Consider the following 57,671-nt stretch of genomic DNA (forward strand, 5'->3'; position numbering starts at 1 on the left):
AGCGGAGTTGGAACAGTTACTTACCAACTCAAACAAAAGACTATTCCAATCACAAAGACTTCTTAGGGCGTGCATCAGAGCGTCAGATCTTCCATGGGAGATCTGATATTCCTATTATTTATGCAAAACTCAATAACAAGAAGCATCCTATGAGCGACACCTTGGCGTCCAGATGCCACTTCATAAAAATAAATTCCACTGCTCACTCGATTACCCAAACGATCTTGCCCTTGCCATTTGATCATCTCTTTTCCAAGACAACGCTTTTTATCCAGCAAAGTTATAACCTCCTTGCCGCTCACGTCGAATATGCGACAGCTTATTTCGACGGGCTGTTTCGTTTCAATCACGATTTGCGTGACCGGATTGAAGGGATTCGGGTAATTCTGTTTGACAATAAAGTCCCTTATCACGCTTGAGGATTTATGCTCTTTGACCGAGGTCAAGACCTGGCCCAATTGACCGGCAGCATTGATTTGTTGTAAAGCAATATCGGAAAAGGTACCAGGATGCCCGTCTTCCCAGACCACGATGACGCCGCCTTGTCCATCCGCCACTCCAACCAACTCGAAAGGCCAGTCATCAAAGGTTCGATGGCGAAACAAAACCCCTTCTTTGCTCCAAGTCGCATTGCCGGCAGCATCGATCTTGAGAGCGACTTGATAGCCTTGATGGTTTTGGCTGCTCCTCTGATAATCGTTTATGAGTAAGATCATGTTGCCTAAACCATCCGGAACGGCGATTGGATGGTTTTGGGTTTGAAGACAGAATCGAAAGTCATCTCTCTGCCAAAGGATCTTTCCCGTACTGTCAAATGCCAGAAAATGTCGCTCGGAGTCCAAGCTTTGACAATCACTCCATGTGACAGTTGCACCAGAATGAAGTGTGGGCACGATCCGATGGGAAAGATATTGCTTTCTATTACGAACGAAGACGACGGCCGAATCCGACCAGCACAAACACCCATTACGATCAATGCGCTGAATGCGGCCCTGCGATACGAAACCACCGCCTGGGAAATAAGCACCAACAACAATAACTCCACCTTGGCCATCTGTCACAGCTTCAAAAGCTCCTCCAGTATTCGCATGGACATGACCCTGTGACCAAACCATTTCTCCTGTTCTGGAAAACCGATCTACAATAACATCTTGTTGACCTGCAGGGTTAAACCAAACCATTAGGAAGCCATTTTCACTATCCTCGATAACTCGCCGCGTGCCGGTTGTAACGTTCGTTTCTTCATTCAAACGCTTGCCATTCGCCTGCCAGTAAAGCTTGCCGTCAAGATCGATACGCTGGGCGTAGAAATCGTAAGGATCGGGCGCCAGCGTGCGCCGGTCATCATTCCAGGAGATGATGAAGGTGTTATGGTCCGACGTGACGATCCAATAGTCTCCGCATTGCGACTGGGGAATTCGCGCGCGAATGAGCACGCCCGAGGCATTCCACAAGATTCTACCCGTGCTGTCTATGCGCTGCACATAAATCTCGTTCTCCGGCCTCTGCGCACTCGGGTCGGATTTGGAGTAATCGTCCCAAACGATCAGCGCGCCGCTGCGGCCATCGCTAATCACATTGGTCACATTGCGTAATCCGCCCGGCGGTGAGACGCGCACACCATTCAAGCCCCAGCGATAGTAGCCATGCTTGTCCACCCGGTTCGCCCAGATGCCGCCGTAGCCAAAATTTTCGTCCCATGCGACGATGACGCCGCCTTCACCATCCGTATCGGCAAGCGGGACTTGTTCATAGCCGCCTTTGGGGATCCAGGAATTGGAATCAGGATTGGCGGACCACTGGGCATTCGAGAAAGAACAGAGCGCTGCGATGAGAAGGGGTGTGAGCCATTTCATGGCATTGTTCCTGGAGCAAAGCGTGCATAAAGGAACAAACAGAATCTCGGCACTTGCAAAGATGATCGAGAAAGCTGAGTGATTCATCATTGGCCTTTCGGCATAAGTTTCGAAGCAAAATCACCCCGCCGCGCCTGAAGGCGCAACAACCTGCTTCTCACTCTTCCTCCCCTCAAAACTCAGCGGTTTTTCAAATTTGAAATAGCCCGTCTTCAATATCGCCAGCACGCGCGGCTGGCGGATGAACGCCAGGCAGCGGCCAACTTCGAGGTGTTTGAGCAGCTCTTCGTTGATCGCAATGCCGCCGGCACTCGCGGCGGAGGGCGCGCTGCCGGCGCCGGGCTTGCCTCTGGCCGGGGGCGGCGCAGGCGCGGCTTCACTCTTGCCGCTGCCCTGGCCGATGCGCTGCAGGATGGCGCGAATGCTCTCCGTGCTGCCGAGGTGAAAGCAAAACGTGGCGTTGGTGTGATCCGCCAATTCCTCGACAAACGCAGGACTCAAGTGCAGCGCCGGGTTGGACAGCTCCGCGAACGACTGGTTGGTGTAACACACGCTCACCTGCGCATTGCGGCACACGCGCAGCAGCTCGATGAAGCCGGGATTGACGAAATGCGCCAGTTCGTCGATGATCAGCAAGCCTTCATTGCCCGCGCCGGCATCACTCATGGGATTCAAGGTGACGCGCGCGAAGCTGGTGGCCATGTCCTGCAGAATGAGCTGGCCGAGAAAGTGCATGGCCGGCGCGCCGCTGTGCATCGGCAGCGTGAAGTAGCAATCCTTGCGGCGGAGATAGATGCCGGCAATGTCGATCTCCGGCTCGTCGGTGTCCAGCAGCCAGGCATAATCCGACTGGCAAATCTCGCGCAGCGTGGTGGCGAGAAACTCGGTTTCGGTTTGAAAGCGGGAGTAGTTCTCCATCACCTCGAACAGGCCCTCATAGGCCGAACGGTTGCGAATCTTGCGCAGTTCGTTGTGCAGATGTGTCTTCGAAGTGAGGTACTGATAAATCTCTTCCAGGCTGATGAACCGTCCGGTTTCTTTGATGGCGCGAATGATCAAATCGAGATAGAACGACGTGCGTTCCTTTGCGCCGCCGGCGGCCTCGGCCCAATTCAGGCTGGCGATGATCTTCTGGCGGATTTCGCCGGCGCTGCCGGTGAGCACGGGATTGTAGGTCGCGGAGCGGTCAGGGTCGCCGGGATTGAAATAGATTACTTCATGCCCCTGTGCCAGCGAGGTGGCGATGGTGTAGAAGCGGTCGAGATTGCGGCGTGAGCCTTTGCCGTCGATGACGAAGGTGGCGACGTTGCGCCGCACCTCCTGAAACCAAATAGGCTGGATGATGCTCTCGGTTTTGCCGCTGCCGGCGGCGCCGATGATTTGGGCGTGACCCTTGAGCCACTGGCGTTTGAGATAGAACGGCGCGTGGTTGCGGTTCATATCGAGTCCAACAAAGATCTCATCGGGGCCGGCCTTTTCGGCAAAGCGCACGAGGTCCACGTCGCGCACCGCCTGGTTGCGCAGGGTCACGGCCTGGCCCAGCGAGCGGGTGGTGGTGACGATGCGCAGCAGCAAATTGAACAAGAACAGCGCGGGCAGAAAGCACAAGTAGAGCGCCAGCAACAGATGCCAGAAAGCGACCCGGCTGCCCTGCACGAAGGTGAGGGTCACATTCACCGGCCAGAGCAGCGCTTGCGTGAGGCGAATGAGATCGTTGGCCATGGTCACGAAATAGATATGGCCCTTGGCAAAGAATGCGGCATACGAGGGAAAGAGCTGGCGGACTTCATAGAAAGTCCACGCGAGATAGGCAAGCACGAGCGTGCCTGCGCCGACAATGACGAGACGGAGGTTCCTGCGCTTGCGGTCATCCAGGCCGACGCGATAATGCTTGAAGATCAGGGGCTGGACCAGGTACTCGAACAGTTTTTCGGCCAGATGCCACGGCAAGAGAAAGGGAAGAGCCATCAGGCTCAGAAGAAATTCACCAAGTCGCCTCAAGAGTTGTCCTCACGTATGTGCCCATCAAAATGGTACTCCACGAGCCGGGCAACTCTTCCTGCCGCAGGAATGTTGCCGGCCCGCCATTTCTCCTGTAAAAATGGTTCTTGCCGAAGGAGCTTGAAAAACGCCCTCCGGAAGCAGCGGTTGTTGCAACGATCAACGAACTGGTGAAATTCTGGATCTGCCGGCTTGCTTGCCTTCGCGATTTTCTCCCGGAGCCTTTTGCTTACAGCAGGCGGCCGGAAGCAGCAGATCAGTGGGGAATGCGTTCTCCTCCGAGGAGATGTTATGCAGCCAGTGTGGTAGGAGAGGGAGTCTCCCTGCTCTCGCGCAGAGCTACCCGGGTCATGATGGAGACTACCCCAAAGAGTGCGGCGAATATACAAATGTCACAAAAGATTGTCAAACAAAATCTCCAGACAGTTTACCCCGGCGTTTCGGTCCGATTGCAAGCGGCAGCGCAGCGCGCCCCGACAGGCTCTGCCTGATTCACAGAATTTACTTGAGGAGGTAACAGGGGAGGTGTTGCAGAATTCTTTCTTGACCGGCACAGGCAGCCGGCTATCGCCACGAGTGACGTGTGGCTTCGGTGAAGGCCATCTGATCATCTCACCTGCCATTTCTCTTGCCTGCATGCCGGCTTCGTGCCGGTTCAGCAATCGTGATACTCCAGCAAATGGAGGGAGCGTGGCTATCAAGCCTGCTGCAGGCGAGGCGACGGCGCTGCGTTTACTCCCGTGACTCGGGCGATCCCATCAATCTGATATTCCGTTTGCATACCTGCGGCCGCGATATTATATTGGCGCCGTTTGTTGAGTTCATGGCCGGCTGTTGTTTTTCCAACCCATTCCGCCCAGCATGCGATTGACCAACCTCACGGCTTTCATACTCACCGGCTGGCTCGGTGGCAATACTCTCTTCGCACAGAATCATACGCTCAGCGTTCGCCTCTTCGAGATTCTTGCTCCGCAAGCGCTCGAGCTGGAGTTGACCGAATCTCCCCGTGCGGCGATTCTGCTCGCCCGGCAGCCGTTGCGCGACATGATTGTGGCTCCCGCGGCAGCGGCCATGCCTGGTCCCGCCGAGCCGCTCCGCATGGCCGCAGGTTGCTGGTTCGAGGTTCAATTCGGACGCGAAGTCGTGGTGCACACGCGCCGGCCGGTTCGCATAGTGCGGCAGGGCCGCACAATGCACGTTCAGCATGAAGATTTCTCCCGCACGCTGAGTGCGAGCGATACGGTGACGGTGGCCGCTACTGCGGGCACCATTTCAGTCGCGGTCAGGCCGGCCGGCGGCAAGCGCCCGGTCCCGGCGCGGCCGTATGCCGGCACTTTCAAGATCTATCTCGCCGGCAATGAATTGGGCGTGATCAATCTTGCGCCGATTGCAGACTATCTTGCCGGTGTGCTGGCTGCCGAGCTGCCGGCCGCGCCGCTCGCCGCGTTGCAAGCGCAGGCGATTGCCGCGCGCACCTATTTGGTGAAGAACCGGCAACGCCATGCCGCTGCCGGCTATCAGCTTTGTGATTTGACGCACTGCCAGCGCTATGCCGGCAGCGCGGGCGTGGATTCGAGCATGAGGCTGGCGGTGACCAGCACCTGCAACGAGATTCTGACTTACCAAAACAAGCCCATCGAAGTCTTCTACAGCTCCACCTGCGGCGGCCGCACCGCGGATGATCACGGCGTGTGGTCAGGCGTTGATGATCATGTCTACCTCGCGAGTGTCGCTGATTCCTCGCGCCAAGCCGGTTATTGCACCGTCTCCCCGCACTTTCGCTGGCGCTGGCAGATCGGCGCCGACAGCTTGCTGCAACTGTGGCGGGAGGAGCTGGGCGATGCCATTCAAGCGATCGGGGTCAGCAAGCGCGGCGCAGACGGCCGTGTGCGCGAGCTGGCGCTGATGGGACAGTCGCTTCATCTCGTGCGCGGGGAAGAATTTCGTGCGGTGGTCTGCCGGGTGCGAGGATGGAATGCCGTGAAGAGCACCGCGTTCGATCTGCAACTCGAACAAAAGAATTATGTGTTCACCGGCCGGGGCTTGGGGCACGGCGTGGGATTGTGCCAGTACGGCGCCCTTGGCATGGCGCGGCAGGGGCATTCCTATCGCAAGATTTTGCGGCACTATTTCCCGGGAACGGAAATCAAAAAGTATCCGGCGTTGGGGGAGCGGTAGACGGCCGGTGAGGCGAGGAGGCAAGGGGACAAGGAGACGAGGAGACAAGTGGTCTCCAGAAGCGTGTCCGAGTTTATATTCGACAAATGCGAGTTTGCCCATGAAGAAGCAGCAGGTTTACTGGTTGGCAGCGGCGGTGCTGGCGGTGCTCGTCCTGGCTGGTGGCTGGTATTTCTTGCGCAGCAAGCCGGGCGAGGCCGTTACCGCCGCCGGCCCGGAAGCGCAGGAAGTGATGGCGCCGCCGATGGTGCTGCGCGAACTGCAAAAACCCAAAGCGGACGAGGAAAAGTTTCTCGAGGCCGTGCGCCGCGCCACCGGCGCGGCGTACGATTCGCTGGCGCCGGCGCCGCAGCTCGCCGTGTTGCTGCAATTGGCGGATGACCCCGAGACCACCAACCGCCTGCTGGCAGTTCGCCGTCTCGGTGAGGTGCAGACTTCCAATCCGGCGCGCGATCAAAAACTCATCGCCAAGCTGCAGGATGAAAGTGCCTGGGTGGTGGAGGAGGCGGTGCTGGCGCTGGTGACGGTGCAGCCGGCCGCGGCGGCCGAGCCGCTGCGCCGGTTGTGGTCTGATTTGCAGGCGCGGCAGCAAACCGAATATGTTCCGCTCCGCGAGACCGGCCTGCTGGTGGCGCACGGCCGTGTGCAATCTGCCGGCGCAGGCAGCGGCACCGAGTTCACTTTTCAGTTGACCTCGCATGCGAAGGCTGCGCCGCCTCAACCCGCGGCCGCCGGTGAACGCGAAAAGCTGGCGCGCTTCGTGCCGGCCGGCTTTGATCTCTGCCTGTTTTTTCCCCATTTCAAACAGCAATGGGAAAAACTGCAAAACTCCAGCTTCGTGCAGCAGCTCACGGCTTTGCAAGCCTGGCAGGATTTCAAAGCCGCCGAACCGTTCACGCACGTGTTCCAGCTCGGCGAGCAGCTCGATCAACAACTCGGCATGCTCGGCGGCAAATTCAACTACTTCATCGATCCTTTGGGTGAGGAAGTTTGCCTGGCCTCTTATCCGGCGGGCAATGACAACCGCTGGCTGCTGGTCACGCCCGCCAATCTCAAAGCCCAGACCGTGACGCGCGTGCTCGCCGCGCTCGGCACGTTCGAGAGCCGCGATTTGAGCGTGAGCAAGCAAACCTATCGCCAGCAAACACTGTTCAACGTTGCCTCGCTGCGCCGCGGCCCGCTGTTTCGCTACGCGCTGGTCGATGGCTTTCTCGTGGTTGCCACTGACCAGGAACTGCTGGTGCGGGCCATTGCCTCGTTTCTCGATGGGGAAGAAAGCAGCCTGGCGTTTCAACCTGCTCTTCAAGTCGCGATGCCGCAGATCGGCGACGCCTCGTGCCTGCTGGCTTTTCTCGATCCGGAAAAATACTTCGATCTTGTCCCCGGCGAACGCAGCGCCGGCTCGCTGGCGGAGATTGTTGCCCGGGCCTTGGAACAAATCACCGGTGCCGCGCCGGTGAGTCCGCTGGATTCCGTTTCCGCTGCGGCGCCCGCGCTGCCAACGCCCGCGCTCGCGGAAGAAACGCTGCGCTTCATTCCCGCGGATGCGATTTTCTGCTACGCCACCAGCGCCATCCCGCCGGAGAAATTTTGGCACTACGTGACCACCATGCGGGCGGAGCGCGGCGCGATTCGCGGCTTCGAGACGCGCAGCAATCTCAACCTGGGCCGCGATCTCATCAGCAAGCTCGATCCGCAAATGCTGTACTTCTTTGCCGGCATCGATACCAGCGGTCCGCGCTACTTCTGGCGGCAGCTTGCCGGCGTGCGGCTGCGGCAGGCGCAGGGCATGGAAGCCTACGTGAAAAAGCTGCTGGTCTATTTCTATTCTCCCCAAGACGAGCTGCACACGGAAGAGTATCAGGGCGTGCGGCTGCACTACATCAAGAGTCCGACGAGCTTCGAACCCAACTTTGCGATCAGCGGCGATTATCTGTTGCTCGCGTTTGACCGGCCCACCTTACGCGCCGCGATCGACGCCAGCCAGAACCGCGCGGCGGCGATGGTGCAGAATTCGGGCTTTGCCGCGGCGCGGCAGCGGCTGCAGGCGGCAGAGCATGCGGTGGCGTATTTCAATGCCGCGGCCTTCTGCCAGAGCTATCGCGACTATCTCGCGGCCTATGACCGCCGGACGCATCTTTTCGACCAGGCTGATTTGCAGAGCCGCATCGATCCGTTGTTTGATTTGCTCAAAGCCAGCGCGCCGGAGGGGGCCGGCAAGTTCAGCGCGGAAGGCAATGGTGAGTTGGTGTGGAGCATGAAGTGAAGGTTCGCGGCTTGATCTCATGAAAGTCAGTTTGAAAGCATCGCTCTGCCGGCGCAACTTCCCGGCGCTTTGGGCAGCCGTCATTTTTCTGCTCTCCTGTTCTGAGCCGCCCGCCAGTCCACCACCCGGCGTTGCTTTGGCACCGGCCGAAATCTCGCAGGCCGCGGGAAACGATGCGATGAGCGACCGGGATGCCGACGGCTTCCCGGATGCCGCCGAATTGCCGGACGAGCAGGATCGCCTGAGCTTTCGCCGCTGGTTCGTGACGCTCGCGGAATCGCAACTTTACAAGGAAGACCCGGCTTGGCGGCAGGACGATCACGATTGCGCCGGTTTGCTGCGCTTCGCTTATCGTGAAGCGCTGAAGCGGCACGACACCAATTGGCTGCGGCGCAAGCCCTTTCTGCACGAGGCTGCGATTGCGGACGTGCGCCGGTTTCAATATCCGAACGTGCCGTTGCTGGCAACGCGAATCTTCCGCACCGGGCCCGGTTCCTTCAGGCCCGCGGATTTGCAGGATACGACTTTTGCCGTGACCGCGACCGCCGGCAAATTGCGCAGCTACAACACGGTTTTTCTCGGCAGAACGCTCGAGCAACTGCTGCCCGGCGATTTGCTGTTTTATCTCAATCCCGGCGACGTGCACATGCCACAGCACTCGATGATCTTTGCGGGCGCGTGGCAACGGCCGCCGAGCTGGGACGACGGGGTGATCTATCACACCGGCCCGCGTGACGATCATCCCGGCGCTTTGAAGCTGGTGCGCCTGGCGGATCTGCGGCAGCATCCGGAGGAGCGCTGGCACCCGGTGCCGGAAAACCCCTACTTTTTGGGATTCTATCGCTGGAAGATTTTGGAATGAGGCATAAGAGCGGCGCAGCCGGCGGCGTGCCGCAAACGATTCAGGCGGGAATTATCCGAGGTGTCATCATGAAAGCGAAGTGTCTGGCGATCGTGCTGTTGAGTCTCGCGCTCCGGGCGCAAGCGCAGTACTTCAGCCTGGAAACGCCGAAGATCTATTCGCCGGGGGAGAAGGTGGTGGTCAATCTCTCGGCGGAAAACATCAGAGGCTCGATCTTCTTGCGCGCCTACAAAATCGCAGACCCGGTGGCTTTTTTCCAGCGCCAGGCTGACCCGCACAGTCCGCAGCAGTTGCTCAACGTGCGCGAGGCCAATGCCATCGACATTTTGCGCGCCTCGCGCAACCGCCTGCAGCGCGACCAGCGCCAGGTTTTCCGCGACAACATGACGCCGCAGACGCGCATCGACGTCAAGAATACGCTCGGCCTGCCCGCGTTTTCCGTGGCCACGCGCGCCAGCCGGCTGCTCTCTCCGCTCAAGAATTACCCGCTGGTCAAGACTTGGGAGATCACCGAATTCGGCAGCGCGGAAGAGTACATTTATCGCGACCTCGAGGTCGAGGTGACTGAGCCGGGCGCCTACCTCATTGAAGCATTCAACGACCGGCTGATGGCGCATACCGCCGTGGTCATTTCGCCGCTGGGCATGATCACCAAAACCTCGCCGCACGGGACGACGGTTTTTGTCTGCAACAAAATGACCGGCACGCCCGCGCCCGAGGTCGAGCTGCAAATGATCCAGGAGAAACAACTGCAGGCGCGGCAAATCACGGACAAGAACGGCCTCGCAACTTTTCCCCGCCCGCCCTCCGGCAGCGATGAGGAAGAGGGCGGCAATGCGATGTTGATTCTCGGGCGCAAAGGTAATGAGTTCGTGCTCTCGGATCTCTATTACTACTTCGCCGGCAGCCGTGGGCAATACGTCGTGCATGCCTACACTGATCGTCCTATCTACCGTCCCGGCCAGACCGTCTATTTCAAGAGCATCGTCCGGCAATTGAACGAAGCCGGTTATCAAGTTTATGCCAACCGGCCGGTCGAAATCACGATCACCGACGCGCGCGGCAACGAAATTCACCGGCAGACTTTGCAAACCAACGAGAACGGCACGACCAGCGGCGAGCTGGCGCTGGCGGAAGAACCGCCGTTGGGCAGTTATCAATTGCGCACGACGATTCCGGATGGCATCACGCACTACGCTTCTTTCAAAGTGGAGGAATACAAGAAGCCTGAGTTCAAAGTCGTAGTCGCTACCGACAAAGATCAATATGCCAACGGTGAGCTAATCACGGCAACGATTCAAGCGGATTATTACTTCGGCAGTCCGGTGGCAAACGCGCAGGTGGATTACTACATCTTCCGCGGCCGGTTCTGGCGGCCGTGGTGGTATGGCAGCGAGTATGCCTGGTACTATGAGGATGAATATGACGACGGCGGTGGCTACAGCTATCGTGCGGAATTGCTCGAAAGCAACACCGGCTATCTCGATGAGAACGGCAGCTTCACGCTGAGCTATCCAACGCCCAAGGGCGATCAAGATTTCTACTATCGCATCGAAGCGCGAGTGGTGGATGCCAGCCGCCGGCAGATCATCGGCTCCCGGCAGGTGGAAGTGACGCGCGGCTTGTTCATGATTTCCGCGTACACCGACAAGTACGTCTATGCGCCCGGCGAGGAAGTCACGGTGACTATTCGCACGCAGGATTTCAAAAACCAGCCGGTGCCGGCCAAAGTCAAAACGGAAGTGTTCAGTCAAAACTGGGTGTCCGGTCGCGGTTGGCAAACGCAGAACCGGATCGCGGCGCAGGAAGTCAGCACCGATGCCCAGGGCCAGGGGCAAATGCGGTTCAAAGCGCCGAAGGAGGGATACTATTATCTCACCATGCAGGCCATCGACAGCCGCGGCAACAAGATTACCATGGAAGAATACTGCTGGGTGAGCGGCCGCGGCGGCTATGCCGGCTATGAGGCCAAAGGTCTGGAGATCATTCCCGACAAAGACAGCTATCGCGCAGGTGAGACGGCGCATGTGTTGGTGATTGCGCCGGTGAAAAATGTCACGGCGCTGGTGACCGCGGAGGGCGCAGAACTGCTGGCGCAGCGCGTGGTGGCGCTCACCGGCAGCTCGCAGGTGATCGATTTTGAAATCGGCGAGCAGCACCAGCCGAATTTTTCGGTGGCCGTGGCGATTCTGGCGAACGATGAGCTGTACTCGGAAAGCAAGAACCTCATCGTCATTCCCGAAGAAAAATTTCTCAACCTCGACCTCAGTATGAACGAAGACGTTTTTCGGCCGCAGGAAGAGGGCGAGCTGACCATCAAGGTGACCAACCGGGAAGGCAAGGGCGTGGCCACTGAACTGTCGGTGGCGATGGTGGATGAAAGCATCTATGCGCTGGCGCCGGATTTGACGCGCGCGATCAAGAAGGTGTTCTACAGCAAGCGCTACAATCGCGTAGCGACCGGCTCGTCCGTTTATTTTCGCTTCTATGGCTGGGCGCGCGGATTGGGCGGCGCCATGGCTGCGCGCAAGACTGAGCCGTTCGCGCGCACCGGCTTTGCCGAAGTCAAAGCCGACAAGTTCAAGGAAGCGCGCGTGCGCAAGGATTTCCGCGACACCATGTTTTGGCAGGCACAGGTGCGCACCGATGCCAGCGGTGTCGCCAAATTGAAAGTCCGCTTCCCCGACAATCTCACCACCTGGCGCACGACCGTGCGCGCCATCTCCGCGAAGACCGAGGTGGGCGAACAGACCTTCAAGAATCTCGTGCGCATGGATCTGATCGTGCGCATGGAGACTCCGCGCTTTTTCATCGCCGGTGATCAGGTCACGATTTCGACCATCGTGCACAACTATCTCAACGAGGCGAAGCAGGCCAAAGTCAGTTTGGCGGGCAAGGGCGTGGGCATCACGCCGGTGGGCGAGAAGTTGATCGCGGTGCCGGAGAACGGCGAGAAGCGCGTGGATTGGACGGTGCAGACCAGCGAAGTCGGCCTGGCCACCTTGACGGCCAAAGCGCTCACCGACGAAGTTTCCGACGCCATGCAGCTCGAAGTGCCGGTGTTGCCGCACGGCCTCAAGACTTCGGAAGCGATGGTCGTCGATATTGAAGAAAACCAGGCCGTGCGCGATCAAACCATCACGATTCCGGCGAGCGCAGATCCCGCCACTGCCGAGTTGGTGCTTTCCGTTTCGCCCTCGCTGGCCTCTTCGCTTTTGTCCGCATTGGAGGAGTTGGCGGGCTATCCCTACGGCTGCGTCGAGCAGACCATGAGCCGGTTTTTGCCCACCGCGATTGTCGCCTACACGGCGAAGAAGCTGAAGCTCGATTTGCGCATGGAACTGCTGAACGAATTGCCCAAAATGATGGACAAGGGTCTGCAGGCGCTTTACGGCTTTCAGCACGGCGATGGCGGCTGGGGCTGGTGGCAGGATGATGAAACCCATCCCTACATGACGGCTTACGTGGTTTATGGTTTGTCCCTCGCGAAGCAAGCCGGACACGCGATTGCCGCCGACCGGCTGCAGCGCGGGGCCGATTGCCTGGCGCGGCAGCTCGAACAAGCGCGGCTGGTCGATCGCGAGGTTACCGGACTCGGAGAGGCGCGCGGCCGCGGCGCGTTCGCATTGCTGGACGCCACCACGCAAGCCTATATGCTCTACGCACTGCAAACCGCGCGGCAGGCCGGCGTGAAAGTCGACAATCTGTTCGAGGCGCGATTTGCAGAATTGCAGCGGGCCAGGAGCAACGACTACACCCGCGCGCTGCTGGCACTGGTTTCACATAGCCAGAACAAAACCGAAATCGCCAACACGCTCGCCGCTCAACTGGAAGCAAACGGCGTCACCGCCGGCAATCTCTGCTCCTGGGGCGGCAAGAGCTGGCACTACAATTGGCAGGACGACAACCTCGAGACCACGGCGTTTGCGATCAAATCGCTGGTGCAGGTGAAAGCGGGCAGCCCGCGCATCAATCAGGGCATTCGCTACTTGTTGCTGCAAAAGCGCGGCGAGGCTTGGCGGTCGACGAAAGACACGGCGATGATCATCTTTGCCCTGGTCGATTATCTCGAAAAGAGCCGCGAGCTGGAACCGGACTATCGCGTGCGTATTCATGTCAATGATCAGCTCGTGTTCGACCAGCGCATGACCAAAGCCGAGGCCAACGGCCAGGAGCAGGCCATTCGCCTGCCGGCCAGCCAGTTGCGCCTGGGCCCCAACCGCGTTCGCATCGAGAAAACCGGCGTGGGCAAGTTCTTCAGTACCTTCCGCACGACCTACTATCAAGCCGGCGAGAACTTGCGGCGCAGCACCACCGGTTTTGGCGTGGAGCGCGAATTCTATCTGCTCAATCGTGAAGCGTCCGGCGCGCGGCTGGTTTATGCCAAAACCGGATTCAGCGGCACGTTGCGCTCCGGCGAAGAAATGCTGGTGAAGCTCAGAGTGACTTCGGCCTCGGATTTCGAATACTTCATGCTCGAAGATCCTCTGCCCGCCGGCGTTGAAGTGATCAAGGATGAATCGGGCTATGTGATTCCCGGCGAACGCAACTACGCCGGGCGTGCGGCGGAGGGCTGGCGGCCGCAGCATGCCGCGCGTGAAACCCGTGATGAAAAAGTAGCGTTCTTCGCGACCCGGCTGGCGGCGGGCGTGCATGAATTCACCTACCTGGTGCGCGCGCAAATTCCGGGCACGTATCATGTCATGCCGGCCCTTGCCAGCTTAATGTATTATCCGGAATACCAGGGCAACAGCAGCGAAGCGCGTGTGCGAATTGTTGAATGAGGCCTGGCATCCATGCGACTGAGATGAAGCAGGGAAGATTCGACTTACTGCCGGCAGATCGCCGGCGAGTGCGACTCTCGCTGCCGTTGCTGGCCTGTTTCATCGCCGGCTGGCTGGCGAGCATGTCCTGCCAGCAGCAGCCCGAGCGCTTTGCCCGTTTGGCCGTGTTTCGCCAGGCCTGCAGCGAGCTGTTGGGAGAGCGCGCGGGAACGATTCTGGTGATGCAGCCGCGCACGGGTTTGCTGCTGGCTTTGATCAACGAAAAGCTGGGCGTGCAAAACGCCACGCGCCCAGGCTCGACCTTCAAGGTCGTGACCGCCCTGTCCTTGTTGCAGCACGGCCTGCTCGATCCGGAAGAGCAGCTCCTGTGCGAAGGGCAAATCAAACTCGGCGGGGAGGACTATCAATGCTGGCTGCGCAGCGGACACGGCCAGCAAAACCTGCTGCAGGCGCTGGCGAATTCCTGCAACATTTACTTCTACCGCGCCGCGCAGAAGTTGCCCGCTGGCGCGCTCACTGAAACCGCACGCAAACTCCGGCTGGCCGGGCGCACGGGCATCAATCTGCCAGAGGAAGCCGCCGGGCAGTTGCCGGAGTGGGTTTCGCCGGCAGAAGGTGTGCGCTTCGCGGTGGGACACAGCCGCGCGCTGGCGGTGACGCCGCTGCAGATGCTGCAATTGGTCGCGATGTTTGCCAACGAGGGCGCGGTCTATCGGCCGTTTTATCCTGCCTCGGCCGCAGCCTTGCAGCAGTTCAAGCCCGAATTGGTGCAGACCATTCAGTTTGGCCGGGAATTGAGTCTCGTCAGAGAGGGAATGCGGCAGAGTGTGGCTTACGGCACCGGTGCCGGGGCGCGGCGGGAGGAAGTGCAAATCGCGGGCAAGACGGGAACTGCGGCGGAGTACTTTGGCGCAAAAACCAATGGCTGGTTCATGGGTTTTGCGCCGGCGGACAAGCCCGAGGTTGCGGTGGTGGTTTTCCTGCAGGAGGCGCAAGGTGCGCAAGACGCCGCGCCGCTCGCCGGCCGGGTGTTGCAGCGCTATTTTGAATTTCATCAGGCCGGCGAATTCTGAAACAACGCGGCCGGAAAAAGAAAAGCTTGCCGGCGCAGGCTTGGAATGCTTTGGCGGAAACTCTCTCCAGGCTTTAGTGCGCACCGTGCCGTTTCATGGCTTCGAGCTGCGCCAGCTCGATTTGTTGCAACGCCGCCTTGGTTTCCTCCACGCTGACCTGATAGCCGGTCAGTTCCACAATGAAGCGGTTGCCCACCAGCACATTCAGCGTGCAGCTTTGATCGTCGCGGTCGAATTGCTCATAACCGCGATACCCGTGCAGCGTGAGCGTGCGCTCGTAGCCGCTCTCGGTTTGGCGGTCGACGTCGGCGGTTGCCCATGCGTAAGTCGCCATGCTCGCCAGGCCTTGCAGTGACCCGAGATCGGTGAGTTTGATGGTCACGCTGCGGCCTTCTTCATCGCTATAGCGCGCCTCGGCAGTCGAGACTTTGAGGCCGAACACTGCAGTGGTTTCGCCGGTGGCCTCTTCGCGGTTGAAGTTGGCCAGGCTTGCCGGCAGAAGTTTCTGCAAGTCGGCGAAGGCAACCGGTTCAACGTGGGAGGCTTGACCGCGAGCGGAGGGTGTTTCCATGACAGACTGGCCATACTCGCGGCTGGCATCCTGTGCGGTGCCGCTGGGCGCAGAGCTGCCGGCGGCCGGCGGCTGACTCTGTTGTTTTTCCTGCTGGCTTTGGCCGCAACCGAGGGCGAACATGAGCAGCCAGAAGATGATCCTGGTTCCGTACTTCATAACCACTCCCTGATCGAGATTGTCGTTCCATGGCAGAACTGAAGCGCTGCTAGGTAACGCAATTTTTGGCCAAAACCAACAGGAAAATTCAACCGGCGCGCTGCGCCTCAGTCATCGGATTTCTGGACTTCGTTGGTGCCTGCCGCCACTTTCACTTTCTGCGTGCCGCCGTCGGCGCCGCGAATGGTGAAGCTGTAGTAGGTGCCCTGGCCCTTGTCGCGAACTTTCCATTTTACCACTTCGCCGGGGATGCTGGCGAGCGCGGCTTGTTCGGCGGCATCGCGCGCGGCAAGATCCGGAATTTCAGCGGGCAACGCCTTGCCCTCGGCCTCATAGTCCGCGGTCTTTTCTTCGACTTCGAGCACTTCGCCGGTGGCAGCATTGATCACCAATTCGAAAATGCCCTTTTCATTCTTCACGTCGACTTCATAGACCAGTAGACTGTCTTCGTGATCGATTTCCTCGGCGATGATCAGCGCCCCGGGCATCTCTTCGCGGGCGATTTCTTCGATCTGCGCCCGGCTGAGTTGGCCGGTGGAATCGGCAGCCACTGCCGCCGCGGCCGGGGCCGGACTGGCGATTTGCAGACTGTCCGGTGCGCCTGCCGCGTTGGCCTCTTGTTGGGGTTTTTCACACGCGTGGAGAAATAGCGCCAGCAGGCCGAGGGCCAAAGGCTGGGAGAGTGCGGTCATTTTCCGCATGGGTTACGCTCCTAAAGGGTTGATGAGTGTCCGAGATGATCGGTTCGATGAAAGCACAGTTATATAGCGACAAGCTGGCACAGCGGCGAAAACCCGAAAGCAATTTGCCGCGGCTGTCACGATGATTGGCAAATTGCAAAAATTGCCGTATATTCCCCGCCAACAGAAAGTCACCAGCAAGCGGAAAAACTGCATTTATGCGTGAACAAATCGAGGCGTTGGCGGCGAGCGTGCACCAGTATCGTCTCAGCAATGGCCTGCAAATCATTCTGCACGAAGACCATGCCCTGCCGCAAGTCGCCCTGCACACCTTCTGGCGGGTGGGATCGCGCAACGAAAGCCCGGGCGCGACCGGCCTGGCGCATTTCATCGAGCATTTGATGTTCAACGGCGGCAAGAACTACGGCCCCAACCAATTCGATGAAATCATGGAGGCGAACGGCGGCGCCAACAACGCCTTCACCAACCAGAACATCACCGTTTACCAAAACAGCTTTCCGGCCACCGCCCTCTCCACGGTTTTCGATTTGGAGGCCGACCGCATGGCCGGCCTGCTGCTCGAGAGGAATTCCTTTGTCGCAGAGCGCAAAGTCATTGCCGCGGAACGGCGCTCGACCGTGGAAAGCGACAATTTCGAATTGATGAATGAGAAGCTGTGGGCCACTGCGTTTGAAGTCCATCCCTATCGCTGGCCGGTGATCGGCTGGCCGCAAGATATTCAACGCTGGCGGTTGGCTGATCTGAGAGAATTCTATCGCTGCTACTACACGCCGAACAACGCCGTCATGGTTCTGACCGGAGATCTCGACGGTGATGAGACGCTGCGCATGTGCGAGCACTATTTCGGCGGGCTGGCGAGCCGGCCGGTGCCCGTCCGCGCGCTGCCGGTTGAACCGCCGCAAACAGCACCGCGCCGCGCGGACGTGCGCCTGCCCGCGCATTTGCCGGCCTTCACGTGCGGCTATCGCACGCCGGCGAGCCGCCACCCCGACCATTTCGCGCTGCACTTGCTCGAGATCATCCTGGTTGCCGGACAAAGCTCGCGGCTCTACCGCCGGTTGGTGGATGGCGAGCGCCTTGCGACCTGGGTGCGAAGCGACTACGGCCCCTCGCTCGATCCCGGCTTGTTCATTCTCACGGCGCAGTGCAACCCCGGCCACACAGCCGCGGAGTGTGAAGAGGTGCTGGCGCAGGAACTCCAGCGCTTGCGCGACGAACCGGTGTCCGCCGCGGAGTTGCGCAAAGCGCAAAACATTTGCCGCGCCGCTTTTGTGCGCAGCCTCACCACGCTGGCCAGCAAAGCCGACACGCTCGGTGCTTTCGCCGTTTATTTCGATGACTACCGCCAACTGTTCGACGCGCTCGAGCATTACGCTGCCCTCACGGCAGCAGACCTGCAAGCTGCGGCGAACGCCTGGCTGAACCCCAATCAGGGCACGATGGTGACCCTTCATCCGGAGCCACAAGAAGCACTTGAAGAACGCTAGTCTCCGCTTTCCTGAGTTTGTCAAACACACCCTGCCCAACGGCATGACCGTATTGCTGTGGGAAGATCATCGTCTGCCGTTGCTCGCCCTCGAGGTTCTGTTGAAAATCGGCGCGACGGTCGACCCGCCCGCCAAGGAAGGGTTGGCCGGCATCACGCTGTCTCTGCTGCGCAAGGGCACGCTGCAGCATAGCGCCCGTCAATTCGCGGAAGCCCTGGATTTCGTCGGCGGCCGCTACAGCACGGATCAGGCGATTGATTGCGGCTTGATTTCGATGGAAGTGATGCGCGAGGATTGGCAACTGGGCCTCACGCTGCTGGCGGAGGCGATGCGCTCGCCCACTTTTCCCAAAGAGGAATTCGACAAAAAGATCGAACAGGCGATTGCCGGCTGGCGCCAGGCCAGGGACAATCCCGCGAATGTGATGGAGCAGTACTTCAATTCCTTTTTGTTTGCCGGGCATCCTTACGCCCGCTCCGAACTGGGCACGGAAACGAGCTTGGCCAACCTGGCAGTGGCGGAGGTGGTGGATTTTCATCAGCGCCACTATGGCCCGGAACAAGTGATTCTGGCTCTCGCAGGTGATTTCACCACCAGTGCGGTGCTGGCGCAGATTCACGAACTTTTTGCCGATTGGCAGCCGTGCGGCGCGCCGGCACCGAGGCTGGCGCCGGCCGAGAAACTGTCGCACTCGCGCGTGTTGTTGGTCGACAAGCCCGATGAGCAGCAAGCCTATTTTTGCCTGGGGAATGTCGGTGCGGCCTACAATTGCCCGGACTATGCCGGCCTGGATGTGCTGGAAACGATGCTCGGTGGCCGCTTCACCTCCTGGCTCAATACCGCGCTGCGCATTCAAGGCGGGCTGACCTACAGCGCCACCGCCTTCAGCTCGCGCCACTTGCTGCCGGGCGCCTTGATCGTTGCCTCGGACACCGCCGTGCGTTCCGCGGGCCACGCCATTGAAATCTGCCTCGCGCAAATGCGCCGTCTTCAGGATCACCAGCTTGATGAAGCCGCGCTGCAAGCCACCAAGAATTACCTGCGCGGGCAGTATCCCTCGAGCCTGGAGACGCTCGAACAACTGGCGGGGTTGGCCTGTGATCTCGAATTCTACGGTGTCGGGTGGGAGATGGTCAACACCTACTTCGATCAACTTGCTGCGCTGACGGTCGGAGACCTCGAGCGCATCACGCGGGAATATTTTCCGCGTGAGGCGTTTGCCTTCGTGCTTGCCGGCCCGGCCAGGAAGCTGCGCAAGATCGCCGCGCAGTTCGGGCCCGTTGAAGAAATCAAGATGAGCGATCCGAATTTCTATTCGCCGAGGTGAAAGCCGCATGGCGGCCGCGCGTGACAACTACTTCGTTTATTTGCTGCGCTGCGCGGATGGCACGTTTTACACCGGCATGACCAACAATCTCGAGCGCCGGCTGGCGCAACATCAAGCCGGGAAAGCGGCGCGCTACACCTCCGGCCGGCGGCCGGTTGCGCTGGTTTACGCCGAGGCCTGCGGCTCCCGCAGTCAGGCCTTGCAGCGCGAAGCGGGCTTGCGCAAGCTGAAGCCGCGCGCGAAAGCCGTTCTCGCCGGCAGGCAGAAGGCACAACGCGGCACCCGGCCGCAGCGGGTAGGGAAGCAAATCAAAAAGAGCAAAGAAGGCAGAGAGAAGAATGAGAACACGTTCCAAGAATAGTTCTCGGTCTTCTTGGTTGACTCTGGGTTGGGCGGCGTTGTGGTGAAAGAGATTTGGGCAGGGGAGAGGCTTACTTGCGCGGCAGGAGACGCTCTTTGAGCGCTTTGGCAACCGCTTGCGACTTGGAGTGCACGTGCAGCTTGTCGTAAATTTTGCGCAAATGCGCGCGCACGGTGAAGGGACTGAGGAAGAGTTTCTCGGCAATTTGCTTGTGGTCCGCGCCCTGCGTGAGCAGATCGAGCACCTCCAGCTCACGTTCGGAGAGATTGTAGTCGACCTGCGGCGGCGGCATGTGCTTCTTGAAAAGCTCCAGCACCTTGCGCGCGATGTTCGGCGACATTGGCGAGGCGCCCTGATGCGCTTGCTCGACGGCTTCCAGCAATTGCTCCGGCATCACCGGCTTGGTGATGTAGCCGCAGGCGCCGGCGCAAATCGCCTGAAACACATTCTCATCGTCGTCGAAGACCGAGAGCATGATCACCTGTGCCCGCGCCGACTGGTTCTTGATTTGCGCCGTGGCGGCGATACCGGACATACCCGGCAGACCGATATCCATCAATACCACATCGGGATTGACTTCTTCCAGCTCATCCAGGAAGTCTTCGGCACTCTCATACTCGCCCACGACCTTGCAATCCGGTGAGGCGCGCAAAATGTAGGAAGCACCCAGACGCAAGTTGGGGTTGTCTTCGACGATGGCAACGGTAATCGGCATAGGCAGTCAGTGAATGATGAACACCGCCGAGTCCGCCTCGGCAGAAACCCCGTCGCGTCCTCGGCAAGCATGTGGCAGTGAACGGGAATTTACATTTTTTGCCGAAAGCGGCAATAGTCCATTTGAACTATCTTGATAATTTCGCTTTCGCTTTCACGCGCGGTTATTTAGATTCTGCGCGGCTTGGCAGTGTAATCGCGAACGATCCTTGCGACATGTCACAACACCCCGGCAAAATCCTGGTCGTCGATGATGACGAAGACGTGCTGATGGCGGCGCGCCTGTTTCTCAAGCAGCATTTTGCGCTGGTGCACACCGAGCGGCAGCCGGAGCACCTGCCCGCGCTTTTGCAAAACACCGGCTATGATCTCATTCTGCTGGACATGAATTTCACGCGCGATGCCAGCAGCGGCGTGGAGGGCTTCGAGTGGCTGAACCGCATCCTGGCCATCGATCCGGCGGCGGTGGTCATCTTGATCACCGCGTTCGGGGACGTGGGCATGGCGGTGAAGGCGATCAAGGCGGGCGCCACCGATTTCGTGCTCAAGCCCTGGCAGAATGAAAAACTGCTGGCAACCCTTTCCGCCGCGCTGAAGCTGCGCCAGTCCCAGAACGAAATCGCGACTTTGCGGGCGCAGCAGCAGCAACTGAGCGCAGATCTCGATCATCAGTTTCACGACATGGTCGGCCGCTGCAGCGCCATGCAGGAAGTCTTCGCCAGCATCCAAAAAGTCGCGCAGACCGATGCCAATGTGCTGCTGCTCGGCGAAAACGGCACGGGCAAGGAGCTGGTGGCGCGCGCGCTGCATCGCGCTTCGCTGCGTGCCGACAGAGTCTTCCTGAGCGTGGATATGGGCGCGCTCAGCGAATCGCTGTTCGAAAGCGAGCTTTTCGGCCACGTGAAAGGCGCCTTCACGGACGCCAAAGACGAGCGCGCCGGCCGTTTTGAAGTGGCGCATGGCGGCACGCTTTTTCTCGATGAGATCGGCAATCTTTCCCTGCCGCTGCAGGCCAAGCTGCTGGCGGTGTTGCAGCAGCGCCAGGTGACCCGCCTGGGCTCGCACATCGCCCGGCCCTTCGACATCCGGCTGGTTTGTGCCACCAACCTGCCGATCCACCAAATGGTGGCGGAGCGGCGATTCCGCCAGGATCTGCTCTACCGGATCAACACGGTCGAGCTTGCGCTGCCGCCGCTGCGGGAGCGGCGCGAGGACATTCCCCTGCTGATCGAGTACTTCATGGAACTCTACGCCCGCAAGTATAACAAGCCGGTCAGCGGCGTGCACGCGGCCGCGGTGAAAAAGCTGGAAAAATATCCCTGGCCCGGCAACGTGCGCGAGTTGCAGCACGCCATCGAGCGCGCGGTGATCATGAGTGAAGGCCGGCTGCTGCAACCCACAGACTTTCTGCTTTCCTCGGCGGATGCCCGCGAGGAGGGCCTGGTGTTCGAGAACTACAATCTTGAAGAAGTGGAGAAAACCGTGATTCGCCGCGCGATCAGCAAACACGGCGGCAATATCAGCCATGCCGCCAAGGAACTGGGCCTGACGCGCACGTCCCTGTATCGCCGGCTGGAAAAATACGGCTTGTGAGCGCCGCATGACCATGCACACCGCTGCCGCGCCCCGCTTTGCACTGTTGCCATCATTCTCCGCATGATCTATCGCCATTTTCGTTTCCACTGCATTCTGCGCGTCCTGCTGCTCGGCGCGACCATCGGCCTGCTGGCTTATCTGGCCACCCGCACGACGCTCTACGCCACCATCGCGATCGCCGCCGCGCTGGTGATGTATCAAGTGTATGACTTGATTCACTACGTCGAAAAAACCAACCGGGATTTGACGCGCTTCCTGCAATCGATTCAACACGCCGACTTTTCGCAAACCTTCACCGGCGGCGGGCTGGGCTCCTCCTTCGATGATCTCAAAGCGGCTTTTATGCGGGTGACCGACGAGTTTCGCCGCGCCCGCGCGGAGAAGGAGGAACACTTTCGCTATCTGCAAACCGTGGTGCAGCACGTCGCGATCGGCTTGCTGGCGTTCAAGGGCAACGGCGCCGTCGATCTCATCAACAATGCCGCCAAGCGGCTGTTGCGCGTGCCCCATTTGAAAAACATCGCGGCCCTGGAAGCGTTCAGTCCGGTCTTGGTCAATACGCTGCGCCGCCTCAAATCCGGCGAAAAGGCGCTGGTCAAAATCGAAGACCGCGAGGGCCTGCTGCAAGTGGCAGTGTCAGCAACGGAATTCAAGCTGCGCGACGAGCTGTTCACCCTGGTCTCCCTGCAGAATATTCAAAGCGAATTGGAAGAGAAAGAAATGGAGGCCTGGCAGAACCTGATTCGCGTGCTCACCCATGAAATCATGAATTCCGTGACGCCCATCGCCTCGCTGGCCTCCTCGATCAACGATTTACTGCCGCCGCCGGCCGCGGGCGAGGCGCCGGTCAGCCTCGAGACGGTGCAGGATGTGCGCAGCGCGGTGCAGACCATTCAACGCCGCAGCGCGGGCTTGTTGCACTTCGTGGATTCCTATCGCAACCTGACGCGCATTCCCAAACCCAATTTTCAGGTGTTCCCGGTGGCGACGCTGTTTGCGCAGGTGCAGCAGTTGATGTCCGCCAATGTGCGGCAGAGCGGCATCCGTTTCGAGACGCGCGTGGAGCCGGCCAGTTTGATGCTCACCGCGGATCCGGAGCTGATCGAGCAGGTGCTGATCAACCTGCTGTTGAATGCCATGCAGGCCTTGCAGGAGCACGCCAGCCCGCGCATCGAATTGAGTGCCTTGCTCGACGATCGCGGCAAGATCATCATCCAGGTGAAAGACAACGGGCCGGGCATCATCGCCGAAGCGCTGGCGAACATCTTCATTCCGTTCTTCACCACCAAAAAAGGCGGCTCGGGCATTGGCCTGAGCCTGTCGCGGCAGATCATGCGGCTGCATCGCGGCACCATCAATGCCCGCTCGTTTCCCCACGTTGAAACCGTATTCACGCTGAGGTTCTGATCGCATTCATGCAGCCCGATTTGAGCGTCATCATCGTCACCTACAACTCGCGCGCTGATATTGCCCGGTGTCTGCAATCCCTGCAGCAGCATTGCACTGGTGTGGCGCTGGAAGTCGTGGTGTTCGACAATGCCTCGGCGGATGGCACCGCGGATTTGGTCGCCTCTTCTTTTCCGGCGGTGCGGCTGTTGCGCCATGCCGAGAACGTTGGTTTTGCGGCCGCCAACAATCGGGCTGTCGCGCAAGCCACGGGCCGGCATCTGCTTTTTTTGAATCCCGACACGTGGGTTGACGCCGATCTCGCCTCGGCGCTGGTGCGCTTCCTCGATTCGCACGCGCCGGCCGGCGGTTGCGCACCGCGGGTCCTCAATCCCGACGGCTCATTGCAGCGCGGCTCAGTGCGCGCCTTTCCAACGTTGACCACGCTGCTTTATGACCAACTGGGATTGTCGCGCCTGTGGCCGCGCAGTCCGCGCTTCGGCCATTACTTGATGACCTGGTGGGATCATCAGCAGCAGCGGGAAGTGGAGCAACCCATGGGCGCGTGCCTGGCGGTCCGGCGCGAAGCTTTCGCGGCCGTCGCCGGCTTCGACGAAGGCTATTTTATGTACTTCGAAGATGTCGAATTGTGCCGCGCCCTGCACGACGCCGGCTGGAAAATTTTTCTTCTGCCGGAGGCGCGCGTCTTTCACGTGGGCGGCCAAAGCACCAGTCCGGTGGTGGCCAGCAACTTTCCGGAATTCTATCGCAGCATGTATCGCTACTTCCGCCGGCACCACGGCCGCACGGCCACGCTGTTGGCAAAAGTCTTGGTGACGATGGGCGAGATCGGCAAGCTCCTCACGTTGCTTGTGCTGCTGGCCACTGCAAGACTGCACGCGCGCCCGACCTACTGGCGCAGCCGGCGCCAGCAGTTTCTGAGTCACGGCCGCGTCCTGTTGCAGCATTGGTGCTATTGATGAGAATCCTTTTCATTTCACCCTATCCGCGCTCGGGCGGCAGCAGCCGGTTTCGCATTTATCAATACCTGCCTTATCTCGCAGCAAACGGCCATCAGGTTGCCGTTTGCACGTTTTTGAGTGAAACGGGATATCGCGTGCTTTATCAGCCCGGCAGGCTGGTGCGCAAAGTGTTCCTCATGCTGGCCGGCATGCTGCGCTGCCTGGCGTGGTTGCCGCGCTTGCGGCGTTGCGACGTTTGTGTGGTGCATCGCGAAGTGGCGCTGTGGGGTCCGGGCTGGGTCGAATGGCTGGTGGCGCGCCTCAGCCGCCGGCTGATCTATGATTTCGATGACGCCGTGTTCGAGGCGCATGTCAGTTTGGCGAACCGCTGGTTTGCCTTTTTGAAATCGACGCGCAAGATTCCGCGTTTGATTGCGCGCGCACACGCGGTGATCGCCGGCAACGGCTACCTCGCAGCCTATGCGCGGCAGTATTGTGTGCGGATTTTTCAATTGCCGACGCCGGTGGAAGTCAACTTGCTTGTGCCGCGGCCGTTGCCGGCTGCCGGGCCGTTGGTGATCGGCTGGATCGGCAGCCATTCGACCGCGCCTTATCTCAAGCTGGTCGAAGCGGCACTGCAGGCGCTGCTGGCGGAAATGGGCGCGCGCCTGCGCATTGAAATCATCGGCGCCGGCGATTTTCGGTTCGACGGTCTCGCGGCTCATTATCTCCCCTGGGTTTTGGAACGGGAAGTGGAGGATCTGCAGCGCTTCGATATCGGGATCATGCCCATGCCCGACAACCGCTGGACGCGCGGCAAATGCGGCTTCAAGGCGCTGCAGTACATGAGCGTGGCTATCCCGGTGGTGTGTTCGCCGGTGGGGATGAACCGCGAGCTGGTCACGCCCGGGGAGAATGGCTTTTGGGCGGAGAACACCGCGGAATGGCAGCAGGCCTTGCGCACGCTCATCTCGGATGCCGAGCTGCGGCGGCAAATGGGGCAGCGCGGCCGCCGGTTGGTGGAAGAACGATATTCCACGGCACATTGTGCTCAACGTCTCGATGCGATTTTGCAGGCCGTTGCCCATGCGTGACACTCATCAGCCCCGGCTCTTGTACCTCATCACCCGCCTCATCGTCGGCGGCGCCCAGGAAACCGTGATGCTGTTGGCGGAAATGCTCGACCGGCAGGGCTATCACGTGGAAGTGGTCAGCGGGCCGCAAACCGGCCCGGAAGGCAGCTTGATCGAGGAGTTTCGTCGCCGTGGCATCCGGCTGACGATTCTGCCGGAACTCGTGCGCGAGGTCGATCCCGCCAAAGACGTGAAGGCATTCTGGAAACTGCAGCGCTTTATCAAGGCGGGCAGCTATGACATCGTGCACACCAACAGCAGCAAGGCCGGCATTCTCGGCCGATGGGCGGCGCGCTTGGCCGGCGTTCCGGTAATCGTGCACACCGTGCATGGCTGGGGCCATCATGCGTATCAACGGCCGCTGATTCGCCGCATGTTCATTGGGCTGGAACGCGGCTGTGCCCGCCTCACGCAGCGCTTGATCGTGGTTTCGCCGCGCAATCTCGACAAGGGCCGCACGGATCGCATCGGTCGGCCGGAGCAATATCTCACCATTCGCAGCGGCATCGAGCTGGAGGCATTTCTCCATCCGCGGGCGGAGCGGGCGGAGATGCGCGCGCGGCTCAACATTCCTCTGCATGCGCCGGTGATCGGCACCGTCACGCGTTTGTCCGCGCAGAAGGCGCCAGCCGATTTTGTCGCCGCTGCCCTGGCGGTCGCGCAACGCGAGCCGGAAGCGCATTTCGTCATGGTCGGTGACGGGCCGTTGCGGCACGAAGTGGAAAGCATGATTGCAGACGGCGGCCGGCAGCAGCGCTTTCATCTTACCGGTTTGCGCCGCGACGTGGCCGAGTTGCTCACGACTTTTGATATCTTCGTGCTTTCCTCTTTGTGGGAAGGATTGCCGCGCGTCTTGCCGCAGGCCATGGCAGCGGGATTGCCGATCATCGCCACCGCGGTGGATGGCAATGCGGAAGTCGTGCAGGAGGGGGAGAACGGTATCTTGGTGCCGCCCGGCGATCGTGACGCGCTGGCAGCGGCCATGTTGCGGCTTTTGACCGATCGCGAAGCCGCTGCGCGCTTGGGCCGGCAGGGCCGCAGCCGCGTGCATGAATTCAGCGCCGAAAAAATGGTGCAGGATCATCATCAACTCTATCAGGAGTTGCTCGCCGCCAGGAGGCCGGGGGTCTGATGAGTTGTGGCGCAGTCAAGTGGCCGCTTGCAGCGGCAGGATTGACAAGATAAAGCATGAGTTCCGCGGCCATCCTGCAAGAATCCCATGAAGATTTGGGCAAAGGGCCGAGCCTTTCACCAGCTTCGTCTGAAGGACATATCGAGAGGCCACTGCAGCGGAGCGCGCCACCAAACTGACTTAATATTGTCGGGCTAATTTTTGTTCGTGGGAGAATACAGCAAGATTGACCTATGCGTTACTTCATTTACCTGTATCTCTTTCTGTTCGCCTTTCTGCTGGCCCTGATGTTCGTGCCATTGGCGCGCAGACTCGCCATTCGCCTGGGCGTGATCGATCAACCGCAGGGCCGCAAGGCGCATGGCCAGCCGACGCCGCTGCTCGGCGGACTCGCAATCTACAGCGCGTTCATGCTGACACTGGTGCTGCACGTCGCCGGTTACTTCAGCTTTCAGCAAGCTGGCTGGTTTGCACAGGCGTTTCCATTTTTGCCCGGTGAAATCGGGCGCCTGGTGCACACCCTGCCGAAATTGCTCGCCATCAGCGCCGGCGCCACGCTGATGGTGGTTCTCGGCTTCGTGGACGATCGCCGCGGTTTGAATTTTTCCTACAAGATCAAATTCGCCATTCAAATCCTTGCTGCCGGCTTGCTGGTGGCGGCCGGCGTGCGCACCGATTTGATGCCCTCGCCGTTTTTGAATGCCCTGGTCACGATGGTGTGGGTGGTGGGCATCACCAATGCCTTCAATCTTCTCGACAACATGGACGGCCTGTCGGCGGGCGTGGCGCTGATTGCCGCGGCCATGTTGCTGGTGATCACCATTGCGCAGGATCAGTTTTTTTCCGCGATGGCGTTGTGCCTGCTGGCCGGCGCGCTGCTCGGTTTCCTGCGCTACAACTTTCCGCCCGCGCGTATCTTCATGGGCGACACCGGCAGCTTGTTCATCGGCTTCTTGCTCGCCGCGTTGTCGATCACCAGCAGCTACGTCGTGCCGCAAAGCGCCTCGATGATTCCGGCGTTGATGCCGCTGCTCGTGCTCAGCCTGCCGATTTTCGACACGCTCTCGGTCATCATCATTCGCCTGCGGGAACGCCGCCCCATCTTTCAAGGTGACCGCCGCCATTTCTCGCACCGGCTGGTCGACCTCGGCATGACGGCGCGCGGCGCCGTGGTCTTCATCTACCTCGTTGCCGCCACTATCGGCATTGTGGCGGCGCTGTTGCCCTATCTGCCGCTCTGGGGCGAGATTCTGGTGTTGCTGCACACCGTCTTGGTTTATGTGATGATTACCGTGCTGGTGCACATTGCGCGGCGCCGGCGCCAGGCGGCCGAGCCTGCGCCACGGCGCCAGCCGCTGCCTTCGGCAGAGCCCGAGTGAAGCGGTTGTGGAATTCACACGAACCTGAAAATTTATGCCGGAAAAACCTGTTGGAATTTTGCCAAAGGTTTCTATGTTTTGAGTCATTGAATGGCAAGCATGAGCACGACGGTGTGCCCAGCGAAACAACTTGCAAGCCGGCCGGTGGCCGAAAGGAGAAATTGCATGTCTCATCCCGTAGTTCTGAGTGATAGCACATTTGAGCAGGAAGTGTTGAAAGCCGATATGCCCGTGCTGGTTGACTTTTGGGCGGAATGGTGTGGTCCGTGCAAGATGATTGCGCCCGCAATCAACGAGCTTGCCGGCGAGTATGCCGGCAAAGCCAAAATCGCGAAACTGGACGTGGACAGCAATCAGGTGATCGCCAGCCAGTACGGCATTCGCAGCATCCCGTCTTTGTTGATCTTCAAAAATGGTCGCGTCGTGGATCAAATCGTCGGCGCGCTGCCGAAACAGCGAATCAAAGAACGTTTGGATGCCACGCTCTAGCATTTCAAACGACGGAAGAAACAGAAAAGCATCCGCGTGTGCGGGTGCTTTTTTTGTTTGGGAATACCTGCCGATGAATCGTCATTATCATTACGATGTGTTGGTCGCCGGCGGCGGCCCTGCCGGTTTGAGCGCCGCATTGGCCGCTGCCCAGGGTGGCCTGCGCGTTGCCGTGTTGGAACGCAGCAGGGAAATCGGCTATCCGATTCACACCAGCGGTGGCAGTTGGATTCAGGATCTGCATCGCCTCGGTATTCCCGACCGGTTCATGCATCCGATTCGCGCCGGCCGTTTTCTGGCGCCCGCCGCACAAGCCACCTTCCACTATGACGAGCCGGTGAGCTGCATTCTCGACGTGCGCGGGCTTTATCAGCATCTCGCCGTGCTCGCCGCCCAGGCCGGCGCTGAGATCTTGCCGGCAACGCGCGTCGCGAGCGTGATCCTGGCGCAGGAGAAGCCGTGCGGCTTGCGGGCCGGCAAGGCCGGTGAATTCTTTGCACCGCTGCTCATCGATGCCACCGGCATGGTCGGTCTGCTTGCCAGGGAGCTTGGCTTGCGGGAACCGCCGCAGCGCTATGGCTTGGGCGCAGAGTGTGACGTGGTTGCCGCCGAATGGCCGGCGGATACGATTGCGCTGTTGGTCGGCAGTCTGGTTGGGCCGGCAGGATACGGCTGGCTTTTCCCGCACGGCGACGGCCGCGTGCGCATCGGTGTGGGCTTGCTTCATCCGGACACTGCCGCGCAGCCGGAACTGGCCCTGCAAGCGTTGCTGGAAAAATTGCGTCGCGGCAAGATCCACGACCTGCGGCTCAGCGCGGCTGCGGCTGTGGAATATCACACCGGTGCGATTCCTGCCAGCCCGCCCTTGCGCCGCACTTCGGCTGACGGCTTGCTGGTGGTCGGCGATGCCGCCGGTTTGATTGCCACGCTGGTGGGAGAGGGGATTCGATTTGGGATCGAATTGGGCCGCCTTGCCGGCACCGTGGCCGTTGCAGCGCATCGTTGCGGCCGCTTCGATGCCGCTTTTCTTGCGCGCTATGAGCGCCAGTGGCGGGCACGATACGGCCGGTTGTTTCAGCGCATGGCACTCGCCAACCGCCGCCTCGCGGGATATGGCGATCAGGCGTGGAACGAGAAGATTCAACTGCTGGCGCGCTTTCCGGCCGCGGCGATTCCGCCGTTGCTGCGCGGCGAGTGGCACGCCGCTGCGCTGCGCCAGGCGCTGTGGCAAAATCGCCGGCATCTGCGGCGCTCCTTTCTGCAACGGTGGGCCGGCAACGCGCGTGCCCAAGCCGGCCCAGCCGGATAAACTTCTTGATTTTTTAGGGCCGGTTGTCTACATTGCGCCGTTCAAAAGCAGTACTGGCCACCATCACTCCGCACTTTTTCGAGAGAAGATGCCTGCACCAAGCAAATCTTCTTTTCTTTTTCAGGACTGACACAACTGAGGACTGCATCATGGTAGCACTGATCATGGCCGGTGGAGCCGGCACGCGGTTTTGGCCAAAGAGCAAAGAGAATCACCCGAAGCAACTCCTGCAAATCATCGGCACCGGCACGATGCTGCAGAACACCGTTCGCCGATTGCTCCCAATCATTCCCCCGGAAAAGGTTTTCATCGTATGCAAGCAAGCGCACCAGCAGGAAATTGCCCGGCAATTGCCGGCGGTGCCGCAGGAGAATATTATCGTCGAGCCGCAGGGCAAAAACACCGCGCCCTGCATCGGCCTGGCGGCGCTATACATTCAACGGCGGTTCGGCGATGAGGTGATGATCGTGCTGCCGGCCGATCATCTGATCGAGGCGGAGGACAATTTCCGCCAGACGCTGCTCGACGCCGCCCAAATCGCGGCGGAAAAGGAGGTGCTCATCACCATCGGCATCAAGCCGACTTTTCCGGCAACGGGCTACGGTTACATTCAGTTCAGCGACGAAACCGTTTCCGCCGGCACCGCCACTGCCCGGCGCGTCAAGACTTTCGCGGAGAAACCCAATCTCGAGACCGCCAAGGTTTTTCTGGCCAGCGGCGATTTCTTGTGGAACAGCGGCATTTTCGTCTGGCGGGTGTCGGTCATCCGGGAGCAGTTCGAGGAACATCTGCCGCATCTCAACGACGGCCTGCGTGAAATCGCGGAGTATCTCAACACCCCGGCCGCAGCAGAGATCATCACCCGGGTCTATCAGCAAATCAAGAGCATCTCGATCGACTACGGCGTGATGGAAAATGCGCGGAACGTGCTGGTGTTGCCCGCCAATTTCGGTTGGAATGATCTGGGGAGTTGGGATGAAGTGTACAAGCTTCTGCCGAAGGACAAGGACGGCAACGCAGTGGGCGAGGGCGAGCACGTGTTGCTGAACAGCTCGGGCTGCCTGATCGAGGTCGCCGGCAAAACCGTGGCCGCCGTGGGTCTGCACGACCTGATCATTGTTGAAACCGAGGAGGCCTTGTTGCTCTGCCCGCGCGACAGCGCCCAGGAGGTGAAGGACGTGGTGGACCTGTTGAAACGCCGAAAAAAAACGAATCTGCTTTGAGTCTATGAAAGAGGAAGAAATACTGACCAGCCTGGAGAAGCTGCTGGCGAGCCTGAGTGTCGAGTTGCGCTATGAAAAAGGTGATTTTACCGGCGGCTACTGTCTGGTGAAGGAGAAGCCGATGATGATCATCAACAATGCGCTCAATCCGGCGCAGCGCATCCGCATCCTCGCGCGCGAGCTGGCGCAGATGAACCTGGAAAACGTGTTCATCGTGCCGGCGCTTCGCCAGGTGCTGGATGAAGCCATTGCGACAAACGCAGCCAGCGAGGATGGCCAACCGCAGAATGGAGTCTCACTCGAAAGCGTTTAGGAGCATGTATGGACAAGCTGGACCTGGTGCCCTTCTTCAATGAATCCTTGTTTGTGCCCGCGCTGCAGGCCAAATCCAAGGAGGGGGTGCTGGAAGAGCTGGTGACTTGTTTTGTGAACAGCGGGTTCGTCCGCAATCCCGCCATCGTCTTGGAGATGATTCATCGCCGTGAGCAATTGGGCAGCACCGGCATCGGCCACGGCCTCGCGATTCCACACGGCCGCTCCACCGCCGCGCCCGAGCTGATGATTGCGTTTGGCTGCTCCAAGAAGGGGATCGAATGGGAGGCGATGGACGGCGAGCCGGTGCATCTCGTGTTCATGGTGATTGCGCCCCCGCAGGAACAGGACAACAAATATCTGCCGGTGTTGGGCCGGCTCGTCGAAATCCTCAGTCATTCCCGCGACCGCGACAAATTCCGCAACGTCAATTCCTTCTCCGACTTCATCAAACTGCTCAAAAACTAATGGCTGAAAAAATCCAAACCCCGATCGAATTCCTGGTCGCGCTACAGGATCTCGACATCATGCTCAAAGAGATCGAGGAAGTGAAAGCGCTCGGCTTCGAAGTGGACAACGAGGGCAAGACCACGCTGGGCCGCGCCCGCGAAGAGCTGGCGGCCAAGATCAAGAAGCAGTTGGTCAACAACTATGAGCGGCTGCGTTCCCGCTACAAACGCGCGATCGTGCCGGTCAAGGACGACACCTGCCTGGGATGCTTCATGCGCGTGCCCACCTCCGTCACCTCGCATGGCCGTACCGATCAGGAAGTTCTGACCTGCGAAAACTGCGGCCGTTTTCTGTACTGGCTCTCCTAACAGGAAAGCGCCGCCCCCGCCGGCCGGCCCGCCCGTGGGCAGAGTAGGCCTGTTCATCCGCGCCCGCATCGGCCGGCGCTCGGCAGCAGTGCGCGTGCCCGATTACAGCGGCTTTTCATAAAGGCGATACTTCTTGTAGAGATTGGCGCCCAGCAGTTGCATGCCGCGGTTGATCGGGATGTTGGTTTCGAGCGTCCACGAAAACTCCCCGCTGTCGAATCCCGCTGCAATTCCCCGCCGATAGGTCTCCATGTAAAGCGCGGAACCGATGCCGCTCACGTTCTGCAGCCGTTTGACCACGCCCAGCGTCAACACCCGAATCGAGCGAATTTTTCTGGCATGATAGAGAACCTTGAAAATGCCGAACGGCAACAGCCGGCCGTTGATCTTGTGCAACGCCTGGTTGAAATCCGGCAGGGAGAGAGAGAAACCCACCGGTTCGCCTTCCTTTTCGGCAAAGAGCACGAGGCGCGGGTCCACCACCGGTTTCAGCTCGCGCGCCATGAACTCGAATTCCGCGTCCGTCATCGGCACGAAACCCCAATTGCTGCTCCAGGCATCGTTGTAGATCTGCTTGACGATTTCGACTTCCCGCCAGAATTTCCTGCGGTCGAGCGTGCGCATCTTGATGCCTTGTTCGGAGAGCACTTTCTCGCCGACGCGCTGGATTTTGGGATTGAGCTCGGTGCTCTTGTCCATCTGCCAGGCATAGAGTTCCATCGCCTTGCCGAAGCCGGCCTGCTCCAGCAGAGCCACATAGTAGCTGGGATTGTAGGTCATCATCACGACCGGGGGCCGGTCGAAACCGTCCACCAGCAAGCCCCAGGTGTCATTCGAAGAATAGTTGGCCGGGCCGCGCAGGATCTTCATGCCCTTCTGCCGCGCCCAGGTTGTCGCGGTTTCCAGCAGCGCGTTGGCGACTTCCTGATCCGCGATCGTCTCAAAAAAGCCGAAAAAGGCGCATTGCTCGTCGTGAAAGCGATTATGGTTGTTGTTCAGGATGGCGGCGATGCGGCCGACCAGCTCGCCGTTGCGGCGGGCCAGGAAGAACTCGGCTTCGGAATGTTGAAAGAAGGGATGTTTCTTGCGGTCGAGCAGTTTCTTCATGTCCATGATCAAGGGGGGCACCCAATGGGGGTTGCCGCGATAAATCTGCCACGGCAGCATGATGAACTCGCGCAGCCGGCGTGGACTGTCAACGGGAATAATCTCGATTTTGGACAATGGCCTCTCCCTCAGCGAAGATGGTCGAGAGTCTTGCGCTCTCGCCGCAGGGTTTCAGAGCCTGCAGGTGGATTGGGTGTGCGTCCTGGTGGTTGCAGTCCGGAAAAGAAAGAGTTCTGCCACGGGCAGGCCGTGGCAGAAAGAACGGTGGGCGGTCCGCCGGCGCAGGTTCAGGAAATCAACCCGAACTGACGTCCGACGCGCGCGCAGGTCGCGATGATATGATCGAGATGCTCATCGGTGTGCGTCGCCATGAAGCTGGTGCGGATCAAGCCCTGGCCCGCGGGCACGGCGGGAGAGATGACGGGGTTGGTGAAGATGCCGTTTTGGAAAAGCAACTGCCAGAAGTCGAAGGTCTTGCGATCTTCGCCGACGTGAATGGGAATGATCGGGGTTTGCGAGCGGCCGGTCTTGAATCCCAGCTCGTCAAAGGCGGCTTTCACCTTGCGGACGTTGCGCCACAGCCGCTCGATGCGCTCCGGCTCCTGTTCCAAAATCGTCAGGGAGGCGAGCACCGCGGCCGTGGCCGCCGGCGGCATACTGGCGGAGAAAATGAGCGAACGGGCGTGATGCTTGATGTAGTCGATCACATACGCATCACCGGCGACAAAGCCTCCGATCGAGGCGAACGACTTGCTGAAGGTGCCGAGCACGATGTCGATCTTGTGTTCCAGGCCGAAATGCTCGCCGGTGCCGCGGCCGTGCTTGCCCAGCACCCCGATCGAATGCGCATCATCCACCAAAATGCGGGCGTTGTGCTGCTCGGCCAGACGCACCAGGTTGGGGAGGTCGACGATGTCGCCCTCCATGCTGAACACGCCATCGACCACAATGAGCTTGCCGGGGGCGTTTTCATGCTTGCGCAACAGCCGCTCCAAGTCCTCCATGTCGTTGTGGCGATAACGGGTGACGTGCCCGAAGGACAAGCGGCAGCCGTCCACGATGCTGGCATGGTCGGCGCGATCGGCAAAGATCACATCGCCCTTGCCGACCACGGTGCTGATCACGCCCAGATTGGTTTGAAAACCGGTGGAAAAGCACAACGCCGCTTCCCGATTCATGAATTTCGCCAGACGGCGCTCGAGTTCCTCATGCAATTCCAGCGTGCCGTTGAGAAAGCGGGAACCGGTGCAGCCGGAGCCGAATTCTTCCACGGCTTTGAAGACGGCTTCTTTGACGCGGGGATCCTGGGTGAGCCCGAGGTAGTTGTTGGAGCCCGCCATGATCAAGCGGTGGCCCTTGATGGTGACTTCGATGTCGGCGCCCGAGGAAATGGCTTGAAAATAGGGGTACCAGCCCTCCGCAATCGCTTCTTGTGCCCGGGTGAACTTGCGACACTTCTCAAACAAATCCAATTTTTCTTCCTCCTCCCTTGAGATTTCACACGAATCTGCTCACGTAACTATCGACACGCGGGACTACTGTGCACTCTTGCTGCCATGGACGAGTCGTTCTTTGGCCGTGGCTATCAGGTGAATCTCGTGCAGCACCCGGCGCTGCGCCCGCCGGCTCACCGGATTCACCCAATCTCACTGTGTTGGGGGTCATGCGCTTCGAGGTTGCAGCGCACCACGCAATCGAATGGCCGAAAATATAACCAGGGAGTGTATCTAAAGCAAGCTTTAATCTGGCGTAACATTTGGCCTGGCCATGGCCGCACCCGCCATTTTCAAGCAGCAGGCGCGGTCGGAACTGCGTTTGGCATCAGCGCCACTCACCGCGCAACTCGTCGGTGATTTCAGAGTAGCCCTGGGTGACCTCCCATTTTGCAAAATCGAGCTCGAGCCACTGATTGTTGATGCGCAACACCAGGCGCCGCTGGTTGGGATAATAGCGCAGAAACTGGCTTTCGAACAGCGGGCAGGCTTCCGCCAGCACCGGCAGGCCATTGAGCAGGCGCCGCACCGTGCCGGTGGCGGCATTGTAGGAAAACAGCATGCGGTCGCCGTAGCTGGTGGTATATCTCACGCGGTTGGTGGCCTCGGCGTCGCGATCGATGGTGAGTTTGGCCACTTCGCGCACGCGGCGCTGGAACTCTTCAAAGCTGGCGTTCTCCAGCGGCGTGCTGACTTCGATCACGAAACCGTTGCGCCGGCCTTCGGAAACAAACAGCCGGCCGCCCGGAATCTTTTCGAAACGAAACGGCTGCATCGGCAGCACGGCGATGAACGTGCCGGCCGCGCGGCAGAAAATCCATTCTCCCGGCTGCAGGCTGGCGCCCTCGCTGGCAGCCGCGGAAAAATCCTGCAGATCCTCCGAGAAAAAGCCGTTCAGCCGGACGTGCGTGAGCGTATCGGGCGCGTCATAGAGGCCCAGCAAAACATTGCGATGCTGAAACAACCTTTCGTAGGCCGAGGCGCCGGTGAGGCGCACTTCCTGGCTGCGACGGCTGCGCGGCGAGTTGGCTTCCGCCAGCATCACACGCGGCTCCTCGGCGCGAAACAGCGCCAGCTCGCGCGCGCTGGTGGAAGGATAGGTAATGAACAGTGTCGGCCGGTCGTCCGTTTCGGAGAGATAGGTCAGGCCCCAGGAGTGCTGGTGGGTCGGGTAGAACAATCCGCCTTGTTGCGACCCGAGAATATACTGCTTGGTGACATAGGCATACTTGCACACCATGGTTTCTTGCTTGGGTGCGGGGCGCAAAAAGCGGGCGGCGCTTTTGCGCTCGAGATGCACATACCCGCCCAGCGGATCGCGGTTGGTGGCCAGTTCGAGAATCACACTGGCCAGCTCGAAGCTGCTGAGCGAGGCGAACAGCAACTCCGGGCTGGGCGCCATCCGGCCCGCGCCAAAATAGAGCCAGGCAAAGCCCGCGCTCAACGCGTCGCGCGGCGACATGATTTGCGCTTCGGAGATGCGGCTGTGTGCGCCGGCATACAAACCGTCCAAATGTTCCGAGGCAAAATCGAGCATGATCAGGTTCAACACCACTTTCAGGCGCTTGCGGAACAGATCATCGCGGGTGAATTCGTGCATCAGCGCGAGCGTGGCGAAGAAAGACGGCATGAATTGCGGGGAATCATATTCGCTCTGGCCGTTTTCCACCAATTGATTGATCCAGGCGGTGAAATAGCTCTTGGCTTCCAGCAGGTTTTCCGCTGAGGATTTGCCGTTGAACCATTGTTCCGCTGGCGTGTCCGGCCAGGTTTCCGCCGCCAGCAGCAGAGCGGCATAGTACATGTGCCACTCGTGTTCCGCCTCTCCCCGCCGGGTCGGCACCTCCGCCAGCGACCGCTTGATGCTTTCCGCCAAAGCATAGGGCAGGTTCTGCCGGCCGAAGAGATAAATCGCCACGCGATAGAAGGCATCGCCGGGCGCGGTTGCAGGCTTGGCCAGCAGTTCGCCCAGCATGCGGTGGGCTTCGGAAATGCGTTCGCCGGTGGCGTAGCGTGCGGCCACACCTGCGAAGCTGGGCTGGCGTTCCTGTTCGACAAAGTGCATCAGCAGCAATTGGCCGCGGATTTCGATTTCATTTTGCCCGCTGCCGGCCGAATCCGGCTGCGTTTGCGCCGGGCAGAGGGAAGCGAGGGCGAGAGTGCTCAGCAGCACACTGGCGGCGCGTTTCAGCTTGGGGAAAATGGAAGGCAGGCGCTGCGAATTCCGTGCGGCCGTGCCGGCAGAGGGAAGTGTTTGCATGTCGAGTCCTTCTGATGCAGTTGCAGGGATGATGGAGGCGAGGTCCGCCTCGCCGTTCCGGCTGATTGCCGGCGCAACCCCCAAAGGGGTCACCCAGTGGCGGCTGCCACTGGGTGGTTGGTGTCCATCCGAAATCGCGAACTTTTAAGGAAACGTTCCTGCACCGGCTTGGCCGTGGCATCAAAAACTTCAGCGTTCCCACCACACTCGAAGCTTTAGCGACCTCGGCTCAGCCGAGGTTGGAACATCTTCGGACAGGCACTCATTATGGATAAATGCCGCGCAAGCGAATGGCTTCGGCGACGCGGTCGATGCCGAGGATGTAGGCGGCCAGCCGCATCCCGACCTGATACTTCTGCTTCATCTTGAGCACTTCCTGGAAGCTGGTGACCATGACTTCGCGCAGATAGCTGGTCACGTCGTTTTCGCGCCAGAAGAAGTGATAATTGTCCTGCACCCATTCAAAATACGAGACGGTCACTCCGCCGGCGTTGGCGAGAATATCCGGCAGGATGAAGACGCCCTTCTGCTCGAGCATCTTGTCCGCGTCCGGCGTGGTGGGGCCGTTGGCCGCCTCGCCGATGATGCGGGCGCGAATGCGGCCGGCATTGTGTCGCGTAATCTGATTCTCGGTGGCCGCCGGCACCAGCACTTCGCACTCCAGCGTGAGCAACTCGTCATTGCTGATTACCTCGGCGCCGGCAAAACCCTTGAGCGTGCCGGTTTTTTCTTTGTGAATGAAGGCCCGCTCCAGGTCGATGCCGTTTTTGTTGTAGAGGCAGACGGACGAGTCGGAAATGCCGATGATGCGCATCTGATGTTCGAGCTGCAGATATTTCGCCGCAACCGTGCCGGCATTGCCGAACCCTTGAACCACGGCGCGGCTGTCTTTGAGATTCAATTTGAGGTGTGCGGCAGCCTCGGCGATGGTGAACACACAGCCGCGCCCCGTGGCTTCGGCGCGGCCGCGCGAGCCGCCGAGCGAGAGCGGCTTGCCGGTCACGACGCCGGGCACGGCATAGCCCTTCATCATGCTGTAGGTGTCCATGATCCAGGCCATCACCTGGGGGTTGGTGTAGACATCGGGTGCGGGAATATCACGCTCGGGGCCGATCATGGGGATGATCTCCGTGGCGTAGCGCCGGGTGAGGCGCTCCAATTCGCCGCTGTCCATGTTTTTCACGTCGCAAATGACGCCGCCCTTGCCCCCGCCAAAAGGCAGATTGACCACCGCGCACTTCCACGTCATCCAGGTCGCGAGCGCGCGCACTTCATCCAGCGTTACCTCGGGATGATAGCGGATGCCGCCCTTGGCCGGGCCGCGCGCCGTGCTGTGCTGCACGCGATGGCCGGTGAAAATCTGAATGCGACCATCACGCATGCGCACCGGAAAATGAGTGGTCAATTCGCGCTCGGGCAGCCGCGCGCGCTGCCACAAATCATACTGCAGGTCCATGACTTTTGCCGCTTCGTCGTAGACCGTCAGAGCCGACTCCCAAGGATTGTACTCGGGCTGCGCATTTTGTGCCATAGGAAACTCCCATCGTTTTGCACTGCGAAACAACTTGTTGATTGACTACCGGCGCTCCGAAACACCGGCATGATCTTCTCTCACATCCACGTTTCATTTGGGCCAAGCCCACGCGGGGAATTGATCCCATGCAATGTCGAACACCGGTGCCGCGCAACCATAGATCGCCAGCGTGATGATGACGGCACCGATCAGATTCAGCCAGAATCCCGTCTTCGCCATTTGCGGCACGGTCACGTGGCCGGAGGCAAAAACGATGGCATTCGGCGCGGTTGCCACCGGCAGCATGAACGCGCAGGAGGAAGAGATTGCCACTGCGATCATGAGCGGCAGCGGATTCATGTGCATGGCCTGCGCGGTGGCGGCCGCAATCGGCATGAAGATGGTGGCAGTCGCGGTGTTGGAGTTCACCTCCGTGAAAAAGGTAATGGCCAGGCAAACCAGCAGGATCACCGCCAGCGGCGGCAGGCCGGCGAGCAGTTGCAGCCGCTCACCAACCCACACCGACAAACCCGTGGCAACGAAGGCCGCAGAAACCGCCAAGCCGCCGCCGAAGAAGAGCAGGATCCCCCACGGCACCTTGGTTGCTGTCTTCCAATCGAGCAGAAACTCGCCCCGTTTCCAGTCAACCGGAATCAGGAACAAGAGTATGCCGGCGGTCATGGCAATCGTGGAGTCCGTCACTTTCTTGTGCAAAGCGAGCGAGCTGGCCCAACCGGGCAGGCGAAACATGCCGAGGTCAATATCCACCCTAAACACCCAGGCCAGGGCGGCGCTCACAAAGATGAGCAAGGTGAATCGTTCCCCGCGTGACATGCGGCCGAGCTTGCGGAGTTCTTCGACAATGACCTCCTGGGTCTTGGAGGAATCGACCCGGCCCACGGGAAAGAGCACGCGCGTCATCAATAGCCACGCGATGGGAATGAACAAGATGACGGTCGGAATGCCGAAGCTTGCCCAACGCACGAAGTCGATCTCGGGACCATCGGGGAACAGCTTCTCGACGTTGCTGGCGAAAATCAGATTCGGCGCGGTGCCCAGCAGCGTGCCCATGCCGCCGATGTTCGAAGCATATGCAATACCCAACATCAGGCAGGTCTGCAGGTGCCGCACCGGCTCCTGCGCTTCCCCGCTCGCGCCTTCCACCAATTGTGAAATGACCGCCGCGGTGATGGGATACATCATCATGGTGGTGGCGCTGTTGGAAATCCACAGCGAGAGGAAGGCGGTGGCGCACATGAAGCCCAAGACCAGGCGCCTCGGGCTGGCGCCGATCAGGCGGATGATGTGCAGCGCCAGGCGTTTGTGCAGGTTCCAGCGTTGCATCGCCATCGCAATGAAAAAGCCGCCCAGAAACAAATAGATGATCTCATCGCTGTAGTTGACGGTCACCGCGCTCATCGGCAGGATGCCGAGGAAGGGGAAGAGCACCATTGGCAGCAACGCCGTGGCCGGCATTGGAATCGCCTCCGTGATCCACCACAGCGCCATCAGCAGGCTGGTGGCGAGCAGGCGGCGGGCCTCGACCGCAAGCCCGGGGGTAAGCTCGGGACACAGCATGAGGGCGAACAGCAGAGGGCCGGCAAACAATCCGATTTTGCGGCGGCGGCCAAACGGTGCGTCGGATAACTCATCGTGGACAGGCGGCGGTGCTTCCATGAGGTCGTTGCGCTTGTGCAGGTCAAGTCGGCATTCCCCTCGCGGGTATTCCTGCATGCCGGGCGCCTGCCGTGAGCAAGAACACGATGGCGGAAGTTCTGTATCTATGTTGACCGCGAAGGCAGTTTCGCTGTGTTGTGTCGGATGAGGCTGCGGACCACGGGCAATGAGGCGCGCGCCCCGGTCAACTGGGATAGCGCTTCATCTTTTTCCATTTCCAACCAAAGAGGCGCGCGCCGAGTTTGCGCGACCAGCGGTAGCGCGAGGCCCATTTGCGCAACACATGATGATCATGACTGGGGCTTCCGTCCTTGCGCATGGTCTGCACCGGCGTGAACCGCAAGCCGGCGAGCGTCGAGCGCACGGCCCGCAACCGGGCTTCTTCCTGCAGCAATTCGGCTTCTGTGCACAAGCCTTTTTGGACGAGAACGTTGATAACGGCTTCGAGTGAAAGCTGATCCTGGGTGAGGGCGGCGTGCGGCTTCTCCGGCCAGTGCTCATCGTTTTCTTCTGCCGCAGCAGGTAGGGGGGCGCGATCCTCGCGCGGAAGAGAGTTCGTGAGGTCAACCATGTGCTGATCCTTGCGCTGATGGTACGGCTCTTGGGAACGGCCGAATGTATTTTTTTTCCGCTCAAAACGCAAGGCCGAAAAGCCGCGGCCAATTCGCTGATGACGGGCGATTAACACTTTGCCGCATGGCATTGCCCAGGTGCCGATTCATTGCCGAGTCGTCTCTCGCGGTTGGCGTTTGCCCTTGCGCTGCGGATCTTCCGCATCGGTTGCTGACGCTCATTTGCGCCGCTCAGATTCTGCCGGGGTCGCGCCAAGCAACATGCGTGAATCCTTCTGCTCGCCCGGCTCGGAAGAATAGATCTGCGTCTGCGGACCCACGCCCTCCACGTCGGCAAAGACGAACTTCACCATGCCGGCATTCATGCGCGCAAAGAGATTCGGCGGTTCGCCGGCAGAGGCCGGCCGGTAATAAAACCAGAATTCCAGGGACTTGATCGAAGCGCCCGGTAGCGGAAGATCGATCCAGTGCTCATGCAGAATCTCATCCGGCGGCCCGTAGAGAAGATAAACCCGGCCGCGTGCGGTTTCCCAGCCGGCGCGCCGGCCTTCGCGAAAACTCTCGTTAGCGTACTTCCGCCGCTGCTCATAGGCGTCCTTCGCTTCGTTTCCTGGCGTGGTAGAATCAGGGTCGCGTTTGCTCCAAAACTCCGCCGCGAACCGCTGCAGTTCTTCCGCGGTATGAATCTGCTTGAAGGCTTTGCGCTCCGCGGAATTACCGAAATAGGCGACGGCGGGCGTGACGCGCTGTTTGAGTGCTTGGGGCCCGTCCACCGCTGTCGATTTCTTCATCGTTTTGATAAACCAGATGCTCCCCATCACCAGAACCGAGCCCGCGCTGGCAACGTAGACCCAGGCCGGGGTCGGGGGATCCAGGTGGCGCGAATGCGGATTGGAGAACGCAAGCAAGCTGGGGGCCAGTGCCAATACCACGATACGGCTCATCATGGCCGACTCTCCTCGATATATTCTCGTAGCGTAGGCTGCCAGCCTGACAACGAGGGTGAGCCGGAAGCGTGCACGAAAGTATCTTGTCGGTTGTGATCGTTCTTCCCGAGCAAATTCGGCATGTGAAAGGCGTGAATCACAGCAGGCGGCATGCGCTTCAAATACAGACAAGTTCGTTGAAATGCAGAAGCCGCGCAAGTCATGGCAGGGAGGGCGGTGCAATCCCTCGGAAAGCCAACGGCGATGGTGAGACGCCACACTTCTTGATCATCGTGGCGGCTGAGCTGAGGGCGGAACAAGACTGCACTCAGATCAGTTGGCGCGCGTGATGCGCCACCAATCAGGAGAGGGTCTCCCGTGAGTCTGTTTGGAATGAACCAGGTGAGATACTGGGCGCGCGGCCGGCGGAAACCGCACGCCCAGTGTTTGGGAGGAGCTCGACATCGACAAAGCTGCCGATGAAATCCGGGTGAGGCCGGCGGGAACCGCACGCCCAGTGTTTGGGAGGAGCTCTTTTCGACAAGGCGTCGCGCCGGCGTCCTTCTGCAAAGGTTATCAGAAAGAAGCCGGCGTGATCAAGTCGCAAGTTTACTTCATCAACACGAGCTTCTTCTGCGCGGTGAATTCGCCCGCTTTGATCACGTACAAATACACGCCGCTCGCCACGCGGCTGCCGCGTTCGTCGGTCGCATCCCACACGAGATCGTGCCGTCCGGCGCTCAATTCACCTGCCACCAGCCGCTTCACGAGCTGGCCGCTCATGTTGTAGATCGCCAGGGTCACCTCACCTGCTTCCGGCAGGGCAAAGCCGATGGTGGTGGTGGGATTGAAGGGATTGGGATAGTTCTGCATCAACTCGAAGCTTGCCGGCAACGCAGTCGCGGCCTCGGTCACTTGCACCGCCTCGCTGATTTTCGCAAGCGTCAATCCCGCGGTGGCCGTTGTTCCCCGGAACTCGATCTGGTCGATATAGACATCATCATTGTCGGCACTGGCATCGCACAGGAAGCGAAGGCGCGCATTGCTCGGGAAGTTGTAGGTGCTGCGCGGGATCGTCACCACCGCGTGATAGAACACGTTGTTCTGCACGCTGCCCGCGCGCGCAATGGCGGCCACGGTTTGCCAGGCGGAACCGTTGTAATATTGCACCCAGAAGTCTTCATTCAATTCCATGCTGACCATGATAAAATAGAAATCAACTTCCAGAGTGTTGTAGCCGGTGACGTTGTAGCTTCCGGTGTGATAGAATGACGAAGCGGTGCCGCTGTTGTCCTGGATGTTCGCCGCAGCGTTGCCCTGATAGGCATAGGTGCCGCCGGTATAGCGCGACATGTCTGAACCGCCGTCGGTGTAGCTGCCCATGCCGGTTTCGAAGTTGTCGGAGGTGATGACCACCCAGCCGCTGCCTGCGGGGTTCACCGTGATGTTCATGAGTGCCTGATCGCTGCCGCCACGGCCGTCTTCGACGCGCACCGTGAACTGATTCGTGCCCACGTCGCCACTGCCCGGTGTGCCGGAGAGCGCGCCGTTGCTCGCCACGCTCAACCACGCCGGGCCGCTCACTTTTGAAAAGGTCAGGGGATCGTTGTCCGGATCGGTGGCATCGCCGGCAAGTGATGCGCTGTACGCCACCCCTTCGGTCGCACTCGGCTTGTTGAGCGGATCATTGGTGAAAGACGGCGGATTGTTGCCCGGCACGGTCACGCTGATTTCATCGAAAGCAAAGCCGTCGGTGGTGATCGGGTAATCGTCATACTGCTGGAACTTGACAATGAACGTGCTGGTCAGGCTCAGGCCGTTGGCTGCCGCCAGCGCATCCAGATCAAGATTGAAGCTTTGCCAGGCCGTGCTGCTGCCGCTCAAGCTTTGCACTTTGACGAAGTTGGTGCCGCCGTTATTGGAGAAATAAACGCCGTCCTGCGAATGCGTTTCGTCGCTGAACTCCTTCCAGCGAAAAGCCAGATTCACTTGCGACTGGCCGGCAAGATTCAGATGCAGCCAGGCTTCGTTTTGATTGAGCACGCCGCTGCTGCTCACATCCATGACCAGGTGATAGCTGCCGGCATAAGGCCCGTTGGTATTGAGCACGCGAATGCGGCCGGCGCTGTTGGATTTGTAGGTGTTCCAGTGATTATCCAGCGCCCCGCTCTCGAAGCCCGTGTAGTACGGCAGGGTGGCATATTCTGCCGGCGGCTGCGGAATCGTTCCGACGCCGACCGCCAGCCAGGCTTCGGCGGTGGCGAGCGCCTCCGGTGAGCCGGCACCATACAATCCTTCCGCGGCTGCGATGGCGCCGCTGCGCGCGGCATTGTAATTCGAGCTGGAGGTCAAGAACGAGTTGTTGTTGGTGTAGGCAATGGCTGCCGCTTTGGTGAGGCCCTGGGCGGGGACGTTGTAGTTGTAGCCCACATCATTGGTGCCGCTGCCGCCTTCCACCAACAAATAGAACCAAAAATTCTGCACGCCGCTGTTGGTGTGCACCCCGCCGTTGTCGCCGGTGCCGTTGTACCAATAGGTGCCTTGATAGGTATCGGGATCGCTGAACTCGTTGGGGTTGCGCATATTGCGGATGCCCAAGCCACTGGCGCTCATGTCCTCGCCCACGCGCCACGTGGCTACGGGCAAGCCGCTCTCCACGCCCGGGTTCTCTTTGAAGAACTCCACGGCATTGCCGAAAATGTCGCTGAAGGATTCATTGAGCGCACCCGATTCGTTTTGATAGATCAAATTGGAGGAAAAGTCCGTCACGCCGTGGGTCAGCTCATGGCCGACGACATCCAGGCAGACCAGCGGAAAATAGTTGACGCCATCGCCGTCGCCATAGGTCATGCGGCTGCCGTCCCAGAACGCATTCACGTTGTTGGGATAACCCATGCCCACGAGATTGGCGTGCACGTAGCTGAGCAGGGTAAATCCTGCATTGTCGAGGCTGTTGCGGTTGTGTTTGACGAAGAAATAATCATAGGTGGCTTCCGCGCCCCAGTGCCCACTCACGCCGGCGCCATCCCACGGGCCATTGGCGCTGGTGGAAGTGAAGTCGGTTGCCGCAGTATAACTGGTGCCGTTGTTCATGTTGAACGTGCGAATGTCCGCGCCGCGCACCGTGTTGCCGTTTTCCTGCAAGCGAAAACTCGAGCTCGAGACTTGATCCACGGTCATGGCAACCGTGCCGTTGTAGAGCGAAGCTCCGCTGCCGGCGACATCAACGTCATGAATGCGGGTGAGAACGTTCACGATCTCGCCGGTCTTGGCATCGACATCCACGTAGTAGCGGCCCAGCGGCTTGGCGGCATAGATGTCGAAGCGATACACCAGCTTCAAGTTCTCCGCGAGCATTTCTGCCCGGCCGGAAGTGATCTTCAATTCGCCCCTAGGATAGAAGGTCGCATTGGCATCATTGCGCTCTCGTTTCAAAAAGGCTTCGTTGGCTTCGTCCTGCCACATGTAGCTTTCGGCGCCAATATGCTGCAGCGCAGCTTGCCGCGCGGCGGCTTCACCGAGGCTGGGCGTGACCTCCATCTTCAAGTCGTGCACCAGCAGGCCGTTGGCATACCACACTTTGCCGTTTCGTTCGTGCAGAATATACTCCGCACCGACGATCGGCACACCCCGGTAGTGCTGGAGATAGCGATGATGACTGCCCAGGGCATTATGCGTCAAGTGAAACGGCAGAAACTGGTTGTCGTCGGAAATCTGGAAGTATTTCTTGTACTCCTGAAAGAAAGTCGCCAGCGTGGGCTGCTGCGCGGCGGTGAACTTGATTTCCGTCGGCGCCTTGCCGGTTTTGTCAAAGTGCATCTGCGCCTGCTGCAAGACGGCAGACTTGTCCTGGCCCTCTTCGGCGGCAGCACTGAGTGCTGCAGTAACGGCGAGAGCCACCAGTGCCGCAAAAAAATAATTTTGCCTTCCAGTCATGATTTGTCCTCCAAATCAGGTATTGAAGTTGGCTGCCAAACGCCATTGGGCAGCGGGCAATTGACCATTCCTACGGCCGCGGTCGTGACCGGTGCACCGCAGTCCGGCCGGCGAAAAGCCGGCTGCGGCACCGGACCCTGAATCCGGCTGATGGTCATGGCCCTCTTGGCATGACCAGGGTAACTCTGGGCGGCTGAACCATAGCGAGGGGTCGAATTGAAAGCAGTACTCTGGTGGAAGTCTGAAAGCCCGAAGACTGAAAATGGCCTGGAGGTGGAGCGCCATTCTCCATTGTTATGCTAGTCAAACTGGCGCAGCCAGGCAGGAAAGGCTATTGATAGTCGATCATCTGCGTGAAGCTGTATCGTCGTAGGCGAGGGCAGCAAATGGATTCACACTGAATCGCTGCGCTGCTGAAGGGTGTGCTAAAATATCAAACCAAAGGAATAAGTCAAGACATTTGTTTGGCGAGTAAACCGGGCGAAGTTCGACTTGCCCTTGAGCAACTGCCAAATTCTCGCGGCGCAAGTCGAACTTCAGATTCGCCCGTGCTGGTTACTTCATCAACAAAGGCTTCCACTGGGCAGTGAATTCACCCGCCGTGATCGCGCACAAATACACGCCGCTCGCCAAGTGCGTGCCGCTGGCATCCGTCGCGTTCCAAACAATTTGATGCCTGCCGCGGGCAAACTGGCCGTTTGCCACCTGCTTCACAACCTGCCCGTTCGCGTTGAAGATCGACAAACTCAGTGGACTGGCGACCGGCAACTGAAAACTCATTATCGTTACAGGATTGAACGGATTCGGATTGTTCAGGTCCAGCGCATAATCACTGATCACTGCCAACTGATCACTGCTCCCTTCTTCATCCTCACCAGAGGACTTCGGTGGATTCCCCGGCCCCGGCAACGAACCCGATGGGAGAAGGTTAATTTTTATAGAGTCTTATTCCGGAGTGAAATGCGCCGTAGCGGAGGGAGATCTATCAGGCCGAGGTAGATGTGCCAGAGTATCTGTCCAGAAATGACGAACCGCCCGGGCGGTGACGTTTTTGGTTCGGCCACGAAACAGCCTCCCGGGTGGCTGGAAGAGCGGCTTTGCAAACCAGCCGGACTCTCGTCGACGAGCGAGACCATGCCAGAGCGGTTGCGCGCCGCGACCACTCCGCGTGCCCAGGCGAAGCCTTTACTATCCGCCAGCGCAGCGAAAGCCTGGACAATTCTGCTCAAATAACGCCGATTCCTTCCGACTGCGATTCTCCTGCGCCGCGAACAGCCGTGCCCATTCCAGCGTGATTCCCTGCCGAATAGTCAATCTACTCCTCGCAGCCAGGCCCGTCATTGAATCACCTTGACTTTCCCTGCTGGTTTGCACAGATTCAATTCACTTTTGGTGGGGGAGAGGTGATCGCGGCTCGTGCCGCCTCAAGATTTCTTTTGCTCACTTTTGCGCTGAGGAGGAAAAGACAATGTCATTCAAATCACTGGTTGTGGGGATGCTCCTGTCGGCTTTTGCGGTTGTGTCGCTGTACGCGCAGGAATTTGACGGGCTACAGATGAGCTTGGGAAATCTGCCCAAGCTCTCGGCGGCCAAAACGCGCTCCATCAGTCCGGAAAACTTGACCGGCGAAAAAGGCAAGGGCGGCATGTCCGTCGATGGTCTGGCGGCGCCGGCGGCGCGAGATCTGGGGCAGGGCTGGAAGGTTTCACCTTATGTTCACATTGAGCCGGGCAAGACTTTCACGCTTGCCGAGATTGCCGGGCCGGGAGCGATCCAGCAGATCTGGATGACGCCGGCGGGCAACTGGCGCTTTGCGATTCTGCGCTTCTATTGGGACGGCGAAGCCGAGCCTTCGGTCGAGGTTCCGGTCGGTGATTTCTTTGCCTGCGGCTGGGGCAAGTATGCGCAGGTGTCGTCCCTGCCGGTCGCGGTGAATCCCGGCAGTGCCTTCAATTGCTTCTGGGTCATGCCGTTTCGGAAATCATGCAAGATCACGATGGAGAATCTCGACGAGAAGCAAATGACGCTGTACTACCAAATCAACTACATGCTCAACCAAATACCGGATGACGCCGCCTATTTCCATGCGCAGTTCCGCCGGACCAATCCCGTGCCTTACAAAGAAGTCTACACCCTCCTCGATGGTGTCAAAGGACGAGGCCAGTATGTCGGTACCTACATGTGCTGGGGATCCAACAGCTCGGGCTGGTGGGGCGAAGGCGAAATCAAATTCTATCTCGACGGGGACAAGGATTTCCCGACGATCTGCGGCACCGGTACCGAGGACTATTTTCTCGGGTCCTACGGTTTCGTCGTGGATGATAAATACCGGGAATACACCACGCCGTTTGCGGGCATGCCGCAAGTTCTCTCGCCCGACGGCCTGTGGCAATCGCAACAGCGGTTTGGGCTTTATCGCTGGCACATCATGGATCCCATTCGTTTCGAGAAAGACGTGCGGGTAACCATCCAAGCGCTGGGCTGGCGCGCGGGAGGGCGCTATTTGCCTTTGCAGGACGACCTCGCCTCGGTCGCGTTTTGGTACCAAAAAGAGCCGCATGCTTCCTTTCCCGCGCTGCCAAGTAAAGATGAGCTGGAAATCAAATAAGGGATCACAACATCATGAGAAAGACAGCAATTCTCTTTCAGGCACTCGGCGTTGTTCTCACGGTGATCTTTGTTGCATGCCGGCAAAACGATGGAGGGCAGGCCGTGTCGCACCCAACGCGCACATTTGGCGCGGAGGTGGAATTTGTGAGCCGGCACCAAAAGATCATCGTCCTCGAGTCCGCGAACGGGCAGGCCAAGGTTCTCATTGTGCCCGGCTACCAGGGGCGAGTGTTGACCAGCACCACTTCCGGCAACGAGGGCTTGAGTCTGGGCTGGATCAATCATGCGTTGATCGCTTCCGGCCAACTTCAGCCACATATGAATGCTTTTGGTGGCGAAGACCGGTTTTGGCTGGGGCCGGAAGGCGGGCAGTTCGCCATCTTTTTCAAGCCCGGCGATCCGTTTGATCTAGCCCACTGGCAGACACCGCCGCCGATCGATGCCGAACCGTTTGAAATGGTCGAGCAATCCGGCTCGCGCGTGCGCTTTCGCAAGGACATGCAGCTGATCAACTATGCCGGAACTGAATTCCAGTTGCAGGTAGAGCGCGAGGTTGTTTTGCTGGACGAGGAGGCGATTGCCGGACATGTGGGTTTCCCGCCCGGCGCTGTCAACGCGGTCGCGTTTGAAACGGTGAATACCATCACCAACACCGGCAGTCAGGCTTGGGCCAAAGCCAGCGGTTTGCTCTCGATTTGGATTCTCGGCATGTTCAATCCCTCGGATGAAACCACCGTGGTGATCCCCTTGCGTACCAGCGGCAGTGACAGTGGAATGGTCAATGACGGCTATTTCGGCAAGGTACCCGCCGATCGCCTGGTCGTGAGGAATGGTGTTGCGTATTTCAGCGGTGACGGCAAATATCGCAGCAAGATCGGCGTTCCTCCGTCCGCCACCAAACCTGTGATGGGAAGCTATGATCCCGTCAACCAAGTCCTGACGGTGGTGCAATTCTCATTTGACAGCAGCGCCACGGATTATGTGAATTCCGCCTGGGAACTGCAGGAGCGCCCTTATGGCGGGGACGTGGCGAACTCTTACAATGACGGTCCGTCGAGTCCCGGCGCCAAGCCGCTGGGCCCGTTTTATGAGTTGGAATCTTCCTCCGCGGCCAAGGCGCTGCAGCCGGGCGAGAAACTCACCCACACGCATCGCACGTTCCATTTTACCGGCGCAGCGAGTGCGCTTGATCGCCTCGCCCGCCAGGTTTTGGGAGTTGATTTGGTGGGAATCAAAAACGCGCTTCCCCGGCACGGGCGTGATGATTCCAATTAAGGTCGAGGTTGTATGCCAAGCAACTACACCAAACTTCAGACACGCTGAAACCTGAAGCCCGCGGGCAGCAATAAGGCCGATTCGTGCACTGTTGTTTCAGACGATGTATCCACCACAGTCATCCAGTAAGGATCTTGTGAAGACTTGGACACACTGCCGTGCCATTCACCTCAATAGCTCACCGCCGAGACGCGGAGACTGCTGAGAAGGACTCTCTTGATTTCAAAACTCCGCGCTCTCCGCGGCTCCGCGGTGCAAGCGGTTGCTCTCCGGTCAAGAATCTTTCGGAATTTTGTTCTGACTTCGAGCGCTTTATGGCGTAGTACTGAACAGCCAACTGGAAAATTTTTGCTGCTCGCGATATTTCGGCAATGCTTGCAGCACTTTGACCAGCACGTCCTGCAACAGATCTTTGGCCGACTCGGAATCATCGATCATCCGGCACAAGTACGAATACAGCCGCTGCCGATGCGGATTGATCAGCGATTCAAATGCCGCTGCCTCGCCGCCGAGAAACCTGGCGATCAATACAGCATCGGAGGCGGGATCATGTGCTTGCATAGGCGGTTTGGTGCTGTTCTACCCTGGTAAACAACGTTGGCGCCGATTTATTGTGTGAATAGTGAGTGGCGTTTTTCAACGTGGGCAATAAAAAAGCAAACCAGACTTCTCCGAGAAATCTGGTTTGCTTTTTCGAACCGCGATTGTTGGGTGGATCAAACGGCGCCGGTTTTCCTGTACGACAAGCCATACCCGAAGGGAAAGACAGGATTGTAGCTCTCATCGCCTCTGTTCCAGTTATCGTCATCCGCGCGCGGCCATGAGAAACTCAGCTTTCCTTGAAAATCATGATCGCCGAAAATCACATCCGCGACTCCCTGGCCCTCGGATCCCGGCAGCCAGGCGGCAACAAACGCCGAAGCCTCCTCGAGTTCCTGGTTAACCACCAATGGCCTGCCGGAAACCAAAATCGCCACGACCGGTATGCCCTGGGCGGTGATGCGCCGGATCGTCTGTAAATCCTCCGGGTGGGACACGGCCAACTCCAGCGTGCGTGCATAAGGCTTGAGAACCAGGTCCGGGCGTTCCATGCCGGAGCCAAGCGCCACCTTATCATCATCACGTACGTCACCCAAACCTTCCGCGTACGGTCTCTCGCCAATCACCACCAGGGCGACGTCGAACTTCTCCGTATCCGCCGCGGCGCCATCGACACTCAGCACCGCAGCCGGCGCGACTTCATGAATGCCTTCCCAAATCGAGGTGCCGCCGGCAACGGCGCCATTGCCCGAGGTGCCCTGCCACTCGATGGTGAAGCCGCCGCATTGATGGCCGCGACTATCCGCATTCTTGCCGGCGACGAGTATGCGCGCATTTTTCGCTACAGGCAGGATCGCATCGCGATTCTGCAACAGAACCAGCGACTTTCTGACCGCTTCGCGCGCAACTTCCCGATGTTCTTTTGAGCCGAAACTCGCTTGATTCGACCAGTATCTGGCGGCAGGACGCGGTTTCTCGAACAAGCCGTAGGCAAACTTCACGGTGAGAATCCGGCGCACGGCGTCGTTGATTCGTTCCACGGAGACAATTCCCTTCTGCACATGCGCGCGCAGCGTCTCGATCAAAAGCTTCCATTTTTCCGGAACCATGAACATGTCGATGCCGGCATTGGCCCCGAGCGCGACGGCCTCGGCGAAGTCCTGCGCGAGCTGATCCGTGCCGTTCCAGTCCGAGATGATGAAACCTTGGAAGCCCATTTTCTTCTTCAGCAACTCGGTGAGCAGGTAGTAGTGGCCGTGACACTTGTTGCCATTCCAACTGTTGTAAGAGGCCATCACGGTAAGAACACCGGCATTGATGGCAGGGTAGTACGGCGCGATGTGAATTCTCTCCAGTTCTGCCAACGACACCGTGGTCTCGCCCTGGTCAACACCTCGTGTTGTACCGCCGTCGCCGACCCAGTGTTTGGCGCAGGCGATGACACTGTCCTGTCCCAGGTCGCCCTGCAGGCCGGTCACGAATCGCCCGGCGTAGGCACAGACGATCTCCGGATCTTCCGAGTAGCTTTCGTAGGTACGTCCCCAGTGATCGTTGCGCGCCACGGCCAGGGTGGGCGCGAAGGTCCACTCCACGCCCGTGGCCAGAATTTCTCGCGCCGTAATCTGCGCGATGCGCTCGATCAAATCGGGATCATGCGCGGCGCCCAGCCCGATGTTGTGAGGGAAGACCGTGGCGCCGCGGACATTGTTGTGCCCGTGGATCGCATCCACGCCATAGAGGATGGGGATCGCCAAGTGGGCCTCATCCTCTTCCATTGAAGCCGCCCAGTAGGCATCGTTCATGGCAACCCAGTCCGCCGGGGTGTTGTTCCCGGGCCGCGAGCCGCCGCCACTCAATACCGAGCCGATGTGATAGGCCTTGACTTCTGCCGGACTGATCGCCATGCGCTCGGTTTGGATCATTTGGCCGATCTTCTGGTTCAGGTCCATCCGGGCTAGCAGCGCCTCGACCTTTTCAGCAATGCTTTTCTGTTCCATGAGTCTCCTCAATATTTCGGATTCCTGTTGCGGGATTGGCGGAGCCTGCTCGTCCGGCGTGCCTCTTCTGCGCTCGAGTTCCAATCGCACTTCGTGGGCTTTTTGTTCGGTAATCGGAAAGCGCGCCACCGCCCAGATCGCGATGGCAGAGGCCACCATCGGGATACCGGCGTCACACAGGCGCATGAGAAAGATCGTGCTTGCGGCCTGATTCATGCCGAGCGCGATGTCGAAGCCGGTCGCGTTGAGCAGGAAGCCGCCGCCGGCCAGCGCCGCGGCCATGCCCATTTTCACCACCCACCAGAATATCGCGCTGTACATGCCTTCCCGACGTTGGTGAGTCTTCAGCTCGTCCACGTCAACAACGTCCGCGACCATCGACGGGATCAGAGTGAACAGACCACCGAGGCCAAATGCGAGAAGCGGCGCCGGGAGAACGACCAACAGCGGAATCTTGGGGTTGTAGCAAATCCACTTCAACCCGTAACCCACGATCGAAACCGCGGTCGAAATGAAAAATGCCCGCCGCTTGCCGATCTTGGTGCCCAGCCAGGTGACCAAAATGATCACAACGAATGTTCCGATGGCGCCAACGGTCCCGGCGTAGCCCGCGTATTTTGCGCCGAGCGCTTGATCACCGCCGGTCACGTAATAGATGATGACGTAAAGCTGAAACGACGAGACCAAAATGAATCCGTTGAAAACGAGAAATGTGGCGAGACAGAGCTTGAGAAAGGGACCGGACTTCAGGGTTGCTCCAAACCCCTTGAAGAACGCAATGCTCTGCTGCAGGAAGGCACTGCCCCCGCCCGCGCTCGCGGTGCCCTTGCGCTCGGCGGCTTCGGCCACGGCAATGTCCTTGAAACGCTCCCTCAGAAAAATCGCCGGCAGGATGCCGAAGCCGATGGTGACGACGCCAATGATGATGGCCAGGCCCGCGGCCCCGGAAACCTGGTCTTGGAAGAATCCCTTATACGTCATGATCCACAGAAACCACGGCGACACCACGTACGCAAGCTGGCCGATGAAGTTTTGCACGCCCATCAGCCGCGTGCGCTCGTGATAATCCGGAGTAAGCTCGTATCCGAGCGCGACCCACGGTGCCGCAAAAACCGTATAGCCGACGTAGAAGAGAATCGAACCGAAGAGAAAATACAGGAAGTAGAACGTTTCACTTTTGCCGGCGGGCAACTGCCAGAGCAGGGCAAAGGTGATTCCGGAGGCGATGGCGCCGAGAAAAATATAAGGCCTTCGCCTACCCCATCTCGACCTGGTGTGATCGGAGACAAACCCCATGATGGGATCGATCAACGCATCGGTCAGCCGAGGCAACGCCCCCAGCAGGCCGACCAGCGCAGGATTCATGCCCAGGCCCAAATTGAGGACGATCATCATTCCGCCGCTGGCTGCCGCCAGCAGGTTGTTGATGAAGGCGCCGACCCCGTAAACCAGTTTCTGGACAAACGGAATGCGATCTTCCGGCGCAGTTTCGTAGTGCTTGGATTGACTCATAAACAATCCGCTGATTAAGAACTTTCAAATTTGAACCTGCAGTGCCAATTGGAAACCGACGGGCGCGCTCAACGACCTTCTTTGTAAACTCGAACATAATCGACCAGCATGGTTTGCGGAAAGGGCGTATTGTCACTTGGCCAACCGACGTAGTTGCCTCCGACCGCGACATTCAGGATGAGGTAAAAGGGATGATCGAACACCCAGGCGCCCGGCAGGTCGCCCGGCGTGATTTCCTGGTAAAACACCTCATCGACATAGAAGCGAATATGGTCTTTGCCCCATTCCACGGCGAATAGGTGAAAATCGGTGTCGAATCTATCCTTCGCAAGATCGAATCGGCGTGTGAGCGCCTGCCCGGCTGAGTAACCGGGGCCGTGCACGCTGCCGTGTACCGTGCTCGGCTGCTGCCCGCGATACTCCATGATGTCGATTTCACCGCACGCGGGCCAGCCCACCGTTGCGAAATTCGCACCGAGCAGCCAGAAGGCCGGCCAAATGCCCTGGCCCCAGGGCAGACGAATGCGCGCCTCAAACCGCCCGTAAGTCGTCTCGAACAGGCCGCGGGTGTTGATGCGCGCGGAGGTGTAGCGCTGTCCCTGATAGGACTCCTTATGCGCCGTGATCGCAAGATGGCCCTCGCCGTCGAGCGCGACGTTTTTGGGGCGGTCGGTATCGTATTCGAGCTGGGCGTTGCCCCAGTCCGTGCCGATATCGTAGCCCCAGCGCGTCGCGTCGGGCAATTGGCCGGCCGCGCCCTCGAATTCGTCCTGCCAGACAAGTTGCCACTCCCGCTTCTCGGGTTCGGTGGTATTGCTGCAACCGGCGAACATGATCGCAATGACGGCCAACTGCGCAAGGCCAGTAAATCGGAATGTGCGCCAAGTCATAAAATGCTCTCCTTCTCTTTGGCTGATCTGCCGCTGCTTCTTTGCTTGGCAGGATCATGGTGGCAAAATGAGGCAATCGCCTTGCCGGATTTTGCCCCCATGATCCTGCAATACCTAATTCCTTTGCGTGCGCTTCGTCCTTGTGCGGGTGTGGCGTAGGCTCCGCTATTTGCGCAAAAGGACATTATCCACATAAACCGTTTTCAGATCACCGGAGATGATCAACTGCGCCAGGTGGCCTTTGGTGACGAGGCCGGTGAAGTCCGCCAGCGGAATGTCGAAGCTCACCCAGTTGCCCGTGGCCAGTGGCGGTGTCGAGGTTTGCGTGAAGGTCAACTCGTGCTCGACATCATTGCCGCCGCCGAACGCGCCATCAGCACCGAAGTCCACCAGTTTGATCCGGAAAGCTGCCGGCGCCGCGGTTGCGTCGGGCGTCCAGAGGTCCAGGTGGAAGCGCGTCATCGCCGAGGCATTGATGGGCTGCGAGGTGAACTCGATACCAGCGAAGGTGACATTGGTATAAAGCTTCGTGTCATTGCCGGAAATCTTCTCATCAGCCACGTCGGCCTGATCCCAAGGGGCCGACCACGTGTCAACGGTGACGTTGGTGTAAGCGTTGCTGAACAGCGAGATAACATCACTCGCCGGAAAAGCCGGCGTCGGGGCCGGCGCCGTGGGCGTGGTCGCCCCGCCGGTCTTGTAGAAATAGACATTGTCGATATACACTGTCTTCAGATCACCGGAGATGATCAACTGCGCCAGATGGCCTTTGGTGGTGAGGCCGGTGAAGTCCGCCAGCGGAATGTCGAAGCTCACCCAATTGCCCGTAGCCAGCGGCGGTGTCGAGGTTTGCGTGAAGGTCAACTCGTGCTCGACATCATTGCCGCCGCCGAACGCGCCGTCGGCACCGAAGTCCACCAGTTTGATCCGGAATGCTGCCGGCGCCGCGGTTGCGTCGGGCGTCCAGAGGTCCAGGTGGAAACGCGTCATCGCCTCGGCGTTGATGGGCTGCGAGGTGCACTCGATGCCGGCAAACGTCAGATTCGTGTAAAGCTTCGTGTCATTGCCGGAGATCTTCACCTCGGCCAACTCGGCCTGATCCCACGGGGCTGACCACGTGTCGACATTCACGTTCGTATAGGCGTTGCTGAAGAGCGAGACGACGTCACCGGCAGGCACGGTCGGTGTGGGGGCGGGAGCCGTGGGTCCCGTCGGCCCGGCGGTCTTGTGGAAGTAGACATTGTCGACGTACACTGTTTTCGGATCACCCGAGATGATCAACTGCGCCAGGTGCCCTTTGGTGGTGAGGCCGGTGAAGTTCGCGAGCGGAATGTCGAAGCTCACCCAATTGCCCGTGGTCAACGGTGGTGTCGAGGCCTGCGTGAAGGTCAATTCGTGCTCCGCGTCATTGCCACCACCGAATACGCCGTCGGCGCCGAAATCAACCAGTTTGATCCGAAACGCTGCCGGTGCCGCGGTGGGATCGGGCGTCCAAATGTCCATGTGGAAGCGCGTCATCGCCGAGGCATTGATGGTTTGCGAAGTGAACTCGATGCCGGCGAACGTCAGGTTCGTGTACAGCCTGGTATCGTTTCCGGAAATCTTCACCTCGGCCACCTCAGCCTGGTCCCAATCCGCCGACCACGTATCAACGGCGACGTTGGTGTAGGCATTACTGTAGAGTGAAATGACGTCACCGGCAGGCAGCGTCGGCGTGGGAGCAGGGACCGCAGGGCCGGGTTGCGCTTCCTTGACGTTCACCGTCACTGCCCCCGTTGCGTCCACCGCACCGAGCTTGGCGGTGATGGTCGCGTTGCCCACTCCGACCGCGCTGATCACGCCTTCGTCGCTGACCGTGGCTACTGCAGGATCGGAGGAGATGAAGGTGAAATAACTTGGCGTCGCGTCAACCGTCTGATCAGTCCCGGCGATATTGAAAGTGACGGCGGTTCCTGCAACGTTCTGCGTATCACCTACCTTGGCAGTGAAGGTTTTGGTCGTGATCGCGGGCCGTGGGTGAGCGATCGTGCCGAGGTGTTCGAACTTTACTTCATCGAACCAAATGTAGTAACCGGCCTTTTCAAACGCTCCGGCGGAATATTCGAACAGGCCTCGTTCCTGCTTCAGTTTCTCGGCGAGCGGAATGGGGATGATGTATTTTTGCCAGGTGGTGGTGAGGGTAAATTTTGACCACGAGGTGACGAATCGGGAAGTGCCGGTGTTATCGTTGCCGAATCCGACCAGACCGAGCGGCGCGGAAACACTCGCCTTTGCCCAAAACGTCAGCGCATCGTAGCCCGACAAGTCGCGCGGCGTCGTCGCAACAAAGGCGCCGCCGGCAAACCAGCCGGAGGGATCGCCTTCGCTCGGCACGGTGATCTGCAATGATCTTGAACCCTGGTATTTCTCCGTTGCATCGATCTGCAGCGCATTCAACTTGGAATTGCTGAAGGCCTGGTAGTCAAGGCCGGCAGCGATGCCGTCGAGAAAGATCTCCGCATTGGTTGGATACGAAGCCGGAGTGAGTGTGTTGACGTCCCTCTCACAGCCGGCTAATCCGATGAGGATCGCCACCGCGGCGACGAAGTGAAATGGGATTCTCGCAATCATATCTTGCCTCAAAGTTAAGGAGCTGTGCTGTTTCCAAAATCATTTGCCGAGGTTCAGGTGCAAGTAAGTCCGGATCTCCCACTCGCGGCCGTCCGGCTGGCCCGGAGCCTCCGGATCCGGCACCCACGCACCACTGGCATCGACCGTGAGCGCCGGGCTGTATCGTGGCGAGTATTGATCCAGCGACCGCCACGTCACACACACGCCCAACCGCGTCTGTGGAATATCGAACCAATTCGGCGTGCCCAGCACGGTCGAGAGATCGCCCATGAGTTGCAGCGGGAAGGTGAGATTGAAATCACGGTGATAGTCGTACGGCCCCCAATCGTTGACCTTCGCCGCAGCGATGAGCTTGAACGAACCCGTGGCCAAACGAACGTCGCCGCCGTAGCGATGGATCAGCCGCGTGTCGCTGCCGTTCGGTTCGCCCTCGCCGGCATAGAGATTTGCGATGAAACCCAAGCCGGGCCGTAATTTCGAGACAATGCGACTGTAGGCCTCCCAAACGTCCCGTGCCGGCGTGGCGCCGGGGAAGGCAAAGATCGTGCGGCCGTCCGCCAAGATGCCGATGGCGGCATCCTGTGTGGTTGGCTGGTGCCGATAGATGAAGCCGGTGCTGAATGCGAGAGCAGCGTCTTCGCGAACGTCGCTGTCCCAAGCGTACATCCAGGTTG

The 57,671-nt window shown here is 59.5% G+C and carries 41 protein-coding genes (1 of these 41 running past the window's edge); 22 read left to right on the forward strand and 19 right to left on the reverse strand.

Annotated features, from left to right (window positions below):
* Window positions 1-74 precede the first annotated feature (74 nt).
* Window positions 75-1,856, reverse strand: coding sequence for a T9SS type A sorting domain-containing protein (locus L6R21_14090; protein ID MCK6560321.1), 1,782 nt, complete (start codon window positions 1,854-1,856; stop codon window positions 75-77).
* 120 nt (window positions 1,857-1,976) lie between these two features.
* The gene (locus L6R21_14095; protein ID MCK6560322.1) at window positions 1,977-3,857 is read right to left on the reverse strand and encodes a type IV secretory system conjugative DNA transfer family protein; all 1,881 of its coding nucleotides are present in this window, start codon (window positions 3,855-3,857) and stop codon (window positions 1,977-1,979) included.
* A gap of 861 nt (window positions 3,858-4,718) precedes the next feature.
* Between L6R21_14095 and L6R21_14100 the strand changes: the two genes are divergently transcribed.
* The 5 genes from L6R21_14100 (at window position 4,719) to L6R21_14120 (ending at window position 15,020) form a co-directional block, all read left to right on the forward strand.
* Window positions 4,719-6,035: a SpoIID/LytB domain-containing protein gene (locus L6R21_14100; GenBank protein MCK6560323.1), complete on the forward strand. Its 1,317-nt coding sequence runs from the start codon at window positions 4,719-4,721 to the stop codon at window positions 6,033-6,035.
* Between the two features lie 100 nt (window positions 6,036-6,135).
* Window positions 6,136-8,301 carry a DUF3352 domain-containing protein gene (locus L6R21_14105; protein MCK6560324.1) on the forward strand — a complete coding sequence of 722 codons (2,166 nt, stop codon included), beginning with the start codon at window positions 6,136-6,138 and terminating at the stop codon, window positions 8,299-8,301.
* Between the two features lie 31 nt (window positions 8,302-8,332).
* On the forward strand, window positions 8,333-9,163 hold the full coding sequence (locus L6R21_14110; GenBank protein MCK6560325.1) for a DUF1175 domain-containing protein: 831 nt from the start codon (window positions 8,333-8,335) through the stop codon (window positions 9,161-9,163).
* Window positions 9,160-13,947, forward strand: coding sequence for an MG2 domain-containing protein (locus L6R21_14115; protein ID MCK6560326.1), 4,788 nt, complete (start codon window positions 9,160-9,162; stop codon window positions 13,945-13,947). Before L6R21_14110 ends, L6R21_14115 begins: the two co-directional genes overlap by 4 nt.
* Window positions 13,948-13,970: 23 nt before the next feature.
* The gene (locus L6R21_14120; protein MCK6560327.1) at window positions 13,971-15,020 is read left to right on the forward strand and encodes a hypothetical protein; all 1,050 of its coding nucleotides are present in this window, start codon (window positions 13,971-13,973) and stop codon (window positions 15,018-15,020) included.
* A gap of 73 nt (window positions 15,021-15,093) precedes the next feature.
* On the opposite strand, the gene L6R21_14125 is transcribed toward L6R21_14120, so the two are convergent.
* Both L6R21_14125 and L6R21_14130 read right to left on the reverse strand, forming a co-directional pair.
* Entirely contained in the window at window positions 15,094-15,750 is a 657-nt protein-coding gene (locus L6R21_14125) for a hypothetical protein (GenBank protein ID MCK6560328.1), read from the reverse strand.
* 107 nt (window positions 15,751-15,857) lie between these two features.
* A complete protein-coding gene (locus tag L6R21_14130) occupies window positions 15,858-16,451 on the reverse strand; it encodes a PepSY domain-containing protein (GenBank protein MCK6560329.1) in 594 nt (197 codons plus the stop codon).
* 197 nt (window positions 16,452-16,648) lie between these two features.
* On the opposite strand from L6R21_14130, the gene L6R21_14135 reads away from it, so the two are divergent.
* The 3 genes from L6R21_14135 to L6R21_14145 are packed head-to-tail and all read left to right on the forward strand — an operon-like array spanning window position 16,649 to window position 19,626.
* Window positions 16,649-17,938 (forward strand): insulinase family protein, encoded by a 1,290-nt coding sequence (locus L6R21_14135; protein MCK6560330.1) that lies wholly within the window; start codon window positions 16,649-16,651, stop codon window positions 17,936-17,938.
* Window positions 17,925-19,265, forward strand: coding sequence for an insulinase family protein (locus L6R21_14140; protein ID MCK6560331.1), 1,341 nt, complete (start codon window positions 17,925-17,927; stop codon window positions 19,263-19,265). The genes L6R21_14135 and L6R21_14140 overlap by 14 nt, the downstream gene beginning before the upstream one ends.
* A 7-nt stretch (window positions 19,266-19,272) precedes the next feature.
* The gene (locus tag L6R21_14145) at window positions 19,273-19,626 is read left to right on the forward strand and encodes a GIY-YIG nuclease family protein (protein MCK6560332.1); all 354 of its coding nucleotides are present in this window, start codon (window positions 19,273-19,275) and stop codon (window positions 19,624-19,626) included.
* A gap of 70 nt (window positions 19,627-19,696) precedes the next feature.
* Here the strand turns inward: L6R21_14145 and L6R21_14150 are convergent, their stop codons facing one another.
* Window positions 19,697-20,341: a response regulator transcription factor gene (locus L6R21_14150; protein MCK6560333.1), complete on the reverse strand. Its 645-nt coding sequence runs from the start codon at window positions 20,339-20,341 to the stop codon at window positions 19,697-19,699.
* A 215-nt stretch (window positions 20,342-20,556) separates the two neighbouring features.
* Between L6R21_14150 and L6R21_14155 the strand changes: the two genes are divergently transcribed.
* The 12 genes from L6R21_14155 (at window position 20,557) to L6R21_14210 (ending at window position 32,079) form a co-directional block, all read left to right on the forward strand.
* On the forward strand, window positions 20,557-21,933 hold the full coding sequence (locus L6R21_14155) for a sigma-54 dependent transcriptional regulator (protein ID MCK6560334.1): 1,377 nt from the start codon (window positions 20,557-20,559) through the stop codon (window positions 21,931-21,933).
* 63 nt (window positions 21,934-21,996) lie between these two features.
* Entirely contained in the window at window positions 21,997-23,343 is a 1,347-nt protein-coding gene (locus tag L6R21_14160) for an ATP-binding protein (protein MCK6560335.1), read from the forward strand.
* Between the two features lie 8 nt (window positions 23,344-23,351).
* The gene (locus L6R21_14165; protein ID MCK6560336.1) at window positions 23,352-24,302 is read left to right on the forward strand and encodes a glycosyltransferase family 2 protein; all 951 of its coding nucleotides are present in this window, start codon (window positions 23,352-23,354) and stop codon (window positions 24,300-24,302) included.
* Window positions 24,302-25,378 carry a glycosyltransferase family 4 protein gene (locus L6R21_14170; GenBank protein ID MCK6560337.1) on the forward strand — a complete coding sequence of 359 codons (1,077 nt, stop codon included), beginning with the start codon at window positions 24,302-24,304 and terminating at the stop codon, window positions 25,376-25,378. The genes L6R21_14165 and L6R21_14170 overlap by 1 nt, the downstream gene beginning before the upstream one ends.
* Window positions 25,371-26,549: a glycosyltransferase family 4 protein gene (locus L6R21_14175; protein ID MCK6560338.1), complete on the forward strand. Its 1,179-nt coding sequence runs from the start codon at window positions 25,371-25,373 to the stop codon at window positions 26,547-26,549. The genes L6R21_14170 and L6R21_14175 overlap by 8 nt, the downstream gene beginning before the upstream one ends.
* Before the next feature lie 233 nt (window positions 26,550-26,782).
* Complete coding sequence (locus L6R21_14180; protein MCK6560339.1) at window positions 26,783-27,928, forward strand: undecaprenyl/decaprenyl-phosphate alpha-N-acetylglucosaminyl 1-phosphate transferase; 1,146 nt, start codon at window positions 26,783-26,785, stop codon at window positions 27,926-27,928.
* A 165-nt stretch (window positions 27,929-28,093) separates the two neighbouring features.
* Complete coding sequence (gene trxA / locus L6R21_14185) at window positions 28,094-28,417, forward strand: thioredoxin (protein MCK6560340.1); 324 nt, start codon at window positions 28,094-28,096, stop codon at window positions 28,415-28,417.
* Window positions 28,418-28,490: 73 nt separating this feature from the next.
* Entirely contained in the window at window positions 28,491-29,726 is a 1,236-nt protein-coding gene (locus tag L6R21_14190) for an NAD(P)/FAD-dependent oxidoreductase (GenBank protein MCK6560341.1), read from the forward strand.
* Between the two features lie 149 nt (window positions 29,727-29,875).
* Window positions 29,876-30,949 carry an NTP transferase domain-containing protein gene (locus L6R21_14195; GenBank protein MCK6560342.1) on the forward strand — a complete coding sequence of 358 codons (1,074 nt, stop codon included), beginning with the start codon at window positions 29,876-29,878 and terminating at the stop codon, window positions 30,947-30,949.
* A gap of 4 nt (window positions 30,950-30,953) precedes the next feature.
* Complete coding sequence (locus L6R21_14200; protein MCK6560343.1) at window positions 30,954-31,262, forward strand: hypothetical protein; 309 nt, start codon at window positions 30,954-30,956, stop codon at window positions 31,260-31,262.
* Window positions 31,263-31,270: 8 nt separating this feature from the next.
* The gene (locus L6R21_14205) at window positions 31,271-31,729 is read left to right on the forward strand and encodes a PTS sugar transporter subunit IIA (protein MCK6560344.1); all 459 of its coding nucleotides are present in this window, start codon (window positions 31,271-31,273) and stop codon (window positions 31,727-31,729) included.
* Window positions 31,729-32,079 carry a C4-type zinc ribbon domain-containing protein gene (locus tag L6R21_14210; protein ID MCK6560345.1) on the forward strand — a complete coding sequence of 117 codons (351 nt, stop codon included), beginning with the start codon at window positions 31,729-31,731 and terminating at the stop codon, window positions 32,077-32,079. The genes L6R21_14205 and L6R21_14210 overlap by 1 nt, the downstream gene beginning before the upstream one ends.
* 102 nt (window positions 32,080-32,181) lie before the next feature.
* Here L6R21_14210 and L6R21_14215 read toward each other — a convergent pair whose 3' ends face one another.
* The 9 genes from L6R21_14215 to L6R21_14255 form a co-directional block, all read right to left on the reverse strand.
* Window positions 32,182-33,303 carry an N-acetyltransferase gene (locus L6R21_14215; protein ID MCK6560346.1) on the reverse strand — a complete coding sequence of 374 codons (1,122 nt, stop codon included), beginning with the start codon at window positions 33,301-33,303 and terminating at the stop codon, window positions 32,182-32,184.
* Window positions 33,304-33,473: 170 nt separating this feature from the next.
* Entirely contained in the window at window positions 33,474-34,658 is a 1,185-nt protein-coding gene (locus L6R21_14220; protein ID MCK6560347.1) for an aminotransferase class I/II-fold pyridoxal phosphate-dependent enzyme, read from the reverse strand.
* Window positions 34,659-35,007: 349 nt separating this feature from the next.
* Window positions 35,008-36,939: a hypothetical protein gene (locus L6R21_14225; GenBank protein ID MCK6560348.1), complete on the reverse strand. Its 1,932-nt coding sequence runs from the start codon at window positions 36,937-36,939 to the stop codon at window positions 35,008-35,010.
* A gap of 265 nt (window positions 36,940-37,204) precedes the next feature.
* Window positions 37,205-38,470 carry a Glu/Leu/Phe/Val dehydrogenase gene (locus L6R21_14230; GenBank protein MCK6560349.1) on the reverse strand — a complete coding sequence of 422 codons (1,266 nt, stop codon included), beginning with the start codon at window positions 38,468-38,470 and terminating at the stop codon, window positions 37,205-37,207.
* Window positions 38,471-38,563: 93 nt separating this feature from the next.
* On the reverse strand, window positions 38,564-40,129 hold the full coding sequence (locus tag L6R21_14235) for an SLC13 family permease (GenBank protein ID MCK6560350.1): 1,566 nt from the start codon (window positions 40,127-40,129) through the stop codon (window positions 38,564-38,566).
* A gap of 184 nt (window positions 40,130-40,313) precedes the next feature.
* Window positions 40,314-40,700 (reverse strand): hypothetical protein, encoded by a 387-nt coding sequence (locus tag L6R21_14240; GenBank protein ID MCK6560351.1) that lies wholly within the window; start codon window positions 40,698-40,700, stop codon window positions 40,314-40,316.
* Between the two features lie 219 nt (window positions 40,701-40,919).
* A complete protein-coding gene (locus L6R21_14245) occupies window positions 40,920-41,648 on the reverse strand; it encodes a GWxTD domain-containing protein (protein MCK6560352.1) in 729 nt (242 codons plus the stop codon).
* Window positions 41,649-42,236: 588 nt separating this feature from the next.
* A complete protein-coding gene (locus L6R21_14250) occupies window positions 42,237-45,563 on the reverse strand; it encodes a M4 family metallopeptidase (GenBank protein ID MCK6560353.1) in 3,327 nt (1,108 codons plus the stop codon).
* 555 nt (window positions 45,564-46,118) lie between these two features.
* The gene (locus L6R21_14255; GenBank protein MCK6560354.1) at window positions 46,119-46,472 is read right to left on the reverse strand and encodes a T9SS type A sorting domain-containing protein; all 354 of its coding nucleotides are present in this window, start codon (window positions 46,470-46,472) and stop codon (window positions 46,119-46,121) included.
* Between the two features lie 586 nt (window positions 46,473-47,058).
* On the opposite strand from L6R21_14255, the gene L6R21_14260 reads away from it, so the two are divergent.
* Window positions 47,059-48,171, forward strand: coding sequence for a DUF2961 domain-containing protein (locus L6R21_14260; GenBank protein MCK6560355.1), 1,113 nt, complete (start codon window positions 47,059-47,061; stop codon window positions 48,169-48,171).
* Between the two features lie 14 nt (window positions 48,172-48,185).
* Complete coding sequence (locus L6R21_14265; protein MCK6560356.1) at window positions 48,186-49,448, forward strand: hypothetical protein; 1,263 nt, start codon at window positions 48,186-48,188, stop codon at window positions 49,446-49,448.
* A 312-nt stretch (window positions 49,449-49,760) separates the two neighbouring features.
* On the opposite strand, the gene L6R21_14270 is transcribed toward L6R21_14265, so the two are convergent.
* The 5 genes from L6R21_14270 to L6R21_14290 all read right to left on the reverse strand — a co-directional run.
* A complete protein-coding gene (locus tag L6R21_14270) occupies window positions 49,761-50,009 on the reverse strand; it encodes a hypothetical protein (GenBank protein ID MCK6560357.1) in 249 nt (82 codons plus the stop codon).
* Window positions 50,010-50,164: 155 nt separating this feature from the next.
* Complete coding sequence (locus L6R21_14275) at window positions 50,165-53,497, reverse strand: MFS transporter (protein MCK6560358.1); 3,333 nt, start codon at window positions 53,495-53,497, stop codon at window positions 50,165-50,167.
* A 68-nt stretch (window positions 53,498-53,565) separates the two neighbouring features.
* Window positions 53,566-54,387, reverse strand: a complete 822-nt coding sequence (locus L6R21_14280) for a glycoside hydrolase family 16 protein (protein MCK6560359.1) — start codon at window positions 54,385-54,387, stop codon at window positions 53,566-53,568.
* 165 nt (window positions 54,388-54,552) lie between these two features.
* Entirely contained in the window at window positions 54,553-56,997 is a 2,445-nt protein-coding gene (locus L6R21_14285) for a hypothetical protein (protein MCK6560360.1), read from the reverse strand.
* 39 nt (window positions 56,998-57,036) lie between these two features.
* Window positions 57,037-57,671, reverse strand: partial view of a glycosidase gene (locus tag L6R21_14290; GenBank protein MCK6560361.1) — the 3' end only. The gene runs 2,536 nt beyond the window's last position; the window shows 635 of its 3,171 coding nt (coding positions 2,537-3,171); its start codon lies off the right edge, out of view; the stop codon is at window positions 57,037-57,039.

It is taken from the genome of bacterium, from assembly GCA_023150945.1.
Classification (GTDB): Bacteria; Zhuqueibacterota; Zhuqueibacteria; order Zhuqueibacterales; family Zhuqueibacteraceae; genus Coneutiohabitans.

Coding starts and splice junctions, on each gene's coding strand:
- L6R21_14125 (MCK6560328.1), bottom strand. CDS start 15,750: ATGAAGTACGGAACCAGGATCATCTTCTGGCTGCTCATGTTCGCCCTC.
- L6R21_14170 (MCK6560337.1), top strand. CDS start 24,302: ATGAGAATCCTTTTCATTTCACCCTATCCGCGCTCGGGCGGCAGCAGC.
- L6R21_14260 (MCK6560355.1), top strand. CDS start 47,059: ATGCTCCTGTCGGCTTTTGCGGTTGTGTCGCTGTACGCGCAGGAATTT.
- L6R21_14195 (MCK6560342.1), top strand. CDS start 29,876: ATGGTAGCACTGATCATGGCCGGTGGAGCCGGCACGCGGTTTTGGCCA.
- L6R21_14250 (MCK6560353.1), bottom strand. CDS start 45,563: ATGACTGGAAGGCAAAATTATTTTTTTGCGGCACTGGTGGCTCTCGCC.
- L6R21_14200 (MCK6560343.1), top strand. CDS start 30,954: ATGAAAGAGGAAGAAATACTGACCAGCCTGGAGAAGCTGCTGGCGAGC.
- L6R21_14150 (MCK6560333.1), bottom strand. CDS start 20,341: ATGCCGATTACCGTTGCCATCGTCGAAGACAACCCCAACTTGCGTCTG.
- L6R21_14100 (MCK6560323.1), top strand. CDS start 4,719: ATGCGATTGACCAACCTCACGGCTTTCATACTCACCGGCTGGCTCGGT.
- L6R21_14225 (MCK6560348.1), bottom strand. CDS start 36,939: ATGCAAACACTTCCCTCTGCCGGCACGGCCGCACGGAATTCGCAGCGC.
- L6R21_14105 (MCK6560324.1), top strand. CDS start 6,136: ATGAAGAAGCAGCAGGTTTACTGGTTGGCAGCGGCGGTGCTGGCGGTG.
- L6R21_14280 (MCK6560359.1), bottom strand. CDS start 54,387: ATGACTTGGCGCACATTCCGATTTACTGGCCTTGCGCAGTTGGCCGTC.
- L6R21_14235 (MCK6560350.1), bottom strand. CDS start 40,129: ATGGAAGCACCGCCGCCTGTCCACGATGAGTTATCCGACGCACCGTTT.
- L6R21_14120 (MCK6560327.1), top strand. CDS start 13,971: ATGAAGCAGGGAAGATTCGACTTACTGCCGGCAGATCGCCGGCGAGTG.
- L6R21_14145 (MCK6560332.1), top strand. CDS start 19,273: ATGGCGGCCGCGCGTGACAACTACTTCGTTTATTTGCTGCGCTGCGCG.
- L6R21_14240 (MCK6560351.1), bottom strand. CDS start 40,700: ATGGTTGACCTCACGAACTCTCTTCCGCGCGAGGATCGCGCCCCCCTA.
- L6R21_14090 (MCK6560321.1), bottom strand. CDS start 1,856: ATGAAATGGCTCACACCCCTTCTCATCGCAGCGCTCTGTTCTTTCTCG.
- L6R21_14270 (MCK6560357.1), bottom strand. CDS start 50,009: ATGCAAGCACATGATCCCGCCTCCGATGCTGTATTGATCGCCAGGTTT.
- L6R21_14180 (MCK6560339.1), top strand. CDS start 26,783: ATGCGTTACTTCATTTACCTGTATCTCTTTCTGTTCGCCTTTCTGCTG.
- L6R21_14230 (MCK6560349.1), bottom strand. CDS start 38,470: ATGGCACAAAATGCGCAGCCCGAGTACAATCCTTGGGAGTCGGCTCTG.
- L6R21_14155 (MCK6560334.1), top strand. CDS start 20,557: ATGTCACAACACCCCGGCAAAATCCTGGTCGTCGATGATGACGAAGAC.
- L6R21_14135 (MCK6560330.1), top strand. CDS start 16,649: ATGCGTGAACAAATCGAGGCGTTGGCGGCGAGCGTGCACCAGTATCGT.
- L6R21_14165 (MCK6560336.1), top strand. CDS start 23,352: ATGCAGCCCGATTTGAGCGTCATCATCGTCACCTACAACTCGCGCGCT.
- L6R21_14175 (MCK6560338.1), top strand. CDS start 25,371: ATGCGTGACACTCATCAGCCCCGGCTCTTGTACCTCATCACCCGCCTC.
- L6R21_14245 (MCK6560352.1), bottom strand. CDS start 41,648: ATGATGAGCCGTATCGTGGTATTGGCACTGGCCCCCAGCTTGCTTGCG.
- L6R21_14275 (MCK6560358.1), bottom strand. CDS start 53,497: ATGAGTCAATCCAAGCACTACGAAACTGCGCCGGAAGATCGCATTCCG.
- L6R21_14160 (MCK6560335.1), top strand. CDS start 21,997: ATGATCTATCGCCATTTTCGTTTCCACTGCATTCTGCGCGTCCTGCTG.
- L6R21_14115 (MCK6560326.1), top strand. CDS start 9,160: ATGAGGCATAAGAGCGGCGCAGCCGGCGGCGTGCCGCAAACGATTCAG.
- L6R21_14265 (MCK6560356.1), top strand. CDS start 48,186: ATGAGAAAGACAGCAATTCTCTTTCAGGCACTCGGCGTTGTTCTCACG.
- L6R21_14130 (MCK6560329.1), bottom strand. CDS start 16,451: ATGCGGAAAATGACCGCACTCTCCCAGCCTTTGGCCCTCGGCCTGCTG.
- L6R21_14210 (MCK6560345.1), top strand. CDS start 31,729: ATGGCTGAAAAAATCCAAACCCCGATCGAATTCCTGGTCGCGCTACAG.
- L6R21_14285 (MCK6560360.1), bottom strand. CDS start 56,997: ATGATTGCGAGAATCCCATTTCACTTCGTCGCCGCGGTGGCGATCCTC.
- trxA (MCK6560340.1), top strand. CDS start 28,094: ATGTCTCATCCCGTAGTTCTGAGTGATAGCACATTTGAGCAGGAAGTG.
- L6R21_14205 (MCK6560344.1), top strand. CDS start 31,271: ATGGACAAGCTGGACCTGGTGCCCTTCTTCAATGAATCCTTGTTTGTG.
- L6R21_14190 (MCK6560341.1), top strand. CDS start 28,491: ATGAATCGTCATTATCATTACGATGTGTTGGTCGCCGGCGGCGGCCCT.